The organism is Pauljensenia sp. C0170B4, assembly GCF_056590235.1.
This window is the reverse complement of sequence record NZ_JBWPVS010000001.1, coordinates 288,358-346,028: the sequence shown is the minus strand read 5'-3', so window position 1 is coordinate 346,028 and position 57,671 is coordinate 288,358. Positions and strand designations below refer to the sequence as shown.

The window sequence follows — 57,671 nt, the reverse complement described above, 5'->3', positions numbered from 1 at the left end:
ATCATTGCCTTGATCGGGCTTCGGCTGGGGCTGACGGGTGCCGCCACCCTGGCCATCAGAATCGTCCTGTTCCCCGTCTTTTCGATCCTTCTGACCGTCAGGCAGCTGGTCATTCGCACGATCGCGCTTAGGTGAAATGCGGTCATTTGTCTGATCCGCCGGCGAGGACTGCTGATCGGACTGCGAACCAGAACCTGAGTCAGAGTCGGAATCCGAGTCGGAATCTGAATCTGAGCCGGAGTCCGAATCCGATCCGCCACCGCTTTGCGACTGGTCGCTGCTTTGCGACTGATCACTGCTCTGGGATTGATCACCGCTTTGGGAATTATCGCCACTTTGTGACTGATCGCTTTGCGGCTCGTCGCCGCTTTGAGACTGGTCACCGCTTTGCGGCCGACTGGTGTCATCGGGCGCCCGGCAAATCTGAATCAGCTCGAGCGCCTCGTCGTAGGTATCACGCGCGCCCAGATGATCACCCTGAGCTTCCAGCCCGTCAGCCATGATTTCTTTTCCAACGGCCAGGTTGTTCCTGACCATGCATTCATAGGAGTAAGGCTCGATCGTGCCGTCCTCGTTCTTGACGGCCTTGGGCACCAGCTCGAACGCAGTCGACAACTGAGAAACACCGCCGTCAACCTCGCCTTCAGCCAGGAAAGTCGTGCCCTTGTTGTAGAACGCAAGCCACCGCTCCGGTCCGCGCTGAGTGACCGTCATCTGACCGTCGTAGCCGCCCATCGCTTTGTCGTAATTTCCGGAGCGGTATGCTACCCCAGATGCGTGCGACCACAGTGTCAATCCGATCAGGAATGCCGCTGCCAGCAAGACGATCAGCATGAGCGGCAACGTCCACCACAATAATGCGAGCGACCCTGGGGCACGGGTCTTCGACGCAGCTTTACCGGCAGAGCGCCCACCGTGTGACGACGCACCTGCACGCGAAGGATGCGCGCTGGCATCGTCATGTGGAGCCTGCGCACTGGCTCCGCCCGCAGAGGATTGCGGACGAGCAAAGTCGTACGGTGGCTGATCAGATGACATGAGCCCTCCTCATCTTGCGCATGCGGGCCACGATTGCCGAGGCTTCCCATGCCAGCAACACGGCAAACACCAATGCGAACGGCCAGACGTAGTAGCGGTACACCTCAACTGTGTCACGTGACTCCGATATTAGCTTGCCCTCAGAGTTGAACTGAGCAGCATGGTCAATAATCGACCCGTTATCGGGCGAATGGACATAGTCAGCACCGAGCTGACTGGCGACCTCACGCAAGGCACCTTCATCAGCAGATGAGATCCCGTCCCTGGAAGGGTCCTGCGGGTCGGGGATGTAGCCGGATTGGGATTGATCGAGTGAGCGCGTCTTCATCCGGCCCCCCTCGGCAGTTCCATACCCGATGACCAGCGCACCGTCACATGCCTCTGCCACTGAACGCCAGTCCCCAACTCCCTGCGAGGCATCCTCGGTGTTCTCCCCATCGCCCATGACGACGACATAGCGCGAGTTTCCGCCGCGCGATTCCTGAGCCTTGGTGAGGTAGCTGCGCAGGTCACTCACAGGGCGCGCCAATGATGAGCCCTGGGACGAGGAGGACAGTTCCTGGCCCATGATCTGCATGTACGAGTCGATCGCGCCGATGTCGCTGGTGACGGGCAAAACCCGCTCAATGTCACGATCCCACGTGAAGATTGAGAACCTGGCGGCTGGCATGTGGTCAACGATCGTGGCAACATCCGCTTTGACGCCGTCGAGGCGCGGCAAGCGGTCAGGACCATAATCTTCGGCCGCCATCGATCCGGTGCGGTCGATAACGAACCACAGTTCGACATCCGAGGTGGTGCTGTGCGACTCCTGCCTGATGGACGGACCGGCAAGCATGAATGTCATGAGTGAGACGATCAGGAGGCGGCGAACCAGATTCACGCGCGAACTCATCGCACGTCTGCGAGCGCCCCAGACACACAGTGCCACGCATGCAATAAAGAAGATGGCGAGGACCCACAGGGAGACAATGGGGCGGAAAATCACGCGTCTATCTCCTTTGCCTCAGCCCGGTTGCCTGGTGCGCCGACCCGTTCCCACAAGTGGAAACCTCCTGCGAGGAATGCTCCCCGTGAAGGTCGCTTCCGCCATAGGGGACTTCTCGCGCAGAAACTCAGGTCTGCAAGTACCACAGTAGCGGAAATCTGAAAATTGGAACATCCGTCACGACCCGTGATGCTCAAGTCGTTTTCCATCCGTTACGCTCGTGTCATCACAGCTGCCTCACCCTTGCGCGAGTACATTGGTGCGACCCGCAAAGAAGCGCCCGACCAGTTTCGACTTACATGCCCCACGTGCTGCGGATCGCCTGCGCAAGCATGCGGGTTTCGGTGACCAGATCCGTGCCGAACACGGTGGCCTTGTCTTTGTCGTGGCACGCTCGGGCCGCCAGCCACTGCACCTGCAGCCCGTCAGAAAGAGCTACCAGACAGCGCGCGAGAGATCGAGACGGCGCATCCGGTCTTACAGTTCCCGTTTTCTTCCCCTCATCAAAAGCGCGGGTCAACATTTCAATCGTTGTGGCGAGGTGACCGGTAAACCATTCATGAGCCGGATGCTCATCGCTCACGGCAGCGCCACTCATCACCGAGTAGAGCGCCACCCCGGTGGGATCCTGCACATTCCGTTCAATCAGGTGCACCCACTGGTCAAGGAGCTTCCACGGGTCGTCGGTCGAATCGAGGAGGAATTCCTCGTGAGTTTTCTGGTCACGCTGGGTCAGAACGGCCGCGAAAAGCGCATCCTTGGACGGGAAGTAATGCAGCAACCCGGCTTTGGAGATCTCCGCTGCCCGCGCGATCTCCGCCAGAGATGTTCCCGCATATCCCTGATGAGCGAAAAGCTCGACCGCCTCGTGCAGGACTCGGGCGCGCTTGTCTTCACTGCCGGCGGGAGGACGTCCCGGCTGACGGCGCTTTCGTGGTTCTTCGCGTGTGGCCATAGTGTGATTGTTCCCCGAGGATGGCTCATTTTCAATCACCATGCGCAGCTCACCGGTTTTCGACATGCTGTCACACTACAAAACAGTAACAAAGCGGCCATATTGCGGGCGCCAGTGCCTCCTCACGCTTCGCGCTGACACAATGGGAACGTCCCACATGAAGGAGTGACACTGGCAATGAGTCCACGTGACACCATGATCGTCGATGCACCGTGCGGCCCCGTGCAGGGTATCTGCCGGCCAACATCCCACCCTGGATCCGACTCGTGGGCGTTCTTCGGCCTTCCCTTCGCGCAGCCACCGACCGGTCCTCTGCGTTTCCTCGCCCCACGGCGCCGCTCACCCTGGGAGCAGCCCATCGACGCCACGCGCCCCGGCGCCACTGCGCAGAGGCATGCGCTCCTTGATGTCACCACCATCTCTGAACCGTCAATCGCCGGCGATGACACGCTTCTGGTCAACGTTTTTACGCCTCATCCCGGCCGCACCGATGCGCGCGCACCCGTCATGGTGTGGATCCACGGCGGTGGATACGTCGCAGGGTCTCCCTCGTCCCCCTGGTACGACGGGAACGCCTTCAACCGCGACGGCATTGTGACGGTCAGCGTGTCGTATCGCCTTGGCTTCGACGGTTTCGGCTGGGTCGACGGCTCCGATGCGCCCACGAACAGAGCGCTGCTCGATCTGATCATGGCGCTGACCTGGGTGCGAGACAATATTGCGAGCTTCGGCGGTGACCCCGATAACGTCACCGTGGCCGGTCACAGCGCGGGAGCAGCCTGCATCCACGCACTCATGGCATCCGGGCAAGCCGAGGGACTATTCCACGCCGCGATCTGTCAGTCTCCCCTGCCCATCACGCTGACCGTTGACGACTCTCACGTCACGGCCGTACACATAGCCCTCGCAGCGGGTATCCCCGCCACCCTCGACGGTTGGTGTTCCCTGAGCGAGGAAACCATCTACTCCGCTCAACAGCACCTCATCATCGCGCTGGGCGAGACGGCACAGATGCAGGTTGACGCTGACGGTTGCGATCCGCTCACCATCGAATGCCCGCAGCGTTCCCCCTTCGGCCCCGTCATCGGAGACCCGGTCCTGCCTGATCACCCGGCCGTAATTGCGCGTACGCCCGGCCACACCTCGGTGCCACTGCTGATCGGTTCGACGGCGCACGAGTTCGCAGGTGAAAACGACACAGGCACTAACCCGGCCACCACCGAGCAGGCCGCAGCCATTGCCTCCGCGCTGCAGACGTGCGGCTGGACCGCGGACGATGCCCGCCGATTCGTCGCACGCTGGAGCGCCTTGCGCGCCCCTCGCCAGATCCTGAACCAAGCGATCAGCACCGAGCCGCTCGTCCACGCCCCGCTTCGTCGCTGCCTGCAGTCCAGGGACGAGGGTGGCGCTGCTACCTGGCGCTACTGTTTTCAATGGCCGTGGCCGCGTCAACTCTCCCAGCACTGCTTCGATCTGCCGTTCTCATTCGATGTGCACCACAATCCAGAAGCTCAGACCGCGCTGGTGCGCTTCCCCACTGACATCGAGCCGCCGCAATCCGCGCTCACCACGCTGCGCAACGGTTTCGACGCGCCGGTTTACGACGGGGAACTGGATGAGGACAGTCGCTCCATGCATGAGGACTGGGTGTATTTCATTCGCCACCACAGTGCACCGTGGCCGCAGTGGGATCCGCATTCCGCGCAGGTGCGCCTGTACTTCTAGCGACCGGCAGCGTCCGCCTTTCCAGCGCCATCTGCGCCCGCACTCTCAGCAACCACACGTGACAGTGGCGCCGCGGTCCCCTCGTCAATGACCCTGACGAGCGGTAGTGGTGCTAGATGCGCATCCATGCCGCCAATGCAAGCAGGCCGAGCAGGCACCAGCCGCCGAAGGACAGAGCACCTTCAGGCCGGTCCGTTTCCACAACCTCACCCGTTGACAGTTCGGCGGTCTGCTCATCCTCGATCTCCTGCACCACCGAATCTGTCAGGCTCGGGTCACCCAGCGTGTACATCTGCCCGCCGGTGCGTTCGACCTGCTCCTGCATCTCTTCTGCTTCACCGAAGCTCAGGGACAGGTCCGGGTACAGGCCCGTGACAGTCACGCCGTACTCGATCGCCAGGTCAGTGGCCTCCTGCAGGGTATACAAAGGCGTGCCCTGAATCATGTTGTCGGTGGCGAACAGGACCGTGCGTGAGCGCTCCTTGTCTGTGTGGTCGAAGCCGTACACACAGGACGCCAGGCCGTCACCCGACTGTGAGGAGACGATGTCGGAGGTGTCCGGATCAGGGTCGTTGGGGTCAATATCCCAGATCTTCGGGTCATTGATGTGGCGGAATAAACGCTCCACCTCCGGTGTCATGACCCAGAAACTGTCCGGCATGTTGAAGTTGCCGGAATCGATCGTGTCAATAATCTCGGCAAAGACTTCATGCACCATGTCGTAGTCATCGGTCAGAGGAAACACAATCCAGGAACGGCCCGACCACAGCTGCAGGGAGACACGCTCGCCGGCAAATCCCGACACAATCGAATCGAAGGTTTCAATGATCTGCATGTCGTATGGCAGCATCGACCCTGACGCATCCAGGCACATGATCATGTCACGAGACTGCACGCTGTGGTTATCCACGCGCCGGTCAACCGGCGATGCCGCCACCACGGCAGTGCTCAACGTCAAACCCAGCAGCAGCATCACCACACCCAGCAGCGCCAGGCGTGAAAGGTTTTGCAGCTGGCGGTACTTCGGCAACGTCCGCACGAACCCACTGTTGGCGACCCACGCTTCGTGGCGGTGAGCGCGCGACCGGTCACGGAAGAAGATCCAGCTGGTCAGCGCCCCTAAAACGACAATGCCGATGACGACGGCAATAAACAGTGGGAATTTCATGAGTCCACCACCTGCCGTGCCTGAGCAATCACGGCACGCGTGTCAGCCTGGTTCTCTTCCTGGAACGAGGGGTCTTCGCACGCGTTCAGCACGTCAGCCAGCTCTGTCCACGTGGGCACCAGCTGGCGGATCTCTTCAACGGTGGCCACTTCCAGGTCACGCCCCGTTCGCTGAGTTCCCAGCGCACGCATCAAACCGGCAACGGCCAGGTGCACGCCGCGTGTGTCCAGGTCGCCCTCGTCCTGCCGGGCGGCAATCTGCGTGAGAAGTTCGTTGTAACGTTTCTTTTCGGCCTGTGAAATCGTCATCAGTTCGGGGTGGTCCGCTTCGCGCGCATTGCGCCACCTCCACAGGCAGATCGACAGCCATGCGATGACCAGGAGGATCAGGACGCAGCCGGTGATCCACATCCAATGCGGGTAGGTCAGCGTATCCTGCAGCGAATCAGTGGGCACGACCGCTCCTTTCAAGCGCTGTGACAAGGGCACCAGGCACCGCCGCAACCGAATCCATCGACACCTGAGTGACCCCCACTCGCGCCAGCATCTCCGACACTGCCTGCTTGCGTTGATGCGCCACGATCGCGGCCTGCTCCGCCAGTTTCTTGTCACCGATGACGAATTCAGGCAGCTGACCGGCGTTGACGTCGATCACTTCGGTCCCTTTCGGCAAGGATGCCGCCAGCATGTCCCCCACCTGCATGACGATCACGCGGTGACGCACCGTGAGGCGTTTCAGAGCCTGCTCATCGGACAACTGCGGGCGCGTCTCATCTGTCACGATGACGATCAGGGATCGGCGGCGGGTTGCGGCGAACGCCCTCGTCAATAGCCTGTGCATGTCCGAGGGAGGCGCTGTCAGGTCGATGTTCGCCTTGAGCTGGCGCAAAATCATCTCCGCATGCTGGTTGCCGGAGCGAGCGGGCACGTGCCGCAAACGACGTGAATCGCCCGCAACCATACCTACCTGGTCGCCGCGCATGGAAGCCAGCCACGCGACAATGCGGCACGCTTCCAGGGCAACTTCGTTCTTTGACTCCCCCGAAGGTGCGAGGGCGCCCATGGATCGCCCGGCGTCGACCACCAGCATCATCTGCACGTTGGCGGTTGCTTCACGACGCTTGACGATGGGTTCCCCGGCTCGGGCGGTCGCTTTCCAGTCAATGTCCTTGACATCGTCGCCGCGCTGGTAGACCGCCATGTCACGAAACTCCATGCCCCGCCCGGTTCGTTCAGACGAGTGCCGACCTTCCATCACCGACAGGAGACGCCGCATGACAGGCAATTCGACGCGAGTGCCGATTGCCTGGAGCGTGCCGCGAGACGTGCCTGATGCCATGATGCAGATCCTTCTGGGTGTTTACGGCACCGGGACGGCGTTGAAGACAGAATCGATCAGGCGATCCACGTCCACACCGTCAGCGATCGCATCATAGGTGCGGATCATGCGGTGACGCAGCACTGCATGGCGCATCGCTTTGATTTCCTCAGGGGTGACGTAGTTGCGACCTGACATCAAGGCGAGGGCCTGAGAGACGCGCATCAGGGCGATACCGCCACGCGGGGAGGCTCCTACGCGCAGCAGTTTACTCACTGGCTCGACGTAGCGAGGACCCTGGCCGCGCGTGGTGTTGATGATGTCAACGATGTAGGCCTTCAGGGTGTGGTGAATGAAGACGCGGTTCGTCATCTTCTGCAGCGTGGTCAGATCCTCGAGGCTGATCGGTTCTTCCTGGATCTGCGCATCCATCGTGCCCGCATCGATGCGTTCGAGGACTTCGAGTTCTTCACGAGGCTGAGGGTAGGTGATGATCTGCTTCATCAGGAAGCGGTCCATCTGAGCTTCGGGCAGAACGTAGGTGCCTTCCTCTTCGATGGGGTTTTGCGTAGCCATGACCATGAAGGGTTTGGGCAATGGGTAGTTCACGCCGCCGATCGTTGTCTGAGCTTCCTGCATGGCCTCGAGCATGGCTGACTGGGTTTTCGCTGAGGAACGGTTGATTTCGTCCAGGAGCACGAGGTTGGCGTGAACAGGTCCGAGCTGCGTGACCATTTCGCCTGTCGCCTGGTTATAGACCTGCGCGCCGATAATGTCATTGGGCATGAGGTCAGGTGTGCATTGGATACGCCTGAAGGAGCCGGATACTGCTGAAGCCAGGGTCTGGGCTGCTGTTGTCTTGGCCAGGCCAGGGACGGATTCAAGCAGGATGTGCCCGCGTGCCAGCAGTGACGCGATCAGTGCACGTCGCAGGTCATCCTGTCCCACCACACGGGAAGCGAAAATGCGTTCCACCCGAGACAGCAGGTCTCTGGCGTGGGAGAGTTCCTCGTCAGTCAGATAGTTCGGGCTCTGGCTCATGAACAGTATCTTTCTTCTTCAACTGTGCGATCGACGCACTCATTGTCTCACTTTGGTTGATGCGCCTCTGAGGCTAGTCTACGTTCAGGAAGATCACGATGGCTAGATAAAGACGAAGGGGCCCGTCTGGTTTCCCAGACGAGCCCCTGAACGTTCAGGCTGCGAGCCTCACTGGGAGACTACGCACCACCGATCTGCGGGTTCTGCAGATCGCATCGTCACTTGGCAGCTGCAATGCGATCGCGGAACTTCTTGAGCTGCTCGGTAATTTCTGCCGGCAGATGATCACCGAACTGTTCGAAGTACTTCTCGGTATCATCCATTTCGGCTTCCCACGCCTCAGGATCGATGAAGAACAGCTTGTCCCAAGCCTCTTTGTCAAGGTCGAGTCCTTCAAGGTTGAAGTCCTCGAACTTCGGGTACAGGCCGGTGACGCCTTCGATGGCTTCGACCTCGCCGGCTGCGCGGCGAACGATCCAGTCGAGAACGCGGGAGTTGTCGCCGTATCCCGGCCACATGAACTTGCCGTCCTCGTCCTTACGGAACCAGTTGACCTGGTAGACCTTCGGGAACCTGTCGCCCAGTTCCTTCTGCATCTCCAGCCAGTGGCCCCAGTAGTCAGCCATGTTGTATCCGCAGAAGGGCAGCATGGCGAATGGGTCGTGGCGCAGGGAGCCGACTGAACCTTCAGCAGCAGCGGTCTGCTCGGATGCAACGGATGCACCAATGAACACACCGTGTGCAGGCTCGTACTGCTCAGCAACCAACGGAACGTTGGAAGCGCGGCGGCCGCCGAACAGGATTGCGGTGACCGGCACGCCTTCCGGTGCTTCCCAGTCGGGGCAGATGATCGGGCACTGCGATGCTGGAACCGTGAAACGTGAGTTCGGGTGTGCTGCCGGTGCATCGGACTCCGGCGTCCAGTCCTTGCCGTGCCAGTCGATCAGGTGCTCAGGCACGTCGCCGTCGATGCCTTCCCACCACACGTCGCCATCGTCAGTCAGTGCAACGTTGGTGAAGATGGAATTGGCCTTGGCGGTTTCCATTGCCATCGGGTTGGTCTTGTAGGACGTTCCGGGGGCAACACCGAAGAAGCCGGCTTCCGGGTTGATGGCGCGCAGGGTGCCATCGGGACCCGGGCGCATCCATGCGATATCGTCACCGACGGTCTCAACCTTGTAGCCGTCAATGGTCGGCTGCAGCATAGCGAGGTTGGTCTTGCCACATGCTGACGGGAAGGCAGCGGTGATGTGGTACTGCTCGCCGGTCTTCTCAGAGGTCAGGCGCAGGATGAGCATGTGCTCCGCCATCCAGCCGTCGCGGCGAGCCATCGTCGATGCAATACGCAGCGCGAAGCACTTCTTGCCCAGCAGAGCGTTGCCGCCGTAACCGGAGCCGTAAGACCAGATCTCGTTGGTCTCAGGGAAGTGCGTGATGTACTTTTCGTCGTTGCACGGCCACTCGGTATCAGTCTCGCCCTCGGCAAGCGGCTTGCCGACGGAGTGAACTGCAGGAACCCACGGCTTGCCCTCGTTGATGAGGTCCATAGCCTTGGCACCCATGCGGGTCATGATGCGCATGTTGCACACAACGTACGGCGAGTCGGTGATCTCAATGCCGAGCTGAGAAATCGGGCCACCCAGCGGCCCCATGGAGAACGGCACCACGTACATGGTGCGTCCCTTCATCGCGCCGGTGAACTTCTCCTTCAGAGTTGCCTTCATCTCCTTGGGATCTGCCCAGTGATTCGTCGGGCCGGCGTCTTCTTCCTTCTCGCAGCAGATGAATGTGCGGGATTCGACACGGGCGACGTCAGACGGCAGAGAACGAGCCAGGAAGGAGTTGGGGCGCTTCTCTTCGTTCAGACGCGTGAACATGCCTGAGTCAACCATCTGCTCAGTCAGACGATCCCATTCTTCCTGGGAGCCATCAGAGAACTCGATGGCATCAGGTGTGGTCAGAGCAGCAATCTCGGCCACCCAACTCACGACGTCTTCGGGAGCATTTGATGGCGCTGCGGAGCGGACATCTTGTTCGGTCACGGACATACTTTTGCCTCCTGAGGCACTCGGTACTCCAGGGCGCGGTCACGCCCTCGATCTACGATCCCATCATCTCGCACCATGGGGGTTTTCGCTAGGGCGAATAGTCCCACCGCTGGTGTGTCCGACTCCACATTCACCGCCGGTTTGGCGCACGATTCCGCGCCAGCCTTAGAATAAACGCGTGCGAAAATCCTCATTTAACTCGCCAGCACACCTGCACGTATGCGCGAGGATTTCGCGAAATTAACTGCTTGTGTGAAACTTGCAGCGATTTGCCCTAATGTTAACTATGTCTGACAGACATGTGAATACTGGGAGTCCGTATGCCTTTACGTAAGTCCGATGGGCCGTCGTTTTTCGATCTACTCACTAAGCAAGCAGCACTTTTAGTATCAGCTGTCGATCTTCTGGGATCCATGCTCGGCTCACTGCCCCTGGAGCGAGTCGCCCTCCGCGACAAGCTTCACGAAATTGAACACGAGGCAGATGAGCTTAACCATGCGTTAACGAAAAAGCTCAATATGTCGTTCGTGACCCCGTTCGACCGTGAAGACCTCGGCTTCCTTGCCGGTCGGCTCGACGACTGCATGGACTACATGGACGAGGCTGGCGACCTGATCGTGCTGTACGGCCTCGACGACATTCCCGAGGACGTCGCCACGCTCCTCGCAGCACAGATCAACGTTCTGGTGCGCTGCGCAGATCAGACCGCGACCGCTCTGCCCGGCCTGAAGTCTCCACTTGACCTGCGTGACTACTGGGTGGAGATCAACCGCCTCGAAAACGAGGGTGACAAGGCCTACCGTCACACTCTGACAGCACTGTTCGACTCCTCTCTGGATCCAGTCACCATCATCAAACTCAAAGACGTCGTGCAGGTTCTTGAGCGAGGAACCGACGCATTTGAGGACCTCGCCAACGGTATTGAAGCCATTGCCGTGAAGGAGTCCTGAAGCGGTGGATCTCAATCTGATCCTTGTCGTAATGGTGATCGTCATCGCCCTGATTTTCGACTTCACCAACGGATTTCACGATGCTGCCAACGCAATCGCGACGTCCGTGTCGACCCGCGCGCTGACCCCCCGCGTCGCCTTGATCATGGCCGCCGTCATGAACATCTTCGGCGCGCTCATGGGCACGGAAGTAGCCAAGACTATCGGTGAAGGCATCATCGACATCTCTCACTACTCTCTGTCAACGGATACGGGTCTGCAACGCGAGGGCCTCGTCATCGTTCTGGCAGCCCTGGTGGGGGCCTGCACGTGGAACCTGATTACGTGGTGGTTTGGGTTGCCGTCCTCGTCATCGCATGCGTTGATCGGCGGTCTGGTCGGTGCCGGGCTTGCGTCCGCGACTGCCGTGAAATGGACCGGCATCGTGCAGCACGTCATCGTCCCCATGTTTGCCTCCCCCGTCATTGGCTTCCTGCTGGGTTTCATCCTCATGAAGGTTGTGCTGTGGTTGTTCGCAAACTTCCCGTATCACCGCACGATGCGTAACTTCCGCCTGGCGCAGACACTGTCAGCTGCAGCAATGGCATTGGGCCACGGTCTGCAGGATGCTCAAAAGACGATGGGTGTCATCGTCATGGCCCTCATTGCAGGCGGCTACGGTGAAACCCACCAGGTGTTTGACCCTGCCACCGGCGACATGCAGATTCCTCTGTGGGTCAAGCTCGCCGCTGCAGGCGCGATCTCTCTTGGCACGTACTCGGGCGGCTGGCGCATCATGCGCACCCTGGGCCGCAAGATCATCGACCTGGATCCTGCCCGCGGTTTCGTCGCGGAGACCATTTCTGCCGCCGTGCTCTACCTGTCGGCGTTCGTCTTCCACGCACCGATTTCGACGACGCACACCATCACCTCGGCAATTCTGGGCGTGGGTTCAACCCGGCGATTCTCAGCGGTGCGCTGGGGCGTGGCTGGAAACATCGTGATCGCATGGTTCCTGACACTGCCCGCTGCGGCGGCAGTGGCGGCAGTGCTGTTCTTCGCCATCCACGGTCTGGTTGGCATCGTCTAGAAGCACGTACGCTCGCTGCGCAGCCCCCGCCGAATCGCACGTGCTCCCTCTGAGCGTCCGCACCGGACTTTTCGACGATTTCGCGCCGGTTTTCGTCGAAAATTCTCTATCTTTTTCATACCCCGTTCGATACCATGAAAGTGTCCTGACAACTCAGCTGTCGCCTCCGTTGCAGGTGGCGTTTTCCTCTCATCCACTCATTTACGAGGGCGACTGCGCGACGCTAAGTGAGAACGATATGCTGAACTTTCAAGACCTTTCTTCTTCGCATCGCCCGACATCACGAACCGTGTGTGCAGCATTGAGTGCATGCGGGTTCGCAGTGGCGGCATCCATGCTGGCCGGGTGTTCGTTCCTCGGATCGGGTAACGACACGTCAGCTTTTGACCTGAAGGTTGGCCAGTGTATCGAGGCCCCGCCTGAAGATGAGATCGTGGAATCCCTGCCCGTAGTTGAATGCTCGGAACCCCATGTCGGCGAAGTCATGTACGACTATGAGATTGACGCCCCGGAGTACTCTGAGTCGCTGTCGGATGAGGCCACCGTTGAGTGCGCGAAGCACTTCGAAGAATATGTCGGTGTCCCTTTGGAAGCCTCGCAGTTGGACGTGGCGCCGTTGAGCCCATCTGAAGATTCATGGAAAGAAGGCGACCGCGTGGTTTCCTGCCTCATTTTCCACGAGACTGGCCAGACATTGAATCAGTCAGTTAGGGATTCCAAGATGTAATGCTCCGCGTAAAGGTTGAAAACGCGATAATCGTGGGGCGCCCTCGCCAGTGATTGACGTGGGCGCCCCACGGCATACAAAACCCGGCGGGCAACCCCTCACCCTATGTCTGACAGTAGGCCGCGAGGCCTCATAAGTGGTGAGAAGCTGCCCGCCGGAAGCATTGCCGGGCCAGGAAGCCCGCGATCTTATCCGAAGCGTCCGGAGATGTAGTCCTCGGTCGCCTGCTTGGACGGATTCGAGAAGATCGTCTCGGTGTCGTCGAATTCGACGAGCTCGCCGGAGCCGCCCGTTTCCTTCAGGTTGAAGAAACCGGTCTTGTCCGACACACGCGATGCCTGCTGCATGTTGTGCGTGACGATAACGATCGTGTACTCCGACTTCAGCTCGTTCATCAGGTCCTCAATGGCGAGCGTGGAGATCGGGTCGAGAGCCGAACACGGCTCGTCCATCAGAAGGACCTCGGGGCGCACCGCGATGGCGCGTGCAATACACAGACGCTGCTGCTGGCCACCAGACAGTGAAGATCCCGGGATGTCCAGCCTGTCTTTAACTTCGTTCCACAGGTTCGCACCGCGAAGTGACTTTTCAACGATCTCGTCCTGCATCGCCTTGTTCATACGTCGCGCGTTGAGCTTCATGCCAGCGAGCACGTTCTCACGAATCGACATCGTGGGGAACGGGTTGGCGCGCTGGAACACCATGCCGACATGGCGACGCACCTGGACGGGGTCGATCTTCTTGTCGTAGATGTCGACGCCTTCCAGCTCAACTTTGCCTTCCACATGCGCACCGGGGATCACCTCGTGCATGCGGTTCAGGGAACGCAGGAATGTCGACTTGCCACATCCTGACGGGCCAATCAACGCGGTGATCGCGTGGCGTGGAATTTCCACCGTCACATCTTTCACGGCAAGAAAATCGCCGTAGTAGATCTGTTCATCGGTGATATTGAAACACGTCGTCATCGTTTTAACTCCGTCTTTTTTCACTGTCAGATTTGAAGGCGACGCGTCACGTGGCTCATCGTAAGCGCGTTCCGTCTGCGTTGCCACGGCTGTCTGTGTGCCCTGCCCCGCGGGATTATCCATTGTGCTCATCGTTTAGCGTCCTCCCTTGGGAGCAAAAATCTTGGCGATCACTCGGGCAATCAGGTTCAGAACCATCACCAACAGGATGAGGACGAGGGCGGCCGCCCACGCCCGTTCATAGTTGATGGTGGGTACGCAGTTAGCCACACCTTCACGGCAGGTGGCCAGGCCCTGCGAGTACTGTCGGTAAATGTATACCGGCAGTGTCGCCATGCGGCCATCCATCACATTGGCGTTCATGCGTCCAATGAAGCCTGCGGTGATCAGCAGCGGGGCTGTTTCACCGATGACGCGGGCGATAGCCAGCATGACGGAGGTAGTCAGGCCTGCTGCAGCGGTACGCAGTACGACTTTCACCACGACACGCCACTTTGGCACGCCCAGAGCGTAGGCAGCTTCACGCAGTTCGTTAGGAACCAGGCGCAGCATTTCCTCACTGGAACGCACCACTGTCGGGATCATCAACACCGACAAGGCGATCGCGCCGATGATGCCTGCTCGATAGGAGGGGTCGTACAACATGAAGATCGAGGCGGCGAACAGACCAGCAACAATCGAGGGGATGCCGGTCATGACGTCGACGAAAAATGTCGTGGCCTTCGACAGGAGCCCGTTGTTACCGTATTCGACCAGGTAGATTGCCGTGAAGATACCGATCGGCGCAGAAATCAGTGTCGCCCACAGTGTCACGAGTGTGGTTCCGACCAGTGCGTGGGCGATACCGCCGCCCACTTTACCGCCGAACATGCCGACCATATCGCTGACGAGGAAGTCCCACGTGGTGCGCAGGTAGCCATTACTGATCACCGTGACCAACACCGTGACCAGCGGAATCATGGCAAGAGCGAATGCGACAGTCACCAGTACTGTCACGAAGCCATTGGTGAGTTTTCTTCCGATTGGCAGCGACTCATGGATCGGGCTCTGATGGCCGCGATTGTTGTCTGAATCGGAAACGTCCTTCGGCGAAGTGTTCGTACCAAGTGTTGCTGTGCTCATCAGTTCGCTCCTGAGAATGCGGCTCGACGCGAGACGATCCAGCGCGCAATCGAGTTGACGATGAGGGTGATCGCGAACAGAGCAAGACCCGTTGCGATCAGAGCCGACGAGTTGATGCCCGTTGATTCGGGGAACTGCAAGGCAATGTTGGCCGCAATCGTGGAGTGCTGACCTGCCTCGAGGATGTGCCATGAAATATTGCTGCCGACTGACAGCACCATGACGACAGCCATTGTTTCACCAAGAGCTCGGCCAAGGCCCAGCATGGACGCTGACACGATACCGGAGCGTCCGAACGGCAGAACGGCCATCTTGATCATTTCCCACTTCGTGGCACCAAGGGCCAAAGCAGCCTCTTCGTGCAGGCGCGGGGTCTGCAGGAAGACCTCTCGCGACACGGAAGTAATGATGGGCAAAATCATGACAGCAAGGATCACCACCGCGGAGGCGAGTACACGGCCCGTTGGGGACACTGTGCCGGCGAAGAGTGGGAACCAGTCGAAGTACTTACCCAGGAAGTCATAGAGCGGCATGAGGATCGGGATCAACCAGATCGCACCCCAGAGGCCGTAAATAACGGACGGAACTGCCGCAAGCAGGTCAACGAGGTATCCAAGAACCTGGCTGATACGCGGAGGTGCGTAATGGGAAATAAAGAGGGCGACACCGACTGCAACAGGAACGGACAGGAGCAGTGCCAGCACTGCTGCCAGGATCGTGCCGAATATCTGCGGCGCCGTGAACTTCCAAATCGTGACTTCCTCAGCCGACCCCATCATCTTGAAACGCAGGGAAGGGTCGGAAATCGCGGGCCACGCCCGCAGCAGTAGGAAGATCGCTACTGCTGCGAGCGTGCACAAGATTAACGAAGCAGCGGCGGTTGAGAGGCCAGCGAAAACCTTGTTACCGATTCTCCCTGGCGTTCTCTCCCAGCTCTTATTCTTCGTTGTTGTAGGTGTCGTAACCAACGCGAACCTGTACCTTACTTGATCTGGTCCAGAACGCCGTTGATTTCACTGCGCATTGCTTCGGAAATGGGAGCCGCACCAGCGTTGTCGGCTGCCATCTGCTGGCCTTCCTCGGAAGCCTGGTATCCGATGAATGCCTTGACCAGTTCGGCCTCGTTCGCATCCTCGTAGGTGGAGCACACGATTGAGTAGGAGATCAGAATCAGCGGGTAGGAGTCGTTCGTCTCGGGCACGCGGTTCACGGACAGTGCGATGTCGTTGGCATCGCGATCCGCAACGCGCTCAGCCGTTTCAGCGGCCTTGGCTGCTGTCTCAGCGGAGAAGGAGACGTAGGTTCCGTCGGCTGCTGCCAGTGCGACAGTTCCGAGGTTGCCGGCCTGAGAAGCATCGGCGTAGCCGATGGTGCCGTTACCGGCCTGGACGGCCTGGACAAGTCCAGAGGTCTTGTCACCGGATTCGCCACCGGAGACTGGCCATTCCTTGCCTGGATCCGTCGGCCATGCCTCGGGAGCAGCTGAGTGCAGGTAGTCGGTGAAGTTCTCGGTCGTACCTGACTTGTCGGAACGGTGAACAGGGGTGATGGCGAGATCTGGGAGCTTCGCATCCGGGTTTGCCTTGGCAATTGCCGGATCGTTCCAGTTGGTGATTTCGCCGGCGAAGATCTTGGCGATGGTTGCGGCATCCATGTTCAGGGAGTCGACACCCTCAAGGTTGAAGATGACGGCAACCGGGGAGATGTACACCGGAAGGTCCCATGCAGGTCCACCACAGCGTGCTTCGGCTGCTGCGATCTCGTCGCCTTCAAGCGGGGCGTCCGATCCGGCCCATGCAACCTGCTTGCTGGTGAACTGTGTGATACCGGTACCTGAGCCAACTGCCTCGTAGGAAACAGTCACATCAGGGTTAAGTTCGTTGAAGCCTGCCTTCCAAGCTTCCATCGCGGCTTCCTGGGAGGACGCACCCGAACCGGCAACCGAACCTGAGAGGTCAGTCGCAGGTGCAACTTCATCCTGAGCTGACTGAGAGTCGCCGGATGCTCCGTTGTCCGCGCCTGTGCTTTCCGCTTTGTCTCCGCCGCCGCAAGCAGCCAGAGCGAGCGTCATGGTGGTGGCACCTGCCAGAGTGGCGAGAAGCTTTGTACGAGCATGCACTGTCATTGATCATCTTCCGTTCTGCCGCCACTGTGGCGGCGCGTTGACGATAGACCCGGAATGTCCCGGATATTGCTCACGCTAAGAGGGGGAAGTGACAGCAAAGCCGGTTAAAGATGAACAAATGGTGAACTTGCACGTGAGGGTGCCCACACAGTTATAAAGTTGTAACCTTTGCCCGGTTTTTAGGGCCTGAAATTCATTCAAACGTGACAATTCCGGACGCGATTTGCGCCCATCAGAGCGTCGCCAGCTTGGTGAGAGGGCGATACGTTTCCACGGCAACAACGCACGGGCCGCCCTCGTGCATGACGATATGAGCCAGGAGCATCTGAGCAGTCTTGAGCCACGGCGACTCCGCTGGGAACGCGGCGTGCAACGATGAGGGCGAGTACGAGCGTATCGGCTCAAACAGGGCAGGCAGCGTGGGCCTGTGCGCGCAGATAATCGTCGGCGCGGACCCGGGGTTTTCAATTGCTTCATTGACGAGGGCGGAGCCTGCGGCCGGGTTGTCTGTCATCGCGCTTTCATCCAGCTCGTCGAACAGCTCCATGCCGATGCCGGTCAGTGACGCGTACGGTCCGACGGTGGACGCACAGCGTCGCCACGACGAGGACAGGACCTTCGTGATGCCAAATGCTGACATGAGATCGATCAAGTCGATGCTCTGGCGAACGCCGATACGCGCCAGGGGGCGATCCGCATCCGACCCTTCCCAACGCCCGCGCTTCACGGCCTTTGAGTGGCGCACAATGGCCAGCGTGGAGCTGACAAGTCCACCGCTTTCAGCCAGAGCTACGAGCTCATCCAGCAGACGACGATCGCCTCGGCGGGTCAACGTGCGGCGTGCAAGTGACGGGCTCACCCAGCGCGTATTGTCGATCTCGCGGCGGGAGGCCTGATGGACAGGCGGGCGGCTGAGCAGTGCCGGAGAATCGGGCTGGCAGGCCTGTCCGACCCAGTAGTGGACCTCCTTGATGTGGCCCGCGCCAAGTCGGTAGCGCTGAATGGTCAGTGGCGCTCCCAGCGTGACCGGCAGGCCGGTTTCTTCTTCCACTTCCCGCACGGCGGCCACCGGCAGCGGCTCGTTGAGTTCAGTCTTACCTTTGGGCCACGACCAATCGTTGTAGCGCGGCCGATGGACCAGCAGGACCTCTATGTCATCGGGATCAATGACGTCACCGAGGGTGGCGTCGCGGTCAGACTGCGTAAATCTCCACACCAATGCACCGGCGGCTCTGACTAGCCGGCTCGGTATCGGTGACGGATGGGAACGGGACACGTCATAAGCGTATCTGACCCAGTGCCATGATGCCGACGATGGGCAAAAATACGATCGACTCCACGCGGTGGGCGGGCCGCCGAGGCTTCCAGCTGTGGCGCAAACCCCGTCCGCGTGTCCCTTAGCTGCGGCCGACGACGCGGGCAGATGCCTCCGCCATCAGTGTTTCCTGCAGATCCTCCAGACGTTTGCCCTCGTCATCGCGGTTGTGCCGCTTCCACGTACCGTCATCTTGCAGATGCCATGAAGAGGTTGTCGGCGCCACGCCTCGACGCACCAGGTCAGCAAGATAACTAACCTGCGACGGATCCACGATACGCACCAGAGCCTCCACGCGGCGATCCAGATTGCGGTGCATCAGGTCAGCCGACCCGATCCATACTTCCTCTTCGCCTTCCGGGCCAAACGCGTAGATACGCGAATGCTCCAGGAAGCGACCCAGGATGGAGCGAACCCGAATATTCTCCGATAAGCCGGGCACTCCGGCCTGAATTGCGCAGATACCTCGAACCAGCACATCCACCTGAACACCGGCCTGGCTGGCGCGGTACAGAGCATCGATCACTGCCTCGTCAACAACCGAATTCACCTTGAAACCGATCCAGGCAGGCTGACCGTTCCGCGCGCGCTCAATCTGCTGGTAAATCCGCTCGATCAAACCGGGTCGGATTTCCAGCGGTGCGACCAGCAGGCGGTGGAACGTGGAGCGTGGCGCGTAGCCGGACAGCTGGTTGAACAGTCGCGTCAGATCCTGACCCACATCGCGGTTATAGGTCAGCAACCCCAGATCCTCGTAGCCGCGCGCCGTCTTCGGGTGGTAGTTACCGGTTCCCACGTGGCAATAGCGTCGCAGCTGATCGCCCTCCTGGCGCACCACCAGTGACAGTTTGCAGTGCGTCTTCAGACCCACCATGCCGTAGACGACGTGCACTCCGGCGCGTTCAAGCTTGCGCGCCCACTCGATGTTGGCTTCCTCGTCGAAACGGGCCTTGATCTCCACGATCGCGACCACCTGCTTGCCGTTCTCGGCCGCTTCGATCAGCGCAGACACAATCGGAGAATCGCCCGAGGTGCGGTACAGCGTCTGCTTCATGGCCAGCACATTGGGATCACGCGCAGCCTGAGTGATGAAGTTCTGGATGGAGGTGGCGAAAGAATCATACGGGTGGTGCAGCAGCACGTCGTGCGACCGGATCGCGCCGAAAATATCCGTCGGGCGCGCCGATTCAACCTCTGCCAGTCCGGCAGGAGTCACCGGCACATACGGTTCATACTTCAGGCGCGGAATATCGAGTGCCTGCAGCTCATTGCACAGCGTCAGGTCAAGCGGTGCCGGCACCATAATCACGTCAGCGGGCGTGATTTCCAGCTTGCTGATCAGAAAGTCCAGTACGAAGCGTGAGATCGTATCCTCAACTTCGAGGCGAACCACCGGCCCAAACTTTCGGCGCAGCAGTTCTTCTTCCATCGCGGTCAGCAGGTTTTCCGCATCATCCTCTTCTACTTCGAGGTCCTCGTTACGGGTCAGCCTGAACGAGTGTGCCTCGACAATCTCAACACCTGGGAACAGGTGGTCCAGGTGCGCGGCAATGACTGATTCGAGGGTGATGAACGTGGCGCCCTCATCAGTGTCGACATAACTTTCCGCGTTCCCCTCGCCCATTGCGGAGTCGATGTTGATCAGTCGCGGCATCGACGGCGGCACCTTGATGCGCGCGAAGTGCAGCTTCGAGGTAATCGGGTTGCGCACCACGACCGCAAGGTTCAGTGACAGCCCCGAAATGTATGGGAAGGGGTGCGACGGGTCCACGGCAAGTGGCGTGATGACGGGGAAAATCTGCCTGCGGAAGTAAGTCGTCATCCTGGAGCGCTGGTCATCTGTGAGCTGATCCCACCCGCGCAGATGAATCCCTTGCTCGTCCAGCCTGGGCAGGATGTCGTTCTGGAACTCGCGTGCCTGACGCTCGCTGAGTTCGCGCGTGCGCATCTGGATACCGTCCAGGACCTGACGCGGCGACAGGCCAGCGGCAGACGGTTTGGCGATGCCGGCGTTGATGCGGCGCTTCAGTCCGGCCACACGCACCATGTAAAACTCATCAAGGTTGGAGGAGAAAATCGCGGAGAACCATCCGCGTTCCAGCAGCGGCAAATCCTCATCTTCACTTTGCTCCAGGACGCGTTCGTTGAACGCCATCCATGACAGTTCACGGTCTGCGAAGCGTTTGTCCGGCAACTCGCCGAAATCTTCAACGGTCGAGGCTGGTGCGGCGCTGGCCTGGGCATCTTCAGCGCGCTCCTCATAGGAGTTCGCGTCGGCGCCCACCGTGATGTGCTCACCATCCTGGATGCCGCCGGTAGCTTCGTCTTCCTCGTCGTATTCGGAGTCTTCGTGTTCGACACCGACGAGCTGTTCATTGTCGGCAGGGATCACCAATTCGCTCGCTAGGGCAGCTTCAACCGCGCTGCCACTGGTGACGTGAGCGCTGTGAGCGTCACCCTCGCCGTTGGTGTCGTCTGCTGGCCAGTGTTCATCTGGCGCCGAGAATGGTTGGTCCGAATTGCCTGCATGTTCCGGGTTCGTCATCATTCTTCCTCACACTGGCGACTAGTTGAGCGCACCGATGTGCGCTTCTTCAGCTGATCGGTCAAGTTCATCTGCGGTCTGAATCAGCGCGCGGGCGCGCGTGGTGACGGGGTATGCCAACGGGTCCCGCGGGTCGACGATCCATTTGCCACCCTCGGCGTCTCCAGCTGCAACGATCCGCATCGCCCGTGACGTTGCAGTAATGATGTCAGCCAGGTCGTCGTCGTGGCGGCGCCCTTCGAGCAATTGGTCAACCTCGTGTACCACGTGCTCCAGATCGGGAATGTCAACGGGATGTTCAAGGCCGGGAATGATGTCCGCATGGCTTCCGCGCACAAAACGGTCGCAAACCAACGCAGTGTCGCGGTGGTACCAGCGCGACCACAGGTAGAGTCGCCACAAGGCTCCGGGCAATGTGAATTCCGGGCTGCGTGACCACATGTCGGCCAGCACGTCCACGCCTTCCGTGCGCACGGCGGTGCGCAGGCGTTCGATTTCGTCAGGCCCGAAGTCGTCGTCACTGACTCCCATCAAAGCCCATGCTGACGAGTGCGCAATCGCAGACATTTCCGCAGGGTCGGAGTCGCCGACGATTTGTTCGGCGTCGGCCGGGTCCAGCATTGCTGGCCGACGAGGGCGACGCTGTTGGCTGTTCATCTGTGACTCCTTCTCGGTGATATGACGAGCCTACCGCCTGAAGGTGAACGGCGTTGATCAAGTAGTTGAACGGAGTGGGCACCCTCGTCAATCCTGATCCGAGGAGGATCGTGGTTTTTCCCACGTCACGTTGATTAGTGCAACGTGGGACTGATGCATTACCATGCTCTCATGGGCCTATAGCTCAATTGGCAGAGCAACGGACTTTTAATCCGTGGGTTGGGGGTTCGATTCCCCCTGGGCCTACCATTGTGATGTGTCGGGGCATCGTTGACAATCAGTTAGCGGTATCCCGGTCTTTCACTATATGGCCGACCTTGCCGCGTATGCCCTAACCGCAGATCACTCGGTGGAATGCGACTGCTGTCCGGCCACAACACACCAGAACGCGCACAATCCCCTAGATTTAAGCCCTCCGTGTGCATATACCCCTAGTTCTAACCTCGCCTCGTGCACATACCCCTAGTTCTAACCCCGCCGCGTGCACATACCCCTAGTTCTAGCCCCGCCTCGTGCACATACCCGTAGATTTAAACCCTCCGCGTGCACATACCCCTAAAAAGTCTTGTAAAAATGCACAATCCCCTAGATTTAACGCGTGAGGCTCGAGGCCGCCGGAAGCTACTGACGGCTGACCTGCGGAAATAGGTTTTGTCCTTTTGGGGTGCCGACTTTAGCTAGGGGAATGTGCACCAAAGCAGGGAAGATCTAGGGGAATGTGCGCGGTCACGCCTAAGATCTAGGGGGATGTGCACAAATGCGCGTCTATTTGAGGGGATGTACACCGAGCCGTTTAAAGCGGAGAAAAGCGTACAACCTGCGCACAGTGCTCCAAGACGGAGACGGAATCAATCCGAGACAGAGCCAGGCATCAATCCGAGATGCGGCCGCACGGACGCAGACGCCAAGGCCACACGCAGGCGCAAAGCTTCGGAAGGTACGGCGGTGCAAACACTCATACAGAAGCTCGCCAAACGAGCTTAAACGTCAGGCGAGCTGAAGCGACATGCAGACGCCACGCGGGCTTAAGCATCGAACAGACGGCAAGCAGGCTTAACCGTCAAGCGACCTCAAGCGGCGAGCAGACATACAGAAAGGCCCGGCCATTTCTGACCGAGCCTTTCCACAGTCTGCGGATCCGCTGACGTTACTTCGTCAGGGAGTTCGACTTACCCTGAATTCCGAGGAATACGCCGATAAGCAGGAATGCCACGACTGCGCCGATGATCCAGCGAAGCACTGTGCCCACTCCAAGCGCACCAGCGATCCATCCCGCGATACCGTAACCGGCAGCACCCAGGATAATAGTCCAGATGATGCCCATACCCTCGTCGCCCTTCATGAAGACGCGAGCGATTGCGCCGATAACGGCGCCGGCAATAATCATCCACAAGATGTCCAACATGATCGTTCTCTCATTCTGTTGATCAGCAGAGACATCTTCATGATCTCATACGTTTTGCGTCAATGCGAGACCAAATACGGCCAGTTCTGGTCTAGCGGACATCTCGCCCGCATCTGCCCCGTCAAGTCGGCGTTGACGCAAGCTGCTCGCGCTGCAAGGTCACAGCAAGGCAGTCGACCTGGAACAGCTCAGGCAGGTAATAGCGGCGCTAGCGTCACCCTCGTCGATGATGCGGCTGAGGCGGGTAGGAGGCGAGTCCGACAGCAACTGAAATCAACACAAGACCCACCAGAGACCAGGCACTGGGCAGTTGCCGCAATGTCACCGCACCGATCAGCGCCGACGTTGCCGGCAACAGGGAGTTGAACAGGGCAAACATGGCGGCACTGAGGCGGCCCATGGCGAGCGCCTCCAACGAGTACGGGATCACCGTTGACAAGACTCCGACACCGACCGCCATGACGACCAGTTTCGGTGAATTCAACGCGCTAACCGCTCCGACCGAAAAGAACGGGGCGAACACAAGTGCGGCAGTGCCACAGCCCAGCGCCAGATTCGTGATGCCTGAGCGGCGCGACGCGATCGACTGCCCCATCACGATGTACCCCGCCCATAGGGCTGCAGCCCCGAGCACCCAGGCCGCACCAACGAGCTGCCTGGTGTCGCTCAGATCCAGTCCGAGGCCACCGATGCAGGCCACTCCGGCAAAAGCCAGCGCTCCTGCGATACGTCCGGACCAGCCCCCGGAGGTCACCACCGCAACCGTTACCGGGCCGAGGAACTCCAGGGAGACCGCCACGCCCAGCGGCAGAATGTGGATCGCCTCGTAAAAGCAGATATTCATGCCGCCCAGCACGATGCCGAACAGGGCCGACGCAGCCAGGTCACGCGGATTGAAGCGCCATATACGAGGGCGGCGCCACGCCAGCAGCACAACCGCACCCGTTGCGATGCGGACCCATGCTACTTCAGCGGGTGTCATAACGGCGAACAGGGTCACTGCCAGCGCTGCACCGAGGTACTGCGTGAGCCCCGATCCGACCAGAAAGAAAGGCGCAGGGATCGCGATTGACGCAGCTCGCAGAGCGGAGCCTTTACCTCGGGATGCAGGTCGGTGTACGGAAGCAGGTCGGTGTGCCGATAACGGTTCCGGTCCCGGCATCAGTGCTCTTCAAAGTCGAGGCTGACAGAATTCATGCAGTAACGCAGCCCTGTTGGCTGACGGGGAGCATCGTCAAAGACATGACCCAGGTGAGAATCGCAGCGAGCGCACCGCACCTCCGTGCGCACCATGCCGTGTGAACGGTCCTCACTGGTGGTCACAGCTGCATCTTCTGGCTGATAGAAGCTCGGCCAGCCGCACAGAGAATCGAACTTGGTGGTTGAGCGGAACAGTTCCGCGCCGCACGCTTTACAGCGGTAGATACCCTCGCGATCCTCGTGGAGCAGTGCACCGGTGTGCGCCATCTCAGTGCCGCCCTCGCGCAGGACGTGGTATTCCATGGGGTCGAGTATGCGGCGCCATTCTTCCTCGCTGCGCACTACCTTGCCGATAGTGTCGGTAACCGCTTTGCCGTTACTGTCAGCAACCGCTTCGTCGGCGTTGCCATTAACCGCCCCGCCGTCGTTGTCACCGCTCTCCCGCAGGTCGCGGGCTCCTTGATCATTCTGCGTTTCACTCACGGCTCGATCCTCCCAGTAGTCCTGAGCCCTTTTCCTGGCGGATCTGCGACTCACGTTTTCTTTCTTCCAGTACTTCCGGGTCAGGGCCCGAAAATGCGGCACTGCGCTCTTCCGCGTCGGGCGAGCCGGAAAAGACCCGCTCCCCCGTCGTGGTTGTCTCATCGTCCGAGTCTGCTCGACCAGTCGCGTCTGCCACTGCACCGTCGGGGTCGCTGCCGACCTGGTTCGCACTGGCCAGATCCACACTCGTATTGTCCGCACGTGCAGAGCTCGCATCGCCAGCCTGTGCACCGCTGGTGGGCGCACTACTGCCCGCTCCCGCGCCATCGTCATCGGCCTGCTTCTTGGGCTTGCCATCTGCTCCAATGGCCGGCATCACGGCAGTTTCCGCTACGCCTGACACAGAACGAGCTATCTGAGCCGCTCCCCCTGCAGACGCTGCTTCCGACGCCTGGTTAGCCTGACCAGGAGCCCCGCTGCCAGCATCGGACTTGACACGCAGATGCCCCTGCGCCTGCGCAATGATCGTGTCAACCTCTTCTGGCGTGAACACATGGGTCGTGCCCGTACCGTTCGCATGAGCAGCATCCCCAGCGGCGTCTGCTCCCCCGCGGCCAGTCCGTTTCGCCGCTGCGGCAGGACCGTCCTCCGCTCCAGATCCGGCGTTCTCTGCTCTTTCGAGGCGGTCGCGGTTGCGCTGCGACATGGCCCGTCGACGCGCCCTCTTCGCGCGTTGGCGCGCCGCCAGCATACGAGCAGCGTGCACAGGGTCGAACGGGTCTCGCTTGTCACCATCATGCGTCGCAGCATCGCCGTGGTCACCCTCGTCAGTCTTGTTGTCCGAGGGGGACCCACCGGATGTATCTGAACCTGCAATACCGGATAGTTCAGTGGCCAGGCGCGCGATCAGTTCCTGGGACTCATCCTTTGTCACCTCTTTGATCTCGCGCGGCTGAATGATGCGGGCGGGACGCGCCCACGGGTATTCCTTCGAGATCCACGCGATGAGCTGCTCGCGCATGAAACAGCGCAGATCCCACAAGTTACCCGAATTCGACGCTGACAGGGAGACCCTGACGGTGACTGTCTGATCAGTCGAATCAGTCACCTGCACGGCCCAGGAGCGGCGATCCCACAGATCCGTGCTGTTCAGGAGCTGCTCGACTTTTTGACGCACCACCGCCACCGGCACCGCCCAGTCGGTGTAGATCTCCACGGTGCCGAGGAGTTTGGTGGCCTTGCGGGTCCAGTTTTCAAAAGCAGACGACGTGAACTTCGAGGACGGCACGATCAGGCGGCGATCATCCCAGATATGCAGGACAACGTACGTCAACGTGATCTCCTCGACCACTCCCATCGTTTCCTTGTCCCCCACGACGACAACAATGTCGTCAACACGGATGGCGTCCGTGAAAGCCAGCTGCAGGCCGGCGAACACGTTGCCGAGCGTGGACTGGGCGGCAAGACCGGCGATCACGGAGACGATGCCGGCCGAAGCAAGCACCGTCGTCAACGCCTGCTGAGCCCCGGGGAATGTAAACAGGACTGCGGCAAAGCCGAGGATCCAGACCACGACCTGCAGGACGCGGCGCAGAACCTGAGCCTGAGTCTTGAATCTGCGCGAGCGTCCGTGATCGGAGCGGTTGCGCACGTGCGCGGCGTCTTCGATCACCCACACGGCGGCGGCGATGACCCATGTCGTTGCCAGGAGTGCGAGGATCAACAACCCGTGGTCGAGATATTTCACCCACGTGGGCTGATTGCTGACATCGGTGCTGCCCAGCGCAACAGCGCATCCGGCAAGCGCACCCCACGCCATAAGTGCCCAGTACGAAGGCGCGTGGATGCGGCGCTGCAAGGCTTTCAGCAATCGAAGTTTGCGGAGCGCAAATCGGCTGACGCGCGCAAGAATGAATGCGACCACAATTCCGACCAGGATGCCTACCACGATTCCGAGGAATACGCTAGCCACGTCGAATGCGGTTTCAACAGCTTCGGCAGGTGCAGAGGGGTCCCCGATCGGCATAATTGTGCCGAAAACGAGGCTTGACTGCGCGCGGCAGCCCGTGAGAACGGCAGAGAAATCAGGTCCGAAAACTGTCATACCCCTAGCCTAGAAGCTTCCAGGCTCATTTGCGTTCGGTGAGAGGCTTCACATGGATCCGTTTTGCACTCGGAGGTCATTCCTGCTTATTATTCTACTCGTCGCCGAACGACAAGTTCGTGGACAAGGCCCCCATCGTCTAGAGGCCTAGGACACCGCCCTTTCACGGCGGCGACACGGGTTCAAATCCCGTTGGGGGTACGATCCGTGTCAGCCCTGCTGGGACGGGTTCAACAAGTGAATAAGGTAGACTTTTCAGGTCTCACTTTTTCGAGGCCCCGTAGCGCAGTTGGTTAGCGCGCCGCCCTGTCACGGCGGAGGTCGCGGGTTCAAGTCCCGTCGGGGTCGCTGACCCACCTTTTGGTGGGGTTTTGGCTCTGTAGCTCAGTTGGTAGAGCGTTCGACTGAAAATCGAAAGGTCACCGGATCGACGCCGGTCGGAGCCACCACTGCTTCAGCTCGCAAAATTCACGCGAGTTTCTTTCGAAATCATTGTCGAGCGCCATTTCGCGTTAGTCTTCATCGTCTTGCGCTTCCTCGTCGTCAATGATTTCTTCACGAGGTCCCTCAACTCTGAGCATGGAACGCAAACTTTCGACGGAAGTCAGTTGCTGTGCGAGCTCCACATCGTGTTGATGAACGAATCCCTGCTCCGCCCCTTCGATCAGTCGCTGGCGTTCATCTTCGACAAATTCCTGCACCTCTGCAATATCAACACCTGAATCTTTCTCCAGCGCTTCTTCAATGATGATCAGCAGTCTCAGCAGTTCGAATGTGACATCCGGGCTGTGGGAACAGAACCTTCGGATGGGAACGACAAAATCTTTCAAGAAATCTCGCACAGTCGGGGTCGGCACAGATGCAACGGGCTGCCCCTTATCGTTCAGAATCACCTCATGATTCGGAGGTGAGACAACCAGGCCTCGCAGCACCGGTGTTGCTCTGGTGATCACGTGTCGCCCAGTTGACGGGTCGTTGGTTCCAGTGGACAACGCTCGCACGACGATGTCTGCCAACTGGTGAAAAGACAAGCGCAAATCCTGGTCGGACACGCGTTCAGCTTCAACAGACACCGCTGAGTCGGCCAGTTTGCGAAGCTCGTCGCCACTGAGCTCACTGTCTGAGGTGTCAGCAGCAGATGTCCCACGTCGTTCGGCCCACGCCCACGCGTAGGTATGTCCGGCACTTACTGCATCGCCGGGCGCGACGGTGAACACGACGCGCTGTCCGTGTTTGCGAGCCCACCTTGCCGCCGCTTCCACATCAATGGAACGCACATATCCCGAGAAGTGCCCACGAACGTCATGCGCGTGCGGTGGGATCTCGGGGATCTGGCAGGCGACGTCCCATTTCTCTCGGTGCGCATCCAGGAGACGTTCTGCACGCGTGGCTACCTGCTCAATAATTGCGTCCACTCGCACCATTCGCACCACCGCGCTGACATACCAGACGAAAGTCGCGATAGCCAGAAATACCAGCAGCATTGCGATCGCCATAGCGAGCTGCGGAGGGGTCTCGCGTGACTCGGCTGATACCGAGCGTTGCAACACAACAACGTAGACGAATACGCCGATGAATACGCCAAAGATTCCTTTCACAGCCCGGGACTGGATGTAGTCGCGCAGCAACTGGTGGGAAAACTGACCAGAAGCCACCTGCAACACGATCAGTGTCATGGAAACCGTGGTCGTCAGCACCGTCAGCATGGAGGAGGCGATGAAGCCCAACAGAGAGGATGCTGCCGAGATATCTCCGGGCCAGAAGATTCGAGAAATGAGCCATTGAGTGGGCCATGAGATCGGTGCCAGGACTCCCGCCGCTATCGTGGCAAGGAGGGCGGCTACGAGCGGTGGCACCCACAGCTGATTCGATACCAGATACTTGATGCGGCGAAAGAAGGTCATAGCGCAATAGTAGTTAGAGACCGGATTGCGCCGACTTACATTGACCGAGCTTCGCTCAGACCACTCTGGAGGACGGCACATGAGCGAATAACTGCATGCTCGATATCCTGATGACGTCGAGTAACAGCTGCAACGTCAACACACAGCGTAGGCGATCACGTTGCCACAGATAGTACTGCGGCGGCACAGCCCCGGCACAACGCCGTGAGCCATACCGCCGCAGCAAACAATTCCCACGTCCACAGTTCAGTGAGCCAGACTTCCACTGCCAAGTGGACCTAGACTGCTCATGGACAAATCGTTACTGCTCCACGCGGAACAGATCCATCACGTCCGGATTATCCTCAAGCCACGCCTGAGTATCCCCGACCAGGTTCTTGCCTTCTTTCTCGTTCAGGACATAGTTTTCCAGCGAGTACAGCTGTTCGTCCGTCAACGTCAGGTCACGGATCATATCCGCGATTTCGGGGAACTCGTCGGAGAATCCGTCACGGGAGAAGGAGTGAACCTCCTCTGCACCGCCCAGCGCCTCATTCGGGTCCTCAAGATCACGGATGTCGAACGCGTCGTATGCCCAGTGAGGCGACCACAAGGTGACGACAATATCGTCTCCGGAATCCATTGCCCCCTTAAGGGCACCGAGCATGGTGGCGGTCGAAGAAATCTTGAAGTCCATTCCCTCTAGGCCGTACTGTGGGATGACCTCATCCTCAGTGACCTGAGTCAGGCCGGCACCGGCATCAATTCCGATGATCTCATTGTTGAAGACATCAGCATTGTCAGCCAGCTCCTCAAGTGACTGGATCGGAGCATCTGAGTTGACCGCGATGGTGAGCTTGGCGTTGTCGTACCACACGCCCAGGTCTTCAATTCGGTCACCATACTTTTCGACATAGTCGGCGTGTGTGATTGGCAGCCAGCCATCCATCAGCAGATCGAAATCGCCCTCGGCCAGCCCCGTGAAGATGACGCCGACTTCCGCGTCCTGCAGCTCGACGTTATAGCCCTGTTCTTCGAGGGCGACCTTAGCGAGGTTCGACATGACGATTCCTTCATCCCAGCCGGACGGAACGCCGATGCGGATGGTGTCACGTGCCGTCGCCGATGAGCCACCGGCAACGGTACCAACGATTGTCCACCCGAATGCGAGGACGAGGGAGGCGATCAGCGCTATCGGCTTCACCAGACGATCAGTCAGGCTTCTGGGCGCCGCATCTGACTGTGCGTGCCGCCCGCTACGCGACCCCGTGACCCTGTCAAGGAACATGGCTAGAATGACGACCGACAGGCCTGCTTCAGCGCCGAGAGACATGTTCACTCGGTTCAGCGCGGTCACCACGTCAGCACCGAGGCCGCCCGCACCGACCATGCCGGCGATGACCACCATGGACAGTGACAACATGATGACCTGGTTGATGCCACCCATGATCGTTTGCTTAGCCAGGGGCAGTTGTACCTGGAACAGCACACGTCGTGGAGTCGCGCCAAAGGCGTAGGCCGACTCGACAACTTCCTTGTCGACCTGTTTGATGCCTAGTTCTGTGAAGCGGACTGCCGGCGCGATTGCAAACAGGATCGTCGCCACGATCGCTGGCACGACGCCCACCGAGAAGAGAACCACGAAAGGAATCAGGTACACGAACGCAGGCATTGTCTGCAGGAAGTCCAAGATGGGTCGCAGCGTATAGGAGGCCCGTTTCGATCGAGCCGCCCAAATACCCAGTGGAATGCCGATCAGAACGGCGATCGCTGATGCCAACAGCACCAGTGACAGCGATTGCATGGCATTGGTCCATTGATCAATACCCCACACAATGCTGAAGCCAATGAAAGTGCCAAGGGCCAGCTTCCAGCCTTTGGCCCACCATCCGAGCAGCGTGAAGACCAGGAGCCAGACCCAGAACGGCGGGGTGAGCAGAATCGTCTGGAGAAGTTCGTTAATCGACTGGAAGATCCACGAAACAACGCTGAAGAATGCACTCCAGTTCGCGATCATCCAATCAACGGCGTCAGCAACCCAGCGTCCAAGCGGGATGCGGATCGATTCGAAAAATTCCACCATCAGTGTTTACCTCCCTGCTCGCTTGCAGGTACAGCATGGGCCGCATCAGCCATTTCAGTTGCCTGAGTGGCTTGTCCCGTCCGGTTTGCATCACTGGTGATGGGCACGCTCGTGTCTTCTTTTCCAGCGCCCTGTCCTAGTGCGCGCAGCAGCGCGACACGTGAAATGACGCCAAGCAGCTGGCCGTCATCTGCCACCACGGGTACGGGTATGGGTCGCGTGGCGGACGGCATGATGATGTCCGACAGAGACGTGTCCGGCGAGATTCCAGGGTGCGTGGGGTGCACGAGGTCGCTGATAGTTCGCAGCTGCGGATCATGGGCGAGGGCCGCTGCAATTTCATCGGCTTCCACGTATCCATGCAGATGGCGGTCCCCTGAGGAAATCACCCAGCCGCCCTGCAGATCCACTTCTTCGAGCTTGTGCAGCACGACGCGTGGACCGTCGTCAAGGTAGATGCGTGCAACCGGTTTGTTCATAATGGCCGACGCGGTGATCACGCGCGAACGGTCCACGTCGCGCACGAAGCGCGCCACGTATTCGTTGGCTGGTTGCGTCAGAATCTCTTCAGCTGTGCCGACTTGGACGATTTCACCGTCACGCATCACGGCGATGCGGCTGCCCAGCAGCATGGCTTCGTTCAGGTCGTGAGTAATAAAGACGATGGTGCGCTGAGAACGTGCCTGAATTTCAAGAAGAAGTTCTTGCATATCACGGCGAATCAGCGGATCGAGGGCGGAGAAGGCCTCGTCCATGAGCAGGATGTCGCCGGGAGCGCACAGCGCGCGAGCCAGGCCCACTCGCTGCTGCATGCCGCCTGACAGTTCAGACGGATAGAAGTGTTCGCGGCCCTCCAGACCAGCGATCTTCAGCTCTTCCATAGCTTTTTCTTCGCGTTCCTGCTTGCCTACTCCGGCGATTTCAAGCGGGTAGGCAGCATTCTCCAGCACTGTGCGGTGCGGCAGCAGTGCGAAGTGCTGGAAGACCATGGACATGGATTCGCGGCGCACATCTCGAAGTCCTGCCGGTTTCAGTTTCGTGATGTCAGTGCCTTTGACTTTGACACTTCCCGCAGTGGCGGGTCCAAGGCCGTTTAGGGTTCTTAACAGTGTTGATTTTCCAGAACCGGATAGTCCCATGACGACGAAGATTTCGCCTTCTTCAATGTTCAGGGACACATTATTCACTGCGACAGTTGCATGTGTGATGGATGACGGATCTGCACCATTTCGTAGTTTGTCAACTACCTGCTGCTTATCTCGTCCGAATATCTTATAAACATGATCACATTCGAGGATACTCATAGTTCCCTTCGAGTAAGAGCCAGCTGCTCGAATACTGCTCGCACAGACGTGTCGGGGCTTCAGCCAGCTGATGGGCATTCAGTTTCCAGGCGCTAATGACCACCACCTTCCATTTCGTCAGGTACACAGATCCTTTCGAATATTTCAAAGAAATGTGCCTGCTTCAAACGCAAAACTGTCGCCACATACGCAGACGAATCGGACGGGTTCTCACGATCCAGGCGGCATGAAAGAGAACAAATTCGCTGCTCCTGGCCGGTAAACTCCTAGGAGCGCAGTCCTGCCACACGGCGCTTCAGTGACTGATATTCACCTCCTCAAATGTGACAGATGCAACAGATTCCGATTCGAAAAGACACGATATACTTTATCCTCATTGTGCTGATCAAACACGGTCCGTGTCCTTCGTGGGCAAACCGCCTCACACGCTAGGACCAGTCGTTGAACGGCTCCTGACGCATCCTGTTACGCCACGTAAACACTTCGAAATCACGCCTTCTGCTCACTCACGATAGTCTGACAGCGTGGCTCACCATTCGATTGAGGATTACTTCCCCGACGGCAACATCCCTAACCTGCGGATCAAGAACACGCCCGTGCCTCCGGCTGAAGATGCGCGACCCGATCCCACGGATGTGCCGGCCGCCCTCGAACCTGTTGTCGAACTGCTCGACGGTAAGCTCATCGCGGTGATCACCGGTGCGGGAATTTCCACGGACTCCGGCCTGCCGGATTACCGATCCCCCGGCGCAGTTGACCGACACCCCATGACACTGCAGCAGTTCATGTCTGACGAGTCGTACCGCCGTCATTACTGGGCGCGCAACCATTCCGGCTGGCTCGCGCCTCTGCGCGCACAACCCAACGCCGGCCACCTCGCCCTGGCGCAGATGGAACGTGACGGGATCATCGACGGCGTCATTACGCAAAACGTCGACATGCTGCACGCCCGAGCCGGCACCCACTCACTGGTCAACCTGCATGGCCGCTTTGACCGCGTCATGTGCACCAGTTGCCACAGAATTTTTCCGAGGGCGGCCCTGCACAAGCGCCTCGTTGAGCTCAACCCCACGTGGCAGATCAGCATTGACGAGGGGGACGTCGCGCCCGATGCCGATCTGGATGTGGGCGACACAAGTGGTTTCGTCATCGCCAACTGCCCGGCGTGCGGAGGCATTTTGCGAACTGACGTTGTTTTCTTCGGCGGCACCGTCCGTCCACATATTGTCCGCGCGGCGCGCACCCTGGTTGAGAAAGCTGATGCGCTGCTGGTGGCAGGCTCATCCCTTGCCGTAGGCTCAGCGATGCGTTTCGTGCGCCAGGCTCATCACGAGGACAAGCCCATCGCGATTATCAATCGCGGCGCGACGCGGGGGGATCGTTTCGCACAGGTGAGGGTCAACATAGGGACGTCCACGGCGCTGCCGTATCTGGCTGAACGGCTCCACGCTTCTGCCGCCCCGCGCCAGGCGCGGCCTGTTTTTTCGCGATGAGGGCACCCCGGCCAACAAGACAGGCGGCGTTTGCCTTCATCAAGCTCTTCAAGAGTGCGTCGGATGCGTCGCTGGCGCGTAGCTTCCTGCTTCGCACTGGTGACCCAGCAGATAAATTCGTTGCGCGCAAGGGTGGTGATGTCACGCCACGCGGTTTCAGCCGTAGCGAGAATTTTGCGACCCTTTCGGGGCACAATAGGTCTATGTCTGATTCGCGCGGCTTTCGGAAGCGGTGGTGGCGGCCCTGTTCGTGGTTCCGCCATTCATCAGTGGATCAGTCCGCAACCGACGATTCCGCGTCCGAGTCGTCGACGCTGGAGCTCGAGCCGGACGGGTCATCGAACACTGAAATGGACGAGTCAGTTACCCCTTCGGGCAAAGATGGCGACTCGCCCAGCCACCCTCGTCAATCTGACGATGCGGATAATGAAGCGGGCGGCGACGGTGGTGAGCTGTCTGCGGCCGATCGCAGCACCCACAATCATATGAGTGAGTTGCCTGAGGAAAGCCTGCGCGTCCTTGAGAAAGCGCAGGAAGTCTTCTCGCAGCTGCCAGGGCCTATCGCACCTGAACGCTGACGCAGCAACCGCTCTGGCTGCCGGCGCCTGGCCTGGCTCTCGGTCGCGGATCGCCGCCTGCACACGAGCTGTCTCCCGGCCGCAGAGGACTCCCGCACAAGGCTTAGATCTCGCCTAAAACCCGCCGCCCGCGCACGACCTACCTCCCGTTGCGCGCATGGAGGAAATCCGGTCGGATTTTACTGTCCACTGCACCAAAAAGCTCCAAATCTGCAACACTTGGGTTTATACACTTCTAACAGGCGAGTTAGAAGGCCGAAATCACTGACGGCGCGAAGGAGAATCATCCATGTCGACGAACCGCTTCCGCTCGAACTCGAGCGCGCAGCCGGTCACTTCGACGTCCGATACGACTCGGACGTCCTATACAGCAACCGACGCGAATGCATCACGAAAATCAGGGCCGACCATCGGTGAGCTCTTTGCCACCCTGTCCGCTCAGCTCACTACGTTGGTGCGTGGTGAGATTGAACTGACGAAGACGAAGGCAACCGCATTCCTGGGAAAGATCGGCATGGGTGGCGGCCTGCTCGCTGGAGCAGCCGTTTTCGCACTGTTCATGCTGGGCTGGATTTTCCACACGATCGAGCTCGGCATTGCACAAGCTCTGCCTCGTTGGGCGGCATCGCTGATCGTTGTCGGAATTCTCCTCATCATCGTGTTGATTCTGGCGCTGGTTGGTGTCTCCGCCCTGAAGAAGGCAAAGGAAGACACGCCTGCTCCTCAGGAAGGCCTGAAAGATGACGTCGATGCGCTGAAGAAGGGATTGGGTAAATGAGCCAGTCAGAACCCCGCAAAGCTGAAGGTCGTTCCCCCGAGGAGATTGAGCGCGAACTGGAGCGCACCCGCGCACAGATGAGCGTCACCGTTGACGAACTGGTGAAAACCATCAGCCCGTCCAACCAGGCTCGCCTCGCGAAGGAAGCTGCACAGGAGAAGGCCAAGGATTACCAGGCCAAAGCACAGTTACTGGTCGACGATGCCCGTGCGGGTGATTCAGACGCCATCATGAAAGTTGCGGCGGCAGCGATGGGCGTGAGCGCCCTCGTGGGCCTCGTGATCTTCAGGATCGTCAAACGCTGAATCGCCACGTCATCCTCGTGTAGAGGTTCTCGGCCCGCAGGCGACACGATGTCTCATGTCACACGAATAGGTGACATGGCTTTGAACACGCTATGATGTGGACACGACAGAATTTTGACCAACATAGGACACCGCTTTACGCGGATCCGCACACCGTGGAGGGGGTCGACGCCATGGGGCGCGGCCGTCAGAAGGCCAAGCAGACGAAAGTCGCACGTAAGCTGAAGTATTTCAGTCCCGATACTGATCTGGAAGCCCTCCAGAGAGAGCTGGCTGCCGAGCGTAAGGGAGCCGATCCAGATGACCCATACGCAAAATACATCGACGATGACGATCAGCAGGATGATTCCTATGAGGATCTGTACGAAGACCGTTACGCCGACATGTTCGCGGATGAGGAAGACGAGGACGATGACTACGGCGCATACGAAAGCGACCAGAGTTCACGCTGAGTGACGTCCACTGTGACGTACGTTGTTTCACACGATTGACGAGGGCGGCGCGCTACGCACCGTCCTCGTTTTATGTTTGCGCGCGACGCGGCGCCCGGAGTCCGCGGATTGACGGCACATTTCCCTTGGATCTAACTGAGCTGTGTGCACAACCCCCTGGATCTAAGCCACCGGTGTGCACGAACCCCTGGTTCTAACCCGTTCGCGCGCACAATCCCCTAGATCTTCCGATTTGCGTGCACAACCCCCTAGATTTAACCGGAGTTCATTTCTCGCGTTTTACATATGCGCAGGTCAGGAGCCAGATGTACTGCCGCGCGCATCCGCAGGTGGGGTTTATCTAGGGGATCGTGCACAAATCACTTTAGATCTAGGGGATTGTGCGAGAAAACTGTTTAGATCTAGGGGGTTGTGCATAGGGTGCAGCGAACGCGGGGCCTGGTGTGCGACAACCGGTGGACGACAGCCTGCACGCGGCGCAGCGAACGCGGTGCACTCCACCATAGCCGCTGGCATCAGCCTGCTACCGAAGCCGCTCAGCTCACGCGATAACTGCCGGATAGCGCCACGGCCCCGGCATCGACTCCCTTGGCACCGCAGATCAGTCGCGGCTGGGACGTGCTCAAGGCGGCTCCCGTTGTGGCATGGCCCGCTGCAGCAGTGCGTTCTACGGAAGAGCCTTCAGCAGCAGTGCGTTCTGCAGCAGGACGTTCTGCAGCGGAACCCTCTGAGGCGATGACCTCGCCCAGCACCCACGCCTCTATCCCAGCGTCGGCAGCGAGCGACATGCACTGGTCAGCAGTGGACTGCCCGACTACAGCGACCATGCCAACACCCAGGTTCAGTGAATCCTCCAGAGCTTCCCATGTCACGTCACCGTTGCGGCGCACCCACTCGAACACGGCAGGCACAGTCCATGAACCACGATCCACAGTCGCGCACAAACCGCTGGGAATGACTCGGGACAAGTTGGCTCCCAATCCCCCGCCGGTGACGTGGCTCAGGGCGTGCAGGCCACCCTCGTCAACACCAAGAGAATCCAGCATGTCGAGGCACACACGGGTGTACAGACGTGTGGGTTCAAGCAGTTCCTCCCCCACTGTTCGACCGAAGTCGGCGCACTGCGATTCCAGAGAGGTTCCGGAGATGTCCAGAACGCGTCGCACCAGCGAATAACCGTTGGAATGCAGGCCAGATGATGCCAGAGCGATCACGGCGTCACCTTCGCGCACGCGGTCAGGGCCGATCATCTTGTCCGCGTCCACTACGCCGGTTGCAGCACCGGCGATGTCGTAATCGTCCGGATCCATCACTCCGGGATGCTCAGCAGTTTCGCCGCCCACCAGCGGGCAGTCGACTTGTTCGCACGCCTGGGCGATGCCGCGCACGATCGCCGCGATCTTTTCCGGCACAACCTTGCCGCACGCGATGTAATCAGTCATGAGCAACGGCCGCGCACCCACAACAACGATGTCATCAACGACCATGCCTACCAGGTCTTGGCCGATGGTGTCGTGAATATTCAGCGCCTGCGCCAACGCAATCTTCGTGCCCACACCGTCAGTAGAGGTGGCCAGCAGCGGGCGCGTCATTCCGAGCAGAGCGCTCGCATCGACCATGCCGGCGAACCCGCCGGTTGCTCCTACAACGGTGGAGTTATGCGTGCGGCTGATGGCGTTCTTCATCAGTTCCACCGCGCGGTCACCGGCCGCAGTGTCCACGCCTGCTGCCGCGTAATCAAGATGCTCGCTCACAAGATCCTCCGAGTTGTAGCTGTGTGACTAGACCGTTGCGCCCGGCGTGCCGGGGATGGGTGTGCCGCGTGTGACAGGTTCGGGGTACGCGCCGGTGAAACACCCTACGCACAGGTTATCGCCTTGCCCGGTTGCGCGGACCATGCCGGGAAGTGAGAGGTAGGCCAGCGAATCAGCACCAATGGAGCGACAGATTTCGTCCACATCCATCGACGAGGCAATCAGTTCCGCCCTCGTCGGAAAATCAATGCCGAAGAAGCAGGGCCACAGCACCGGCGGCGAGGAGATACGCACATGAACTTCCAGCGCGCCTGCTTCGCGCAGCATACGCACCAACGCGCGCTGAGTGTTCCCGCGCACGATCGAATCGTCGATGACGATGAGTCGTTTGCCGGCGATAACTTCCTTGAGCGGGTTGAGCTTGAGTCGGATACCCAGCTGACGCAGCGACTGCGTGGGCTGGATAAACGTGCGGCCCACATAGGAGTTCTTCACAAGTCCCTGCGCAAAAGGGATGCCTGATTCTTCGGCGTACCCGATCGCAGCGGGTGTTCCCGATTCGGGTGTCGGCATGACCAAGTCGGCCTCGGCCGGATTCTCCTTAGCCAGGATTGCTCCCATTTGCCGACGAGCCGCCACGATCTGACGATCCCCGATCACCGTGTCGGGGCGCGCAAGGTAGACGTATTCAAAGACACATGTTGCGCTGGCGGCCTGCGCAAACGTGTAGGAACGCACTCCAGAAGAGTCAATGACCACCAGTTCGCCCGGCTTGATTTCTCGCACGAACGAGGCGCCCACCAGATCCAGTGCAGACGTTTCCGAGGCGAGCACCCATCCGCGCGGCAGGCGTCCCAGCACGAGTGGACGGTATCCGTGCGGATCACGCGCACCATACATGGCGTGCTCGTCCATGAACACCAGTGAGAATGCGCCGCGCAGCAGTGGCAGAACCTTGAGCGCGGAGGGCACCAGTGAGCCATGATCCTCATCGTCGTCGGCTTCCCTGGCCTGGCGTATCGCCTCTGACAGGGCACCCTGATCGATTTCTCCGGATGCGCGGCGTGCGGCCTGGAATGCGGCTTTAGAAGGGCGGTCGGGCTGCGCATTGTCTGCTCCTGCGGGCGCGGTATCGGCTTGTGCGGTGGGCGTGGTGGGCTCGGAGTCGAGCACGGTCCGCGCGGCGGGCTTGGCAGATGCTGGTGCGGTAGTGGGTGCAGCGGACGTGGCTGCGTCGCCCTCGTCCACATCTTCGGCAGCCCCTTCTTCGCCGCGCCACGGGGCGGGCAACCGGTCAGCTTTACCCAGCAGGTCAGTAATGATCGAGGTGTCAGTGGTCGAATTTCGGTCTGCCCGGCGTTCGCCATGACTGATTTCATCGACGAGGGTGCTCAGCGCAGCCGTGTTGATCAGATTGCCGTTATGTCCTAGCGCGACTGTGCCCCACGGTGTCGGGCCGAGCGTGGGCTGGGCGTTGTGCCAGTTGTCTGCACCGGTGGTGGCGTAGCGGACATGTCCGAGGGCGATGTGTCCACGCAGACCTGTCAGGGTTTGCTCGTTGAACACTTGGTTGACCAGGCCCTGATCCTTGTACACGAGGATGTTGTTACCGTCAGAGGCGGCAATACCCGCCGACTGCTGGCCACGATGCTGCAGCGCGTACAGGCCAAAATATGTCAGGCGTGAAACATCTTCGCCTGGCGCCCACACGCCGAAAACGCCGCAATGGTCGTGTGGATGATCGTCAGTGTCGTCAGGAAGCGACATGCTCATAGTCACGCCTCTACTGTGTCATATCCACTGGTCGCAGAGCCAATCTTCAGACCATGAGATTGCACCCTTTTTAGGACTGTCGGGGCGTGGCTGAAGTTGGCGGGGCGTCATCCCATTCTGAGAGCAGGCCGAGGAAGCGCGACAGGAAACGATCAGGGCGCGTCAATCATCGACGAGGAGGACATGTCATCGGTCAGATCATCGACCAGAAGATTCTCTGAATCCCAATTCCCCGTGAGATAGGTCGCTCGACCCACGAGGTGCGACGACACGGGCGCGGTAATGACCTGCAGGACGAGGACTGCGACGGCGAGCACTGCCCAGCGCCAGTTATGTAATTCGAACGCCATGCCAACGCAGATGAACATCAGTCCGAGCAGCTGAGGTTTTGATGCCGCATGCATGCGCGTGAACAGATCCGGCATATTGATCAGGCCGATCGCTGCAATCAATGTAAAGGCCACGCCGATAAAGACCAGGATGGCGCCGATCCATTCCATCACCATCAGTGTTCCTCCTGCGTACCGTGTTCGGGGTCGTGCACCAGTTCCAGGTCGTGCGCTGCGTCAACGGCTCCCGTCTGGCGGGCATCGTGCACGCTGCGCTGAGCATCCTGGACGCTGCGCTGAGCGTCCTCAGTTTCTTCACGCTGAGCTTCTTCAGCCTGCCGCTCACGTTCAGCTACCTGCTCCTGGGCCTCTTCCTCACTCAGGATGCGCTGCTGGCTGCGGTCGATACGTGTGGCGAAGCGTGAGACCACGACGCCGGACATGAATGCGGTCAGCGCCAGAATGATGAGCAGGACGCTCAGGTCGTAGCGATGCCACCACACGATCATCACGGCGATCATCCCGATTCCCGCGGCCGTCAACACGTCGAATGCGACGGTTCGGTCCAGCAGACCGGGGCCTTTGGCAATGCGGATCGTGGCGAGTACTGCCGCGAGCACGGTCATAAGTCCTGTCAGGGCATGCAGGAGGTCAAGCGCTGAAAAGTCGCCGATCATTGATCCTCCTCACCACGCGCGCCAGGTTCACCGGCAGTGTCCGAGGGATGAGCATCACCGGGCTCTTCGGCATTGCCCGAGGCATGGGCATCGCCAGGTTCACCGGCAGTGTTCGAGGCAAAAGCATCACCCAAGCCTTGACCCTCCCCAGACTTCGTCGTCTCTGTTACGTCCAGCCCACGCTCTTCTTCCGGCACGACCTTTGTCAGATCCACCATTCCGGAAATGTCTCCCTGCGTGGCATCGCGCAAAGCCTTCGCGTGATCAACAGTGTCTCGAACATCGTCGCCGTGATTCCTCTGCGTCCCTTCGCCGGATGCGGGTTCCTCATGATGGTCCTCGCCGGTGGGCGTCACCTCACGCAGCGGCGGCTGAGCCTGAGTCGTCTCAACTGTGTCTTCGACGGGAACGCACCTCTCCGAGGCAGTCGGAGATTTCTTGTCCCACGACCAAATCGGCTTCACCGGCAGGTCAATCCCCCACTGCTCCAGGTGCTCGCTGGCTGCAATGGCACGCAGCATGCGTGCTTCCTGAGCGCGAATCGACTCTTTGACCCCGTCGATACCGCCTTGAGCCGGAACGTCAAGCACATGCAGGTACAGCCCGGCTGAAAGCCTGTCCACGCGCAGCACGACGGTCCCTGGCACCAGTGACGTCATTGCCGACTGAATCGTCAGGTGTACCGGGTTCGATGATCGCAGATCGACTCGCACGATCGCATTGTCCACGCGCTTATTGAGCAGCACGACTTTTGACACCTGCAGCCCGGCCACGATGACATCGCGCGTGAAGGTCAGCAGCACCCACAGCACGTACAGCGGACGGATATGCCACAGGCGAGTGATGTGCGGCAGTGGGAACGCCACCTGGACGGCGAGGGCGACCAGCACACCTGAAATAATCGTCAACCAGTCAAAATGTCCAAAGATCAGGCACCACATGATCGTCAGCCACAGCGTCATCGCGATGGAGAGGCGCTTACCCAGGGGGGTGTGGCGTCGTGACACGTGCGGTTCCGGCCCGGCCGGGTTCGACGAGGTTACTGAGGCTGTCATGATCGCCTCCCATCCTGCGATGTACCAACCTGCCCACGCGTTTCGCCACTTTGGTTACCGGCATCTGACTGGCCGCTTTGACCCGATTGTGCATCGCGCCCGGACTGGGCCGAATCCGACTGAGAATCGTGATCCGACTGAGGCGCGTCGCCCTCGCCCTCACTTTGCTGATCTTCAATGGGTGAAGCCGTGGGGTCAGGTGAGGGAACGACCGGCGTGGTGCCGCCCGATTCCGTATCTGACGTGCCGCTACCGCGCCCGTCGCCTCCCAGAACGGCGTTGATGTAGGGCGTGCGTGCCAGCTGGTCGCGCGCGCCTTCTTCCACATAATTCCAGATCGGTCCGGATAGTGCGGCCATCGCGATCTGCACGCCGACAAGGACGGCCACGGTTGCCGACATCAGTCGTGAGGTTCCTCCAGACTTCGCTTCCGCTTCAGTCAGCGCGGATCGAGCCACTTCCTGAGAGTGCTGGAGGGAGCTGCGCATAGTGCGCTGGGCTCGGTCAAACTGGCGTGACAGGCGCGACGAGCTATTCGATGACATACCCGGAATGGGCAGAGAGGAAGCCAATGCGAGCGGCGCATCATCTTCTGTTTGCCAAAACGCCTGATGCCACCATTTGATGACGACGTACAGCGTGAGGAACGAGGTGATGATGCCGCCTGCCAGCAGTGCCCATGCGCTGAACGTGCCCGCTTCGACAGATGCCTGCGCCAGGGCGAACTTCCCGATGAAACCGGTCAGGGGCGGAACACCCACCAGGTTGACACCGGCGATGAAGAACATGATCGACACGATGGGGGCGCTCCTGGCAAAACCGGACAGTTTGGCCAGCGATGTCGTTCCCGCTCGCCGTTCGATAAGACCAGCAATCAGGAACAGTGCCGTTTGCACCAGAATGTGGTGGGCCGCGTAATAAATGACTGCCGCGACACCCACACGCGAGGAGATCGCCAGGCCCCACACCATGAAACCGATGTGCGAGACCAGCGTGAAGGACAGCAGACGTTTAATGTCATCCTGGGCAACAGCCCCCAGGATGCCGCCGATCATGGTCGCAATGCCGACGACTGTCAGTATCGGGGCGAAGCGATCACCGGGGAAAAGCAGGACTTCAAGCCTGATCAGCGCGTACACGCCGACCTTCGTCATCAAGCCGGCGAACACTGCCGTCACGGGCGCCGGTGCCGTCGGGTAGGAGTCAGGAAGCCAGGCCTGCAGTGGGAACAACGCTGCCTTGATGCCGAAGGCCACCAGCAGCAACATGTGGATCATCGTGGCCACGTTCTGGTCAATCTCCGGTAGGCGCAGCGCCAGTTGCGCCATGTTGACCGTGCCGGTGGCAGCGTAGGTCAATGCGATGCCGGCCAGGAAAATCGACGATGACAGCAGGGAGACGACCACGTACACAGCACCCGCACGCACTCGCCCTCGCGTGCCGCCCAACATGATCAGGACGAACGAGGCGGCCAGCAGGATCTCAAAACCCACGAACAGGTTGAACAGGTCACCGGTCAAAAATGCGTTAGCCACGCCTGCTGACAGAACCAGGAACGTCGGGAAGTAGATGGCGATCGGCATGTTCGGCTCGTCATCAGCCAGATTCTGAGCCAGGGAATAGACCAGAACGGCCAGCGTCACGATCTGAGATACCACCAGGAACGCGCCGGAAACCCGGTCAACGACCAGCGTGATGCCGATGGGAGCGGCCCACGATCCCACGTCGAGGACGACGCGACCGGTGTGCGCCGCACCTGCCAGGACGACCGATGAGACGGTGGTCAGTGACAATGCGACCAAGGCGATGAGCTGTTGAATCTTCGGGTGCCGTGACAGCGCCAGTGCCAGTCCTGCGCTCAGCAGTGGCAGTGCCACGGGAATGGGAACGAGCCAGTCCAGGGAGGTCATGGTCGGGCCTCCTCTTCGTCGTCAGCGTCATCAACGCCGTTAGCGTCGTCAGTGCCGTCCGCGTCATCCTCGTCAGATTGGGAATCCTCATCGTAGTTAATGTCTTCGTCCTCATCACCGGAGGAGGCCACATCCTGAGCCTCGGTAATTTCAGCTTCGGCGCGGCGCGCCAGCAGGCGGTCTTCCACGTCATCGACCACTTCATCGTGTCCGAGCAGTCGCCAGGAGCGGTACGCCAGTGCCAGGCCGAAAGCAGTGGTGCCCAACGAGAGCACGATGGAGGTGAGGATCATAGCCTGCGGCAGTGGATCAGCCATTGCCGTCGGGTCTTCACTGCCCAGCAGGGGTGGGCGTCCGGCTGCTCCACCGCCGGACAAAATCAAGACATTCACGCCGTGTGTGATCAGGCTCAGGCCGATGAAGATACGTGACAGGGTGCGCTCAAGCAGCAAGTACACGCCCGTGGCCACCAGAACTCCGGCGATCACCAGCATCGTCAGGGAAGCAACGCTCATCAGTGTTTCCTCCCTGTCTTTTGCTGTGAAATCGGGGTCGGAGCCTGCTGATCGATTTCAGCACCGGCCGAGGCCACCAGGTCCAGCACCAGGCCGACCACCAGGATGTACACGCCGACATCCAGGATCATGGCGGTGGTGAAGTGAATGTCGCCCAGCACGCCGACGTCAATGGTCAGCGGCGTGGATTGGAGCACCGAGTTGCCATACAGCAATGGCATCAGCGCACCGCCGGCAGCCACGAACAGGCCCGTGCCCAGGACGCGGCCCGCTGGAATCGGGATCGCTTCAGCCAACTCATAGCGCCCACCTGCCAGGTAGCGCAGGACAAAAGCCAGGCCTGCGACCACACCGCCAGAGAAGCCACCACCCGGATTGTTGTGACCGATCAGCAGCAGCCACAACGACACGACAATCATGGTCGGGAACAGCAGGCGGGTCACTACTTCCAGAACAGTTGAGCGGTCCTGGGAACGCAGGGCGGTTGCTGCAGGCAGGAAAGAGGTGGACTCCCTCGTCAAGTCACGCGGGGCACGCTCCACCCGTCCGACACGTGAGGACACGTAGATCAGCGAGGCGACACCTGTTGCCGTGACCAGCAGGACTGACAGCTCACCAACCGTGTCCCAGGCGCGGATATCCACCAGGATCACGTTGACGATGTTCTCGCCGTAGCCGAATTCGGAGGCCTCGTTAGGCATCAGCTCCGACACTGCGGAGTGGATACGCGCAGACGAGGCATACAGCCCGACAAACACAGTGCCGATCCCCATGAGCAGGGCGACGATGAAACGCCACCAGCGTGAACGTGCCAGCGGCCTGTCGGAGAAGAAGCGTGGGAGGCGGCGCAGCACGAGCACGAAAATCACCATCGACACCGATTCAACAACGATCTGCGTCAATGCCAGGTCAGGTGCGCCCTGCGATGCATACAGCACCGCCACACCCAGGCCCACACCACCGAGCGCGAAGACGGCGCGCATGCGTCGCCTGGAGCGGGCGGTGAGCAGAGCACAGATAATGATGACAATACCGATGCCGACCTGCAGTATGGAGTCCCACGGACGAATGACGTAGGTGCTGGGTCGGAAGATCAACACCGCAGAGCCCACACCGATCAGCATTGTCACGACGATTGTCGACAGGTCCCAGGGCAGCGAACCGCGCTGGATAAGTCGGGTGACGCGTGTTGCGATGATTTCCAGTTCACGCACCGACCAGGAGTAGATGTAAATGGCGGACAGCGGGGAGCGTGGCTTGGGTGAGATCAGCCCACTCGAATATCCAAACGCTGCCAGCAGCGCGCCACCTGCGAAAATGGCGAGTGTGATCAGTGCCGGTTCCCAGCCCGACCACCAGGCCACGTGTGCCGAGCCGTCCAGGTCGTACGCCCCGTGTAGTCTGAGCACGTCTTCCAGCCCGGTCGGCGCCAGCCCGATCAGTGCGCCGAGGGAAAGCAGGCAAATCGGGATCAGCATCAACAATGGGACGGGTTTGACGCGCACCAGCTGACCGTTCGCATCGACCTCAGGGGCTGATTTCTGGGTCACAGCAGCTGATCCTTCGGTGTTTTTCTTCTGCTCGGTCGGGGTCAGTGTGCGCGTCCCGAATGCGCCCCACCATGCGCGCCATGAGTATGCGACAGTCAGCATCGATCCGATTGCGATCACGGCAAGAACAATAAGGTCAAATAGGGTTGGCCCCGAGTATGCGGCCTGCGCCCCCGTCCACGGCGCTCCTGAACCTCCCAAAAGGGTGGAGATCATGGATTCTTTGCCGACATATCCCACTGTGATGGGAACACCCGCCATTGACAGGCATGCCAGCGCGGCAGCTACGGCAAGCACGGGAAGGCGTCGCGCCAGACCGGTCAGACGGCGAAGATCGCGCGTGCCGGTCGAGGATTCAACCGCACCGACTGTCAGGAACAGCGTGGATTTGAAGCACGAGTGAGCGACCAGCATGATCAGTCCTGCCACCATTGCGCCGTGACTGCCGAACCCGACTGTCGCTGTGATCAGCCCCAGTTGCGAGACGGTGCCGAATGCCAATACGAGTTTGAGGTCTGTTTGACGCAGTGCGCGCCACCCGCCCAGAACCATCGTGATCAGTCCAATAGTCACGATCAGCGGGGACCATAAAGCGATCTGGGTTGCACCGGGTGTCAGGCGGGCAACCAGGTACACACCTGCTTTGACCATTGCCGCCGCGTGCAGGTATGCGGACACAGGTGTGGGTGCAGCCATCGCGCCGGGCAGCCAGAAGTGAGCAGGGAAGAGCGCGCTCTTTGTGAATGCGCCGAGCAGGACGAGGACAGCCGCGGTCGCCACAAGCGGCGATCCGGCATCCATCGTGCCGTCGGCCAGGTTCGCGGCCAGCTCGGACAGGCGGAAGGAGCCACCGGGAGCCAGACCCCACATGACGAAGCCTGCGAACATGGCCAGTGAGCCTGATGTGGTGATCAGCAGTGCCTGCCGGGCTGCAGCTCGTGCAGGCCGGCGGTCAAAGTGGTGCCCAATCAGCAGGAATGACAAAAGCGATGTGGCTTCCCAGAAGGTGTATAGGCCCATCGTGTGATCAACGGTGACCACGCCGAGCATCGCTCCGGCAAAGCCGACAAAGACTGCTGCGAATCGCCTGCTTCCAACCGCTGAGTGCCCAAAATACCGTGACGAGTACAGCAGGACGAGGGCACCCACGCCTCCCACGATCATCGTCATCAGCCACGACAGCATGTCCATGCGGAACCAGATGTCCAGATCCAGTCCCGGAACCCACATCACGTGTTCAGCTGGAATCGTGTCAGCATTGCCCGACAACACCTGGGAGGTATGGACCAGTGCCCACACGAATGCTGATCCTGGCACCAGGGCCAACAACATGAACGCAATGCGATGCAATCGCCCGACAAGCCACGGCGCTACAATTGCCGCGCATATATGCGCGGCAAGCAGCGTAATCATTCAGAACCTCCGCAGCGGTCGTCGTTCTCAGCGGGAAGATGGGCGCCGTGCGCGGGGCAAGCACACAGGTACGTCCCGCATTTACGAACGGTCATTTCTAGGATAATGCACCTGCTGATAATCTGCGTGCCCTGCCCAAAAGGCCTCAGCCACGGGCAGAGCTGATCGGTCGCATGCGCGAGGGGCTCTGCGTGAGAGGATAATGAGACACATCAGGATCAACAGACCGATCATTCCAGGAGGAAAAAACTCACATGGCCTCTCCCGTCATCGTCACGGTTTCATGGGTTTTCGCCTGGCTGGTCACTCTGATTGCCCTGGTGTCACTAGGCCGAGGCATCGCCCATCTGGTTCGCCAGTTCTCACAGGGCCAGCCGGATCACACGAGGATGCGTCCTGTCGGGAAACGCCTGTGGACGATGCTCTCCACGATCATCACGCACCGCGAGTTCACAAACAAGCCAGTCGTGAAAGTCGCGCACTGGTTTGTCATGGTCTCCTTCCCCCTGCTTTTCCTGACCTTGATCAGTGGTTATGCGCATCTACGCGACCCTCGCTGGTCGCTGCCGCTGATCGGCACGTGGGCGCCGTGGCAATGGCTCGTCGATATTTTTGCATGGGCCGGGTTGCTGGCGATCATCGTGTTAATGGTGATCCGTTACCGCACCGGACACCGCCCCGAGCCGCTCCCGGCCGACGCCACCTTGCGTAAGCGCACGTCCCGTTTCTTCGGTTCGACCCGCTGGCAGGCCCTCTTCGTTGAATGGGTCATTGTCATCGTGTGCGGGTGCGTGGTGGTGTTGCGCGGATTGGAGGCCGCCCTCGTCGTTGCTGATGGAGGCGATGCGTCGTGGTGGCACTATCCGCTGACCGGTTGGATTGGATCGCTGGTATCCTCGGCGGCTCCTTCCACGCTCGCCACGGCAATTGTGCTGGTCAGTCTGCTGAAGATTCTTGTGTCGATGCTGTGGATGGTCGTAATCGGCGTGCAGACATCGATGGGTGTGGCATGGCACCGCTTCCTCGCCATCGTCAACCTGTATGCGCGGCGCAACGCCGACGGCGCGAAGTCACTGGGGCCGGCAGCGCCGATGCTCGTTGATGGCGAGCCGCTGACTGACCTGGACCGCCTCGACGACCTGCCTGATGACGTGCCGCTCGGCGTGGGAACCGCGCAGGACCTGACGTGGAAGCAACGCCTGGACCTGTATTCCTGTACCGAATGCGGCCGCTGTCAGGAATTGTGCCCGGCGTGGAACACGGAAAAACCGCTGTCTCCTAAACTGCTCGTCCTGGCGTTGCGCGACCATGTGGAATCTGTTTCGCGCGTGGAACTGACCGACATGGACGTACCTGAGGAGATTGACCCGGGTGAGGACAAGACCCTGATCGAAAAGGGCGTCCTTCCCTCCCCGCACACCAGCGACGTCCTGCACGCCTTGTCATCCTCTGGTGCGACCGGTCCGCTTGGGGTGCGCGACACCGACGGGCCACTCGTTCCCGACGTCATTGACGAGGGTGTCCTGTGGGACTGCACGATGTGTGGTGCGTGTGTGGATCAATGCCCGGTCGATATTGAACACGTTGACGACATCTTGAATCTGCGACGCCACCAGGTGTTGATGGAGTCTGCATTCCCGCGCGACCTGGCGCGCCCGTTCCGCGGGATGGAAAAGAAGGGAAATCCGTATAACCAGTCGGCTCGCAAGCGTCTGGAGTGGGCGAAGAACCTGGACTTCGAGGTACCGGTGATCGGAGAGGATATTGAGTCTGCCGATGACGTGGAGTACGTGCTGTGGGTCGGATGCGCAGGCGCGTACGATGATCGCGCGAAAAAGACCACTGCCGCGCTGGCCGAACTGCTGCACACCGCTGGCGTGACGTTCGGGGTGCTTGGATCCGCCGAGTCGTGTACTGGGGATCCGGCGCGTCGTGCCGGCAATGAGATTTTGTTCCAGATGCTGGCAAGCGCCGCCATTGACACGTTGAACGAGGCTCACGCGAGGAAGATCGTTGTGACGTGTGCTCACTGCTTCAACACGATTGCCGGAGAGTTCCCGCAGCTGGGCGGCACTTTCGAAGTAATCCACCATACGCAGTTGCTGAACCGTCTGGTGCGCGAGAACAGGCTTACTCCCCTGCCGCCCGCACCCGGTGAGCGCCACCAGACGATTACGTATCACGATCCCTGCTTCCTGGGCAGGCACAACCGTCTCTTTGAGGCACCGCGGGAGCTGCTGGGATCACTGCCGAGTGTGGACATGGTGGAGATGCCGCGCAACCGCGAGCGTGCAATGTGCTGTGGTGCAGGTGGCGCGCGGGCGTGGATGGAGGAAACACGTGGCACGCGCATTGCGGATAACCGCATGGATGAGGCGCGTGAATCCGGAGCACACGTCGTGGCAACTGCGTGCCCCTACTGCTCGCAGATGCTGGGATCGGCGCACGGTGAGAATATGCCTGAAGTCAAGGACGTTGCCATGTTGCTGCTCGAGGGCGTCCACCGTCACCGCGATGCAGCCGGAGACGACGGGGCCATCACCTAGCACCAGTGGAACAGGTCTGCAGGTGTGTTAGTCGTCCTGGTCGCTCATGGCGACCAGGAAGTCATCCTCGTCAACCACGAAGCCACCCACTGCGGAGACGATCAATCCGGCGGCGCGCTCAATGTCGCGTGCGGAACGTGCCCGCTCAAGCCTGGCTGTCCGGGTGAGCATATTCGTCGGCGCATGCACTTTCAGATCCGCATGGTTCAACCAGTGCAGCCTGTAGCAGATCACCGACTGTGATTCCCATATTTCCCAGCGCAGGACTCGAGGAATGTCGCGCGTGACGGTGACTTCGCAGGAAAACTCAGACCGGTTACCAGCCGGCGCGACCAGGCAGTAACCGTCAAGCACCTGGTCGCGGGTTGCCGCCTCGGCTCGGTCGCGTTTGAGTCTCTGAGCGATGTCTTCTCTCAATGCCGGCGTTGAGCTCTGGATCGCGCGCGCAGCTTCAACTTCACGCTGTGTCAGGCGGCGCTGCTGCCTGACACCCAATTCCCGCGAGTCAACCACCGTTGGGAAATCCCTGCGCAGCAGCTCCATCAGTTCATCGGGGTCCAGCCAGCGCCTCGAATACAGGGTCAGCCCCACTGCCGAATCCGGGTCAGGCTGAATGACATCACCGGACGTGTCGGTCGCGATGCGCAGCGCACCACCCAGGCGTCGAGCCATGCGATACAGGACCAGCAAGACTTTGTACTCCAGTCCTATCGGCATGCCGTCTGGGAATGCGCGCGCCCACCTGTCACGCTCTTTCATGTCCTCATCTGGAGCTTTCCCACGTGACGCGGGACAATTCAGGATCCACGCACGCGTCAGGTCCGCGCCCGATCCAAGCTCGGCGCGAGTCGCCGCATCCACACTCCACGGGCCATTGAGCCGCGCGGACTGGCACAGCGTCAGGTTTCCTGCCCCGGCCCATCCGGCGTCATCCCACACAGAAATTGCCAGCGCTTCGAGTTCTTCGGGGTCGACCTCCGGGCTGAGCAACAGCACATGGTGCTCACGCGCACTGTCCACGTCGAGTGGGTGCGGGTCCTCCAGGCGTGTCAGCGGCGCACTGATCGGTGCTCCCGAGTCATCGCGGGCCGCGCGGCCCCCCTCGTCAATGCGGAACGAATCCGTCAAAACGTTCAGGCCGCTCAGCGCCGTCAATGACGTGTCAGCCAAAAGGCTGGGTGCCTCGCGCTGCGCGGCCCGTTCACTTTCGGTCGCGTCGGCAGCCTCCCCCTGCTGCTCTGCACGCTTTTCAACACGGCGGTCCGCCTGGGCGAAACGGTCATGAATTGAAATGCGCGTGGGTCGGCCAGGCGCAGTGTTGTGCGACGAGGGTGCCTCTGCGCCACTGCCAGGTGATGACGTGTCAGTCATCAGCCCCACGCTCAATTCTGGTGCGGGTAAAGCGCACATGCGTGCGGGACGGGGTCGGCCCGCGTTGGCCCTGATAGTGGGAGCCGGCCGCAGCTGATCCGTACGGGTTCTTCGCGGGCGAGGACAGATCAAAGAAACACAGCTGTCCGACCTTCATGCCGGGGTGCAGCAGAATCGGCATCGTCGCTGTGTTCGACAGCTCCAAGGTCACATGGCCACAAAATCCGGGGTCAATGAACCCTGCAGTCGAGTGCGTCAGCAATCCGAGCCGGCCCAGCGACGACTTGCCTTCCAGGCGCGCGGCGATGTCATCAGCCAGGGTGACCTGCTCGTAGGTGGCTCCCAACACAAACTCGCCGGGATGCAGCACGAACGGGTCGTCCGGTCCCACATCAATCAGATGTGTCAGGTCTGACTGGTCGGCCGCCGGATCGATCACCGAATAGCGGTGGTTGTTGAACAGGCGGAAGAGTCGGTCGAGGCGTACGTCGATACTGGCGGGCTGAATCATCGAGCGGTCGAGCGGATCGAGATTGATCCGCCCCGAATCCAGGCTGGCAGCAATGTCACGGTCACTCAGGAGCATGTGTTGATTGTCCCACGTCGGCGCCCCAGCTCCAACTGAACGACAACTTGCCCGTAGGCTGTAGTCATGTTTGACGCGGTAACGACCTGGTACAGGCACAATCGGCGTGACCTTCCGATGCGTTCTGACCATGTCAGCCCGTGGGCCACCCTGGTTTTTGAAGTGATGAGCCAGCAGACCCCGATACCGCGGGTCCAGCCGATCTGGGAGCGGTGGATGGAACGCTGGCCCACGCCTGTTGATCTGGCCCGTGCCAGGCGCTCCGATATTCTGGTGGCGTGGGACCACCTGGGCTACCCGTCGCGAGCCCTGCGTCTGCATGCATGCGCTCAGGTGATCGCCAACCGCCCCGGTTCGCGTGTACCGGCCGATATGGATGCTTTGCTGGAACTGCCGGGAATCGGTCCCTACACCGCTTCAGCTGTCGCATCCTTCTCATTCCACCAACGTGTCCCTGTACTGGACACCAACATTCGTCGGGTCCTCACTCGCGTATTTGACGGCCGCCAGTTCGCCCGAAAATCGGCCCCTTCACGAGCCGAACAGGATCGCGCATGGTCATTACTTCCTGACGAGGGCGACGCTTGCGCCTTGTGGAACGTGGCCATCATGGAGCTTGGCGCACTGGTGTGTACGCAGCGCGCACCGCTGTGCGATCAATGCCCGATCAGTGAGCGGTGCCGATGGCTTGCTGACGGTCAGCCTGCCGATGCGGTCAAACCGCGCGGCCAGGCGTGGGCGGGAACCGACCGTCAGGCTCGTGGCCGCGTCATGGCGCTGCTGCGTGATGCTCACGCTTCTTCAGCGGAGCGCGTCGGCCGCGATGCAGTCATTCAAGCGGCCACCTTGCCCGGCGCTCCAGCCGACCAGGCAGTGCAAGTGGTGGATTCCCTCGTTAATGACGGGTTGATCGAAGTGGATCGACGCGGAACGTATGGCCTGCCTGACTAGAGCGCTGACCGCCCATTAGAGGGCCGCATAAAGCCCGCTCTTGCGGTCAGGACGGCCTGCGCAGAAGGCAGTCCCTTGGTAGCTGATTAGTAGCGAATCGCGTCGATCGGGCGCACCCGGATGGCTGCCACTGCCGGAATAATGCCGCACAGAGCGCCAACTGCAGATGCGATCCCGACGCCGGCGGCGGCCGCGGAAGTGGGGAACGCCGGTCGGTCCTGCAATATGATGTCCATTGACTCGAGCGGAATGAACTGCAGGATCACGATCGCAATGCCTACCCCGATTATGCCTGCAACAAAGGTCGCGACCACTGATTCCATGAACACGGCGAAGAAAACTCTGCCGGCCGAGGCACCCATTGCGCGTCGGATGCCGATTTCCCGGATACGTTGACGCACCGTCACGATCGCCACGTTCAGCAAGCCCAATGCGCCCAGGGAGATGACGATCGCGCCGATGATCATGACTATCAGGCGTAGCGTCTGAGTCTGATCCTGCACACTTTCGAACTGCTCGCCGCCACTCACATCCACGCGCCAGCCCTGACCCAGAATCGCACTCAGAGCCGCGGGTAGTTCGGTGCGTGCCTGGTCAACCTGGTCTTCACCGCTCCACACCAGCATCGTCGGAAAACCTCCGATGCCTCTTGCCATTGTCGGGTCGGCCGTGTCCTGTGGTTTGGTCAGCTGCCAGGCGTCGTAGTGCATGTAGATGATGGGCTGATCCCAGGCGGATTTCGCCCTGACCACTCCGACTACACGCAGCTGCTGTGTCTGCTTGCCGGTCACGTTCAGCACAATCGGGTCAGCAATGTTGGGCTTGCCCAGGTATTCCCACAAAATACTGTTGATAACAACAGGGCTGACCCGCTGGTTGATGTCACTGTCCTGCAGCCAGCGTCCCTGCACCGGCTTCAGGCGGAACAGCACCTGATAATTCGGATCCACCGCCTGCAGTGCCAATCCTCCAAATCCGTATTTAGGCTCCACAACCGGAACCCCGCGGAACGACCCGGTTTGCTGGGCTCGATCGACTTCTTCGATCTGAATGGGGGAATCTTCCAGTCGTGACCAGTACGGAATTGAGAAGCGGTCCGCCAGCGTTTTCATGGCGGTAGACACCGGGTCGGCCACGATACCGGTCGCCTGATCGGACCAGCCCATCTGGTCCTGGTCTTCCGGCTCAGTTGAATCCGGTGCCGCGTCTTCGGCATACGCCACGGCGCCACCGCTTCCCACGACCATGCCGCCACCAGGTGGCGCGCCCGCAGTGTCGCCACCGCCGTCTCCGGTTTTTTGCGGCATGAGCCGCAGCGTAATATCCCGGCCGTTGAACGCTTCATTCATTTCCTTGTCCGCCTGCCCGACCATGTCACCCAACGCAATTACCGTTGACATGGCGGCAACAGCTGCCACGACACCCACCAGGGAGAGGATCACGCGCGCTTTCTGCACGCGCACCTCACCCCACGCTTCGACGAGTGCGCCCACAATCTGGCTCAGGATCCTCATGGCGTCACCTCATTTCCACGGGGTTCCCCGTCCTCCGTGACGGTCACTTCCTCAATGGTGGCTGTGTCTGTTTCTTCGTCGCACAGTTCAGGCGCGGCCGAAGCCTCACCCTCGTTGCTCATTGGCATGTTCGAGGGCGACTGGGGTGTCTGATCGTGCCCTGTATCCAGCGACATGACGGGCACCCCGTCTGAAACGGCGGCAACGGTGTGCTCAGACAAATCGTCAACATTGTGCAGGATGCCGTCGTAGAGGGAATACGCGCGGCTCGCTCGCGCCGCCACATTCATGTCGTGCGTAATGACGATCAGGGCGGCATTGTTTTCCGCAGCCACGTCTTCGAGCAGTTCCATAATGATGCGGCCGGTGTGCGGGTCCAGTGCGCCCGTCGGCTCGTCGGCCAGAATGACGCGCGGCGTGCGCACCAAAGCGCGCGCAATGGCGATACGTTGCTGCTCACCGCCCGACATCTGCGTGGGATAGGAGTCAAGGCGGTCGCCCAAGCCAACCCGCTCGAGCATGTCAGCCGCCAGGTTGCGACGGTTCCAGAACTGGCGGCCTGCCGCATACAGCAACGGGACTTCCACGTTCTGCAGCGCTGTTCGAGCACTGAAAATGTTGAACTGCTGAAAGACAAAGCCGAAGGACGATCCTCGAAGTGCTGATCGTTTCCCCTCGCCCAGGCCCGATGTATCAACACCGTCGATGCTGTAGGTCCCACTGGTCGGCTTGTCCAACAGTCCAATAATGTTGAGCAGCGTGGATTTGCCGGTTCCTGATCGCCCCACGATGGAGACGTGGTCGCCAGGCTCCACAGTCAGATTGACGCCCCTGAGGATGTGGAGATCATCCCCATCGGGCAGCGTGACTGTCCGTGTGACGTCATGAATGTCGAGCAGTGCCACGTCAGCACCCTTCACCTGTCATCGGGTCACACATGTCCTGTTCCTGCTGCTGGCCTGGGATGAATTCGAGAACTTCCTGATCCTCGGTCAGGCCCTCGACGATCTGCACGCGTTTGCCGTCAGTGATTCCCAGCTTGACTTCCACCTTCGTCGGGTTCGCCGGATCATCTGTCGGCATGTAGACGTAGCCGTTCTGGAAGCGTCCCTCAACTGCGGTTGCGGGCAGCGTCATCACGTCAGCTGCTTCACCGGCAACCACATCCATCGTCACCTGCAGGCCGGCAAACACCTTCTGGTCACCGGGAATGGTGCACGTGGCGCGAATGCCTGACTGAGTTGAACCTGAATTGCCATCCATCTTGGGGACAGACCCGGAATCCTGTCCCGATGCCTTGGGCGTATCGATACGAAGCCCCGTGCATTCGAACGGTGCCGGACCGTTCTTGATCGTGATTGTCGCCTTTTCAGGTGTTTGCTGCATCCGGTACATCTGGTCGGGTGTGAGGCTCGCGCTGGCAACAAAGGTAGGCGGCTGAATGGAGCCGATCGGATCCCCCACGTTGAACTGCTGTTCAACCAGCGCATTCAAGGCGAGCGCACCGTCTGCCGGCGCATAGACCACTTCGCTCTTCCAATACTTTTCACCCGGGATGACGGTCGGATTGCCTTCTTCATCGACGCCCTGCTGGTCTTCACCCGTTTCTTCGCGTTGAATCAGCAGAATCGGATCGCCTTTGGCAACGTTTTGGCCATCTTGCACGTATACCTCAGTCACTTCGCCCATCATGGTGGCTTTCACCGGCGTGGCAGCGACCGGTTCGATCGTGCCTTCCAGCGACAGCGTGTTCGTGATCGTGCCCTTTTCGGGCAGAACTGTCATCTGTCCGTATTGCGCGCCAGGATCCAGCGCGTCACCCTCGGGCTTGTTGGCCGAGGGGAAGAATGCGAACTTCACGAATGCGACGGCGATTACCACCCACGCCAGGACTTTGATGATTGAAAGCACCAACGCGCCTTTGGACCGGCCTGCCATATATCCTCCTTGAGACTTGGCACGTCAGCCTCGGCTCAAGATCCCCGTGGCGTTGGTGCGCATCATGACGAAACTGAGTGTAGAACGCGCGGAGGATCACCCTCGAACATTCTGCGACCCCCCGCCCAAAATCAGGGTTTTTTCAGGGACGGCTCAGGGATGAGACGACGCCACGGTCACACACAGCGTCCGTGAGCGGTCGCGCCCGGCGACCTCGTACCCACCTGCACCCGCGCGCACCCGTCGCGAAAAATTCGTCAACTTTTTATTTTCAACTTGCCGTGCCGAGGGCGCCCGGCAGTGTAGTCTGAAACGAAGCGGCATTGAGTTCCCACTCATTCCACGGTGGGGGCTTGCCGCAGACGCCCTCGAACATGCGACAACTGGATACAAGACCTCCTGTGCTAGGAAGTCGTCAGGAATGGGCCTGAGTGATTTCAACGATGAGGTGACTATGACTAATCAGCAGAAAGTGAAGGCGGCGGTTTATCTTCACGCTGTCTTGCGAAATATTGAGCAGCTGTGCGAGCTCGACTCGCGCGCACGCTCCATCGTGGCGGACTCTGATACGAGTGTCGATTTCCACATCCCCGGTATTCAACCACTGACTTTGATCTTCGACCACGGATCCTGCACCGCAACGACCGAGCCGAAAACAAAGCCGACGATTTCACTGGTGTTTGCATCATCCAAGCACTTCAACGGCATGATTGACGGGAAAGCGAATCCGATCCCAATCAAGGGCTTCACTCATATCAAGTTCCTGACGGACGAGTTCACGCAGATCACCGATCGGCTCACGGAGTTCTTGCGCCCCACACCCGAAGCTCTCAAGGACCCGGAATTCTCACGAATTTCAACGATCCTGACGGCCAACGTCGCCTTTTCCGCGCTCGGCCCGATCGCCCGCTATGACGATCACGGTAAGAAGAACGCGGGGCGCATCCCCGATGGCAACATTCTGGTCCACGTTGAGGACGGCCCCGAACTGACGATCCATGCCGAGGGCGGCGCGCTGAGCTTGAGCCAGGGCCGGATCCGCCCCATCAGCGCACTGATGTCGTTCGATTCGATTGAGACAGCTCAGGGCATTTTGAGCGGTGAGCTCGACTCATTTGCGTGCCTGGGGAAGAGTCGCCTGAAGATTCGAGGGCGAATCGCCATGATCGACAATCTCAACAAGCTGCTGGGCCAAGTCCAGACATATCTGGCGTAGGAGGAGCACCCGATGAACACATATGAATACCCCAAGAGCCACGAGCTGTTCGACCGCGCCACAAAGGTGATTCCCGCCGGCATCTACGGACACCTCGGTCCTTCCGAAGGTTGCTTCATTCCGATCGAGAGTTACCCGTTCTACGCTGATCATGCCCAGGATTCCTACATCTGGGACGTGGACGGGAACCGCTTCATTGATTACATGTGTGCATACGGCCCCAACGTACTGGGCTACAACCATCCAAAAGTCAACGAAGCCTTCATCAAGCAGCTTGAGCAGGGCAACTGCACAACGCTTCCGACCACACGCATGATCGAACTTGCTGAACTGCTGGTCGATGAGGTCGCCAGCGCCGACTGGGCGTTCTTCGCCAAGAACGGTGGCGACGTGACGAATATGGCGGTCCTGACCGCGCGCGCCGCAACCGGGCGTGACAAGATCATCCGCTTCTTCGGTGGCTACCACGGCGTGGCGCAGTGGATGCAGTACGTCGGTTACGCCGGCATCACCGACGCTGACCTCGCCAATGTCATCGATCTGCCGTTCAACGATATCGACGCCCTCGAAAAGGCGATCGCAAAGTATCCGAACCAGATCGCCGGCATCATTTCCACGCCGTACTATCACCCTACGTTCGTGGACAATGAGCTTCCGGCACCGGGATACTGGCAGAAAGTTCGCGAGCTGTGCGACAAGCACGGCATCGTGCTGATCATCGACGACGTGCGATGCGGTTTCCGCCTG

General features: G+C 60.0%; 48 protein-coding genes, 4 tRNA genes and 1 pseudogene (2 of these 53 only partly in view). 17 read left to right on the top strand and 36 right to left on the bottom strand.

Annotated elements, in window-relative coordinates; translation table 11 throughout:
* The 3 genes from AC1EJ1_RS01560 to AC1EJ1_RS01550 all read right to left on the bottom strand — a co-directional run.
* Window positions 1-1,038, bottom strand: partial view of a tetratricopeptide repeat protein gene (locus AC1EJ1_RS01560; protein ID WP_480295230.1) — the 5' portion only. The gene continues 165 nt to the left of window position 1, outside the view; only the first 1,038 of its 1,203 coding nucleotides appear in the window; the start codon lies at window positions 1,036-1,038; the stop codon falls past the left edge of the window.
* Window positions 1,028-2,026, bottom strand: a complete 999-nt coding sequence (locus AC1EJ1_RS01555; protein ID WP_480295229.1) for a VWA domain-containing protein — start codon at window positions 2,024-2,026, stop codon at window positions 1,028-1,030. The genes AC1EJ1_RS01560 and AC1EJ1_RS01555 overlap by 11 nt, the downstream gene beginning before the upstream one ends.
* Window positions 2,027-2,321: 295 nt before the next feature.
* Window positions 2,322-3,047 carry a TetR/AcrR family transcriptional regulator gene (locus tag AC1EJ1_RS01550; RefSeq protein ID WP_480295228.1) on the bottom strand — a complete coding sequence of 242 codons (726 nt, stop codon included), beginning with the start codon at window positions 3,045-3,047 and terminating at the stop codon, window positions 2,322-2,324.
* A 111-nt stretch (window positions 3,048-3,158) separates the two neighbouring features.
* Here AC1EJ1_RS01550 and AC1EJ1_RS01545 point away from each other — a divergent pair, with 111 nt between their 5' ends.
* Entirely contained in the window at window positions 3,159-4,706 is a 1,548-nt protein-coding gene (locus tag AC1EJ1_RS01545; RefSeq protein ID WP_480295227.1) for a carboxylesterase family protein, read from the top strand.
* A 112-nt stretch (window positions 4,707-4,818) separates the two neighbouring features.
* Here the strand turns inward: AC1EJ1_RS01545 and AC1EJ1_RS01540 are convergent, their stop codons facing one another.
* From AC1EJ1_RS01540 to AC1EJ1_RS01520, 5 genes are all read right to left on the bottom strand, one after another.
* Complete coding sequence (locus AC1EJ1_RS01540; protein WP_480289549.1) at window positions 4,819-5,874, bottom strand: vWA domain-containing protein; 1,056 nt, start codon at window positions 5,872-5,874, stop codon at window positions 4,819-4,821.
* On the bottom strand, window positions 5,871-6,329 hold the full coding sequence (locus tag AC1EJ1_RS01535) for a hypothetical protein (RefSeq protein ID WP_285014993.1): 459 nt from the start codon (window positions 6,327-6,329) through the stop codon (window positions 5,871-5,873). The genes AC1EJ1_RS01540 and AC1EJ1_RS01535 overlap by 4 nt, the downstream gene beginning before the upstream one ends.
* The gene (locus AC1EJ1_RS01530; protein WP_070727780.1) at window positions 6,319-7,212 is read right to left on the bottom strand and encodes a DUF58 domain-containing protein; all 894 of its coding nucleotides are present in this window, start codon (window positions 7,210-7,212) and stop codon (window positions 6,319-6,321) included. Before AC1EJ1_RS01530 ends, AC1EJ1_RS01535 begins: the two co-directional genes overlap by 11 nt.
* 21 nt (window positions 7,213-7,233) lie before the next feature.
* Window positions 7,234-8,232: an AAA family ATPase gene (locus AC1EJ1_RS01525; RefSeq protein WP_058237327.1), complete on the bottom strand. Its 999-nt coding sequence runs from the start codon at window positions 8,230-8,232 to the stop codon at window positions 7,234-7,236.
* 218 nt (window positions 8,233-8,450) lie between these two features.
* Window positions 8,451-10,280, bottom strand: coding sequence for a phosphoenolpyruvate carboxykinase (GTP) (locus AC1EJ1_RS01520; protein WP_058237328.1), 1,830 nt, complete (start codon window positions 10,278-10,280; stop codon window positions 8,451-8,453).
* 320 nt (window positions 10,281-10,600) lie between these two features.
* Between AC1EJ1_RS01520 and AC1EJ1_RS01515 the strand changes: the two genes are divergently transcribed.
* The 3 genes from AC1EJ1_RS01515 to AC1EJ1_RS01505 all read left to right on the top strand — a co-directional run bounded on the left by AC1EJ1_RS01515 (window position 10,601) and on the right by AC1EJ1_RS01505 (window position 13,026).
* A complete protein-coding gene (locus AC1EJ1_RS01515; RefSeq protein ID WP_058237329.1) occupies window positions 10,601-11,230 on the top strand; it encodes a DUF47 domain-containing protein in 630 nt (209 codons plus the stop codon).
* Between the two features lie 4 nt (window positions 11,231-11,234).
* Window positions 11,235-12,299, top strand: coding sequence for an inorganic phosphate transporter (locus tag AC1EJ1_RS01510; protein WP_058237330.1), 1,065 nt, complete (start codon window positions 11,235-11,237; stop codon window positions 12,297-12,299).
* A gap of 238 nt (window positions 12,300-12,537) precedes the next feature.
* A complete protein-coding gene (locus tag AC1EJ1_RS01505; protein ID WP_058237331.1) occupies window positions 12,538-13,026 on the top strand; it encodes a septum formation family protein in 489 nt (162 codons plus the stop codon).
* Between the two features lie 188 nt (window positions 13,027-13,214).
* Here the strand turns inward: AC1EJ1_RS01505 and pstB are convergent, their stop codons facing one another.
* The 7 genes from pstB to AC1EJ1_RS01470 form a co-directional block, all read right to left on the bottom strand.
* The gene (gene pstB, locus AC1EJ1_RS01500; protein ID WP_058237898.1) at window positions 13,215-13,994 is read right to left on the bottom strand and encodes a phosphate ABC transporter ATP-binding protein PstB; all 780 of its coding nucleotides are present in this window, start codon (window positions 13,992-13,994) and stop codon (window positions 13,215-13,217) included.
* A gap of 135 nt (window positions 13,995-14,129) precedes the next feature.
* Complete coding sequence (gene pstA / locus AC1EJ1_RS01495) at window positions 14,130-15,116, bottom strand: phosphate ABC transporter permease PstA (protein WP_083314548.1); 987 nt, start codon at window positions 15,114-15,116, stop codon at window positions 14,130-14,132.
* A complete protein-coding gene (gene pstC / locus AC1EJ1_RS01490) occupies window positions 15,116-16,084 on the bottom strand; it encodes a phosphate ABC transporter permease subunit PstC (RefSeq protein ID WP_058237332.1) in 969 nt (322 codons plus the stop codon). Before pstC ends, pstA begins: the two co-directional genes overlap by 1 nt.
* Before the next feature lie 14 nt (window positions 16,085-16,098).
* Window positions 16,099-17,241, bottom strand: coding sequence for a phosphate ABC transporter substrate-binding protein PstS (gene pstS, locus AC1EJ1_RS01485; protein ID WP_058237333.1), 1,143 nt, complete (start codon window positions 17,239-17,241; stop codon window positions 16,099-16,101).
* 232 nt (window positions 17,242-17,473) lie between these two features.
* A complete protein-coding gene (locus AC1EJ1_RS01480) occupies window positions 17,474-18,517 on the bottom strand; it encodes an NUDIX hydrolase (protein ID WP_058237334.1) in 1,044 nt (347 codons plus the stop codon).
* Between the two features lie 121 nt (window positions 18,518-18,638).
* Window positions 18,639-21,101, bottom strand: coding sequence for an RNA degradosome polyphosphate kinase (locus AC1EJ1_RS01475; protein WP_480295226.1), 2,463 nt, complete (start codon window positions 21,099-21,101; stop codon window positions 18,639-18,641).
* A 21-nt stretch (window positions 21,102-21,122) separates the two neighbouring features.
* Window positions 21,123-21,758, bottom strand: a complete 636-nt coding sequence (locus tag AC1EJ1_RS01470) for a hypothetical protein (protein WP_480295225.1) — start codon at window positions 21,756-21,758, stop codon at window positions 21,123-21,125.
* A gap of 173 nt (window positions 21,759-21,931) precedes the next feature.
* On the opposite strand from AC1EJ1_RS01470, the gene AC1EJ1_RS01465 reads away from it, so the two are divergent.
* Window positions 21,932-22,007: transfer RNA gene (locus tag AC1EJ1_RS01465), tRNA-Lys, on the top strand.
* A gap of 898 nt (window positions 22,008-22,905) precedes the next feature.
* On the opposite strand, the gene AC1EJ1_RS01460 is transcribed toward AC1EJ1_RS01465, so the two are convergent.
* The 4 genes from AC1EJ1_RS01460 to AC1EJ1_RS01445 all read right to left on the bottom strand — a co-directional run bounded on the left by AC1EJ1_RS01460 (window position 22,906) and on the right by AC1EJ1_RS01445 (window position 26,950).
* Entirely contained in the window at window positions 22,906-23,163 is a 258-nt protein-coding gene (locus AC1EJ1_RS01460) for a GlsB/YeaQ/YmgE family stress response membrane protein (RefSeq protein WP_285015015.1), read from the bottom strand.
* A 214-nt stretch (window positions 23,164-23,377) separates the two neighbouring features.
* Complete coding sequence (locus AC1EJ1_RS01455; protein WP_285015017.1) at window positions 23,378-24,325, bottom strand: EamA family transporter; 948 nt, start codon at window positions 24,323-24,325, stop codon at window positions 23,378-23,380.
* Window positions 24,325-24,717, bottom strand: a complete 393-nt coding sequence (gene msrB, locus AC1EJ1_RS01450) for a peptide-methionine (R)-S-oxide reductase MsrB (protein WP_285015095.1) — start codon at window positions 24,715-24,717, stop codon at window positions 24,325-24,327. Before msrB ends, AC1EJ1_RS01455 begins: the two co-directional genes overlap by 1 nt.
* 121 nt (window positions 24,718-24,838) lie before the next feature.
* The gene (locus AC1EJ1_RS01445; RefSeq protein WP_285015019.1) at window positions 24,839-26,950 is read right to left on the bottom strand and encodes a mechanosensitive ion channel family protein; all 2,112 of its coding nucleotides are present in this window, start codon (window positions 26,948-26,950) and stop codon (window positions 24,839-24,841) included.
* A 128-nt stretch (window positions 26,951-27,078) separates the two neighbouring features.
* On the opposite strand from AC1EJ1_RS01445, the gene AC1EJ1_RS01440 reads away from it, so the two are divergent.
* The 3 genes from AC1EJ1_RS01440 (at window position 27,079) to AC1EJ1_RS01430 (ending at window position 27,399) form a co-directional block, all read left to right on the top strand.
* Window positions 27,079-27,151 (top strand) — tRNA-Glu (locus AC1EJ1_RS01440).
* A gap of 73 nt (window positions 27,152-27,224) precedes the next feature.
* Window positions 27,225-27,298: transfer RNA gene (locus AC1EJ1_RS01435), tRNA-Asp, on the top strand.
* A gap of 25 nt (window positions 27,299-27,323) precedes the next feature.
* Window positions 27,324-27,399, top strand: a tRNA-Phe gene (locus AC1EJ1_RS01430).
* A 63-nt stretch (window positions 27,400-27,462) separates the two neighbouring features.
* On the opposite strand, the gene AC1EJ1_RS01425 is transcribed toward AC1EJ1_RS01430, so the two are convergent.
* From AC1EJ1_RS01425 to AC1EJ1_RS01415, 3 genes are all read right to left on the bottom strand, one after another.
* Window positions 27,463-28,854 carry a DUF2254 domain-containing protein gene (locus tag AC1EJ1_RS01425; RefSeq protein WP_285015022.1) on the bottom strand — a complete coding sequence of 464 codons (1,392 nt, stop codon included), beginning with the start codon at window positions 28,852-28,854 and terminating at the stop codon, window positions 27,463-27,465.
* Between the two features lie 301 nt (window positions 28,855-29,155).
* Window positions 29,156-30,916, bottom strand: coding sequence for an ABC transporter permease/substrate binding protein (locus AC1EJ1_RS01420; RefSeq protein WP_480293869.1), 1,761 nt, complete (start codon window positions 30,914-30,916; stop codon window positions 29,156-29,158).
* Window positions 30,916-32,220 carry a quaternary amine ABC transporter ATP-binding protein gene (locus AC1EJ1_RS01415; RefSeq protein ID WP_285015026.1) on the bottom strand — a complete coding sequence of 435 codons (1,305 nt, stop codon included), beginning with the start codon at window positions 32,218-32,220 and terminating at the stop codon, window positions 30,916-30,918. The genes AC1EJ1_RS01420 and AC1EJ1_RS01415 overlap by 1 nt, the downstream gene beginning before the upstream one ends.
* A gap of 524 nt (window positions 32,221-32,744) precedes the next feature.
* Between AC1EJ1_RS01415 and AC1EJ1_RS01410 the strand changes: the two genes are divergently transcribed.
* A complete protein-coding gene (locus AC1EJ1_RS01410) occupies window positions 32,745-33,713 on the top strand; it encodes a Sir2 family NAD-dependent protein deacetylase (RefSeq protein WP_285015027.1) in 969 nt (322 codons plus the stop codon).
* Window positions 33,714-33,757: 44 nt separating this feature from the next.
* On the opposite strand, the pseudogene AC1EJ1_RS01405 reads toward AC1EJ1_RS01410, so the two are convergent.
* Window positions 33,758-33,976: pseudogene (locus tag AC1EJ1_RS01405) on the bottom strand (YdeI/OmpD-associated family protein); the annotation flags it as partial.
* Here AC1EJ1_RS01405 and AC1EJ1_RS01400 point away from each other — a divergent pair.
* The 4 genes from AC1EJ1_RS01400 to AC1EJ1_RS01385 all read left to right on the top strand — a co-directional run bounded on the left by AC1EJ1_RS01400 (window position 33,917) and on the right by AC1EJ1_RS01385 (window position 35,826).
* Window positions 33,917-34,291, top strand: coding sequence for a hypothetical protein (locus tag AC1EJ1_RS01400; RefSeq protein WP_285015028.1), 375 nt, complete (start codon window positions 33,917-33,919; stop codon window positions 34,289-34,291). The pseudogene AC1EJ1_RS01405 and the gene AC1EJ1_RS01400 sit on opposite strands and share 60 nt — an antisense overlap.
* A gap of 289 nt (window positions 34,292-34,580) precedes the next feature.
* The gene (locus tag AC1EJ1_RS01395; RefSeq protein ID WP_082628598.1) at window positions 34,581-35,069 is read left to right on the top strand and encodes a phage holin family protein; all 489 of its coding nucleotides are present in this window, start codon (window positions 34,581-34,583) and stop codon (window positions 35,067-35,069) included.
* On the top strand, window positions 35,066-35,374 hold the full coding sequence (locus AC1EJ1_RS01390) for a DUF3618 domain-containing protein (protein ID WP_285015032.1): 309 nt from the start codon (window positions 35,066-35,068) through the stop codon (window positions 35,372-35,374). Before AC1EJ1_RS01395 ends, AC1EJ1_RS01390 begins: the two co-directional genes overlap by 4 nt.
* Before the next feature lie 173 nt (window positions 35,375-35,547).
* Window positions 35,548-35,826, top strand: a complete 279-nt coding sequence (locus AC1EJ1_RS01385; protein ID WP_285015096.1) for a DUF3073 domain-containing protein — start codon at window positions 35,548-35,550, stop codon at window positions 35,824-35,826.
* 536 nt (window positions 35,827-36,362) lie between these two features.
* Here AC1EJ1_RS01385 and purM read toward each other — a convergent pair.
* The 8 genes from purM to AC1EJ1_RS01345 form a co-directional block, all read right to left on the bottom strand.
* Complete coding sequence (purM, locus tag AC1EJ1_RS01380; RefSeq protein WP_480289596.1) at window positions 36,363-37,511, bottom strand: phosphoribosylformylglycinamidine cyclo-ligase; 1,149 nt, start codon at window positions 37,509-37,511, stop codon at window positions 36,363-36,365.
* A 96-nt stretch (window positions 37,512-37,607) separates the two neighbouring features.
* Window positions 37,608-39,353, bottom strand: coding sequence for an amidophosphoribosyltransferase (purF, locus tag AC1EJ1_RS01375; protein WP_285015097.1), 1,746 nt, complete (start codon window positions 39,351-39,353; stop codon window positions 37,608-37,610).
* A gap of 152 nt (window positions 39,354-39,505) precedes the next feature.
* A complete protein-coding gene (gene mnhG, locus AC1EJ1_RS01370) occupies window positions 39,506-39,859 on the bottom strand; it encodes a monovalent cation/H(+) antiporter subunit G (protein WP_285015037.1) in 354 nt (117 codons plus the stop codon).
* Window positions 39,859-40,359, bottom strand: coding sequence for an MrpF/PhaF family protein (locus tag AC1EJ1_RS01365; RefSeq protein ID WP_285015038.1), 501 nt, complete (start codon window positions 40,357-40,359; stop codon window positions 39,859-39,861). The genes mnhG and AC1EJ1_RS01365 overlap by 1 nt, the downstream gene beginning before the upstream one ends.
* Entirely contained in the window at window positions 40,356-41,414 is a 1,059-nt protein-coding gene (locus AC1EJ1_RS01360; RefSeq protein ID WP_285015041.1) for a Na+/H+ antiporter subunit E, read from the bottom strand. The genes AC1EJ1_RS01365 and AC1EJ1_RS01360 overlap by 4 nt, the downstream gene beginning before the upstream one ends.
* Window positions 41,411-43,324, bottom strand: coding sequence for a Na+/H+ antiporter subunit D (locus AC1EJ1_RS01355; protein ID WP_480295224.1), 1,914 nt, complete (start codon window positions 43,322-43,324; stop codon window positions 41,411-41,413). Before AC1EJ1_RS01355 ends, AC1EJ1_RS01360 begins: the two co-directional genes overlap by 4 nt.
* Window positions 43,321-43,839: a Na(+)/H(+) antiporter subunit C gene (locus AC1EJ1_RS01350; protein WP_480295223.1), complete on the bottom strand. Its 519-nt coding sequence runs from the start codon at window positions 43,837-43,839 to the stop codon at window positions 43,321-43,323. Before AC1EJ1_RS01350 ends, AC1EJ1_RS01355 begins: the two co-directional genes overlap by 4 nt.
* Window positions 43,839-46,802 (bottom strand): Na+/H+ antiporter subunit A, encoded by a 2,964-nt coding sequence (locus AC1EJ1_RS01345; protein WP_480295222.1) that lies wholly within the window; start codon window positions 46,800-46,802, stop codon window positions 43,839-43,841. Before AC1EJ1_RS01345 ends, AC1EJ1_RS01350 begins: the two co-directional genes overlap by 1 nt.
* Before the next feature lie 254 nt (window positions 46,803-47,056).
* On the opposite strand from AC1EJ1_RS01345, the gene AC1EJ1_RS01340 reads away from it, so the two are divergent.
* Window positions 47,057-49,348, top strand: coding sequence for a (Fe-S)-binding protein (locus AC1EJ1_RS01340; RefSeq protein WP_480295221.1), 2,292 nt, complete (start codon window positions 47,057-47,059; stop codon window positions 49,346-49,348).
* 27 nt (window positions 49,349-49,375) lie between these two features.
* Here AC1EJ1_RS01340 and AC1EJ1_RS01335 read toward each other — a convergent pair whose 3' ends face one another.
* Entirely contained in the window at window positions 49,376-50,719 is a 1,344-nt protein-coding gene (locus AC1EJ1_RS01335; RefSeq protein ID WP_480295220.1) for a PRTRC system protein E, read from the bottom strand.
* On the bottom strand, window positions 50,712-51,305 hold the full coding sequence (dcd, locus tag AC1EJ1_RS01330) for a dCTP deaminase (protein ID WP_058237351.1): 594 nt from the start codon (window positions 51,303-51,305) through the stop codon (window positions 50,712-50,714). Before dcd ends, AC1EJ1_RS01335 begins: the two co-directional genes overlap by 8 nt.
* Window positions 51,306-51,371: 66 nt before the next feature.
* On the opposite strand from dcd, the gene AC1EJ1_RS01325 reads away from it, so the two are divergent.
* A complete protein-coding gene (locus tag AC1EJ1_RS01325; RefSeq protein ID WP_480295219.1) occupies window positions 51,372-52,256 on the top strand; it encodes an HhH-GPD family protein in 885 nt (294 codons plus the stop codon).
* An 86-nt stretch (window positions 52,257-52,342) separates the two neighbouring features.
* Here the strand turns inward: AC1EJ1_RS01325 and AC1EJ1_RS01320 are convergent, their stop codons facing one another.
* The 3 genes from AC1EJ1_RS01320 to AC1EJ1_RS01310 are packed head-to-tail and all read right to left on the bottom strand — an operon-like array spanning window position 52,343 to window position 55,708.
* A complete protein-coding gene (locus AC1EJ1_RS01320) occupies window positions 52,343-53,770 on the bottom strand; it encodes an ABC transporter permease (protein WP_480295218.1) in 1,428 nt (475 codons plus the stop codon).
* Window positions 53,767-54,675 (bottom strand): ABC transporter ATP-binding protein, encoded by a 909-nt coding sequence (locus AC1EJ1_RS01315; RefSeq protein WP_480295290.1) that lies wholly within the window; start codon window positions 54,673-54,675, stop codon window positions 53,767-53,769. The genes AC1EJ1_RS01320 and AC1EJ1_RS01315 overlap by 4 nt, the downstream gene beginning before the upstream one ends.
* A gap of 1 nt (window position 54,676) precedes the next feature.
* Window positions 54,677-55,708, bottom strand: a complete 1,032-nt coding sequence (locus AC1EJ1_RS01310; protein ID WP_092648870.1) for an efflux RND transporter periplasmic adaptor subunit — start codon at window positions 55,706-55,708, stop codon at window positions 54,677-54,679.
* A 454-nt stretch (window positions 55,709-56,162) separates the two neighbouring features.
* Between AC1EJ1_RS01310 and AC1EJ1_RS01305 the strand changes: the two genes are divergently transcribed.
* Both AC1EJ1_RS01305 and AC1EJ1_RS01300 read left to right on the top strand, forming a co-directional pair.
* The gene (locus AC1EJ1_RS01305) at window positions 56,163-56,924 is read left to right on the top strand and encodes a hypothetical protein (protein ID WP_480295217.1); all 762 of its coding nucleotides are present in this window, start codon (window positions 56,163-56,165) and stop codon (window positions 56,922-56,924) included.
* A 12-nt stretch (window positions 56,925-56,936) separates the two neighbouring features.
* A protein-coding gene (locus AC1EJ1_RS01300; protein WP_480295216.1) for an aspartate aminotransferase family protein crosses the window boundary here: on the top strand, window positions 56,937-57,671 show its 5' portion. The gene runs 525 nt beyond the window's last position; the window shows 735 of its 1,260 coding nt (coding positions 1-735); the start codon lies at window positions 56,937-56,939; its stop codon lies off the right edge, out of view.

Bases quoted from the DNA above. Each gene is read 5' to 3' on its own strand.
- AC1EJ1_RS01385 (WP_285015096.1), top strand. From the start codon at position 35,548: ATGGGGCGCGGCCGTCAGAAGGCCAAGCAGACGAAAGTCGCACGTAAG.
- AC1EJ1_RS01505 (WP_058237331.1), top strand. From the start codon at position 12,538: ATGCTGAACTTTCAAGACCTTTCTTCTTCGCATCGCCCGACATCACGA.
- AC1EJ1_RS01335 (WP_480295220.1), bottom strand. From the start codon at position 50,719: ATGACTGACACGTCATCACCTGGCAGTGGCGCAGAGGCACCCTCGTCG.
- AC1EJ1_RS01475 (WP_480295226.1), bottom strand. From the start codon at position 21,101: ATGACGAACCCGGAACATGCAGGCAATTCGGACCAACCATTCTCGGCG.
- AC1EJ1_RS01390 (WP_285015032.1), top strand. From the start codon at position 35,066: ATGAGCCAGTCAGAACCCCGCAAAGCTGAAGGTCGTTCCCCCGAGGAG.
- AC1EJ1_RS01515 (WP_058237329.1), top strand. From the start codon at position 10,601: ATGCCTTTACGTAAGTCCGATGGGCCGTCGTTTTTCGATCTACTCACT.
- AC1EJ1_RS01420 (WP_480293869.1), bottom strand. From the start codon at position 30,916: ATGGTGGAATTTTTCGAATCGATCCGCATCCCGCTTGGACGCTGGGTT.
- AC1EJ1_RS01445 (WP_285015019.1), bottom strand. From the start codon at position 26,950: ATGACAGTTTTCGGACCTGATTTCTCTGCCGTTCTCACGGGCTGCCGC.
- purF (WP_285015097.1), bottom strand. From the start codon at position 39,353: ATGAGCATGTCGCTTCCTGACGACACTGACGATCATCCACACGACCAT.
- AC1EJ1_RS01340 (WP_480295221.1), top strand. From the start codon at position 47,057: ATGGCCTCTCCCGTCATCGTCACGGTTTCATGGGTTTTCGCCTGGCTG.
- pstB (WP_058237898.1), bottom strand. From the start codon at position 13,994: ATGACGACGTGTTTCAATATCACCGATGAACAGATCTACTACGGCGAT.
- AC1EJ1_RS01470 (WP_480295225.1), bottom strand. From the start codon at position 21,758: ATGAACAGCCAACAGCGTCGCCCTCGTCGGCCAGCAATGCTGGACCCG.
- AC1EJ1_RS01345 (WP_480295222.1), bottom strand. From the start codon at position 46,802: ATGATTACGCTGCTTGCCGCGCATATATGCGCGGCAATTGTAGCGCCG.
- purM (WP_480289596.1), bottom strand. From the start codon at position 37,511: ATGAAGAACGCCATCAGCCGCACGCATAACTCCACCGTTGTAGGAGCA.
- AC1EJ1_RS01325 (WP_480295219.1), top strand. From the start codon at position 51,372: ATGTTTGACGCGGTAACGACCTGGTACAGGCACAATCGGCGTGACCTT.
- AC1EJ1_RS01305 (WP_480295217.1), top strand. From the start codon at position 56,163: ATGACTAATCAGCAGAAAGTGAAGGCGGCGGTTTATCTTCACGCTGTC.
- AC1EJ1_RS01310 (WP_092648870.1), bottom strand. From the start codon at position 55,708: ATGGCAGGCCGGTCCAAAGGCGCGTTGGTGCTTTCAATCATCAAAGTC.
- AC1EJ1_RS01365 (WP_285015038.1), bottom strand. From the start codon at position 40,359: ATGATCGGCGACTTTTCAGCGCTTGACCTCCTGCATGCCCTGACAGGA.
- dcd (WP_058237351.1), bottom strand. From the start codon at position 51,305: ATGCTCCTGAGTGACCGTGACATTGCTGCCAGCCTGGATTCGGGGCGG.
- AC1EJ1_RS01525 (WP_058237327.1), bottom strand. From the start codon at position 8,232: ATGAGCCAGAGCCCGAACTATCTGACTGACGAGGAACTCTCCCACGCC.
- AC1EJ1_RS01455 (WP_285015017.1), bottom strand. From the start codon at position 24,325: ATGCCGGGACCGGAACCGTTATCGGCACACCGACCTGCTTCCGTACAC.
- AC1EJ1_RS01400 (WP_285015028.1), top strand. From the start codon at position 33,917: ATGTCTGATTCGCGCGGCTTTCGGAAGCGGTGGTGGCGGCCCTGTTCG.
- AC1EJ1_RS01550 (WP_480295228.1), bottom strand. From the start codon at position 3,047: ATGTCGAAAACCGGTGAGCTGCGCATGGTGATTGAAAATGAGCCATCC.
- AC1EJ1_RS01460 (WP_285015015.1), bottom strand. From the start codon at position 23,163: ATGTTGGACATCTTGTGGATGATTATTGCCGGCGCCGTTATCGGCGCA.
- AC1EJ1_RS01415 (WP_285015026.1), bottom strand. From the start codon at position 32,220: ATGAGTATCCTCGAATGTGATCATGTTTATAAGATATTCGGACGAGAT.
- mnhG (WP_285015037.1), bottom strand. From the start codon at position 39,859: ATGGTGATGGAATGGATCGGCGCCATCCTGGTCTTTATCGGCGTGGCC.
- pstS (WP_058237333.1), bottom strand. From the start codon at position 17,241: ATGACAGTGCATGCTCGTACAAAGCTTCTCGCCACTCTGGCAGGTGCC.
- AC1EJ1_RS01350 (WP_480295223.1), bottom strand. From the start codon at position 43,839: ATGAGCGTTGCTTCCCTGACGATGCTGGTGATCGCCGGAGTTCTGGTG.
- AC1EJ1_RS01355 (WP_480295224.1), bottom strand. From the start codon at position 43,324: ATGACCTCCCTGGACTGGCTCGTTCCCATTCCCGTGGCACTGCCACTG.
- AC1EJ1_RS01540 (WP_480289549.1), bottom strand. From the start codon at position 5,874: ATGAAATTCCCACTGTTTATTGCCGTCGTCATCGGCATTGTCGTTTTA.
- AC1EJ1_RS01360 (WP_285015041.1), bottom strand. From the start codon at position 41,414: ATGACAGCCTCAGTAACCTCGTCGAACCCGGCCGGGCCGGAACCGCAC.
- AC1EJ1_RS01395 (WP_082628598.1), top strand. From the start codon at position 34,581: ATGTCGACGAACCGCTTCCGCTCGAACTCGAGCGCGCAGCCGGTCACT.
- AC1EJ1_RS01520 (WP_058237328.1), bottom strand. From the start codon at position 10,280: ATGTCCGTGACCGAACAAGATGTCCGCTCCGCAGCGCCATCAAATGCT.
- AC1EJ1_RS01530 (WP_070727780.1), bottom strand. From the start codon at position 7,212: ATGGCATCAGGCACGTCTCGCGGCACGCTCCAGGCAATCGGCACTCGC.
- pstA (WP_083314548.1), bottom strand. From the start codon at position 15,116: ATGAGCACAGCAACACTTGGTACGAACACTTCGCCGAAGGACGTTTCC.
- AC1EJ1_RS01320 (WP_480295218.1), bottom strand. From the start codon at position 53,770: ATGAGGATCCTGAGCCAGATTGTGGGCGCACTCGTCGAAGCGTGGGGT.
- AC1EJ1_RS01545 (WP_480295227.1), top strand. From the start codon at position 3,159: ATGAGTCCACGTGACACCATGATCGTCGATGCACCGTGCGGCCCCGTG.
- AC1EJ1_RS01425 (WP_285015022.1), bottom strand. From the start codon at position 28,854: ATGACCTTCTTTCGCCGCATCAAGTATCTGGTATCGAATCAGCTGTGG.